Raw genomic sequence first — 57671 nt, 5'->3', positions numbered from 1 at the left:
AAGCTGACCTCAAGCTCAAGCATTTCAAGCTTTATCAACTTAAGTAGTAAAATCAATATGTTGTGTATAAAAAGAAAAAATAACTTTTTTGCCACAACATATTGATTTTTAATTTTAACGTGCTATAATGAGACTTATATCGACTGATTTAAAAAATACTGTTCTTTGGATAAACCGCTGTCGGAGATTTCTTGGGAATTTCTTAGCAGGCGGCTAGTCTGAAGAGACTTGATTTGTCCTAAGGGCAGGAAAAGGAAGTGTTCATGATGATTTTACGGGAAGAGAAGTTTGAAACTGCTCCAGCGATTTATGTGGAGAAGCGGGATGGCCGCAGGGTGGCTTTTGATGTGTCAAAGATCTATAAGGCTATGGTGCGGGCAGCTCAAGAAGTCGGTCCTCTGAATCCGATGCTGGAAGCCAAATTAGAAGCTATCACAGACCGCATTGTGGCAGAAATCAGCAGTCGTTTCGCTAAGTATGTCAAAATCTATGAGATTCAGAACATCGTTGAGCATGAGCTTTTAAATGCCAAGGAATACGCTATTGCGGAGAACTACATCACTTACCGCACCCAACGGGATTTTGAGCGCTCAAAAGCGACTGATATCAACTTTACTATTGACAAGCTTCTCAACAAAGATCGTACGGTAGTCAATGAGAATGCTAATAAAGACAGTGATGTTTTCAATACCCAACGGGATTTGACAGCTGGGATTGTCGGCAAATCCATTGGGCTTAAGATGTTGCCGCCTCATGTGGCCAACGCCCACCAGAAGGGGGACATCCACTACCATGATTTGGACTACAGCCCTTATACACCGATGACTAACTGCTGTCTGATTGACTTTGACGGCATGCTGAAAAATGGCTTCAAGATTGGGAATGCAGAAGTAGAGAGTCCCAAGTCTATCCAGACTGCGACAGCGCAAATCTCGCAAATCATTGCCAATGTAGCTTCTAGTCAGTACGGAGGTTGCTCTGCGGACCGCATTGATGAAGTTTTGGCGCCTTATGCTGAACTTAATTATCAAAAGCATCTCAAGGATGCGGAGCAATGGGTTTTGCTGGATAAGCAGGAAGAGTACGCCTGGGCGAAGACCAAGAAGGACATCTACGATGCCATGCAGTCACTGGAGTATGAGATTAATACTCTCTTTACCTCTAACGGTCAAACTCCTTTTACCTCGCTGGGCTTTGGTCTTGGGACCAATCGTTTTGAGCGGGAAATTCAGAAGGCCATTCTCAATATCCGTATCAAGGGACTGGGAAGCGAGCACCGCACAGCAATTTTCCCTAAGCTGATTTTCACCCTTAAGCGTGGGCTCAATCTTGAGCCGGGAACGCCTAACTACGACATCAAAGAACTGGCTCTGGAGTGTGCCACTAAGCGCATGTATCCAGATGTGCTTTCCTATGACAAGATTATCGACTTGACTGGATCGTTCAAGGTACCGATGGGCTGCCGTTCTTTCCTGCAAGGCTGGAAGGATGAAAATGGTCAGGAAGTCAACTCCGGCCGTATGAATCTAGGTGTCGTTACTGTCAATCTGCCGCGGATTGCGCTTGAATCCGAGGGGGATTTAGATAAATTCTGGGAACTCTTTAACGAGCGGATGAATATCGCTGAGGATGCTTTGGTTTACCGAGTGGAGCGGACTAAGGAAGCCAGTCCAGCCAATGCACCGATTCTTTATCAGTATGGGGCTTTTGGCCAACGCTTGGGCAAGTATGATCAGGTAGACCAGCTCTTTACTCACCGTCGTGCAACGGTTTCCCTAGGTTATATCGGTCTGTATGAAGTGGCAGCAGTCTTTTACGGCGGCGACTGGGAGACCAATCCAGAAGCCAAGGACTTTACGATTGCTATTGTCAAAGATATGAAGCGTAGGGTACAAGAGTGGTCAGATCAGTATGACTATCATTTCTCTGTCTACTCGACGCCATCTGAAAGTCTGACCGACCGCTTCTGCCGTTTGGATACAGAGAAGTTTGGCGTTGTTCCAGATATTACCGACAAGGAATACTATACTAACTCCTTCCACTACGATGTGCGTAAGAATCCAACGCCTTTTGAAAAGCTGGACTTTGAGAAGATTTATCCTGAAGTGGGTGCTTCAGGCGGCTTTATCCACTACTGTGAATATCCTGTGCTGCAGCAAAATCCGAAGGCACTGGAAGCTGTCTGGGACTATGCCTATGACCGAGTTGGTTACTTAGGTACAAATACGCCGATTGATCGCTGTTACAAGTGTAACTTTGAGGGAGATTTCACGCCGACCGAGCGGGGCTTCACCTGTCCAAACTGTGGCAACAGCGATCCCAAGACGGTCGATGTGGTCAAGCGGACCTGCGGCTACTTAGGAAATCCGCAAGCCCGCCCAATGGTCAATGGCCGTCACAAGGAAATATCAGCTCGGGTCAAGCATATGAATGGCTCGACTATTAAGTACGAAGGAAATTAAGATGGGAAAGTATCAATTGGACGACAAAGGAAAGGCTCAGGTGCAGCGTTTCCATGAAAAACATTCGCAGGGCGGCAGCGGCAAAAAAGAACGATTAGCCAAACTGCGTCAGCAATTTTTAGAAAAGAACAAGAAAGAATAGAAGTCAGAGTGGGGCGCAAGGCGGTCTCACTCTCTTCGTATCAGGAGGCACTATGGAGCTGAGACGACCGAAACTAGAAGACAAGGAAAAGATTTTAGAGATGCTGGCTGACTTTGAAACGACTGGCAGCCGGCAGGATGGCTTCTTTGGCGGAGCGGATTTTGTCTACGAGGACTGGCTGGAGACTATTCAGCTAGCTGAGGTAGGTTTAGGCTTGCCGCAAGGTTTTGTTCCTTACATCCAACTAATCTCTTTTGCTGCGGATGGTCAGGCTGTGGGCTTTCTCAACCTGCGTTTGCGGCTCAATGACTATTTGCTCCAAGAAGGCGGGCATATCGGTTATAGTATCCGTCCCTCTGCGCGTGGGAAAGGACTGGCAAAAGAGCAGCTGCGACAAGGCTTGCAAGTGGCTAAAAGTAAAAATATTAAACGAGTCCTAGTGACTTGCGATAGTGACAATGCTGCCAGCCGAGCAGTGATTCTGGCTAATGGTGGAGCTTTAGAGGATGTTCGAGGCGGAAAAGAGCGCTACTGGATTGATTTGGAGGATGAAGATGAACAATCCCAAACCTCAAGAATGGAAAAGTGAGGAGCTGAGTAAAGGGCGAATCATTGACTATAAGGCTTTTAACTTTGTAGATGGCGAAGGCGTCCGCAACTCCCTATATGTCAGTGGTTGTATGTTTCACTGTGAGGGCTGCTATAATGCCGCAACCTGGTCCTTCAACGCTGGTATTCCCTATACCCAAGAGCTGGAGGAGCAGATCATGAAGGACCTGGCGGAACCCTATGTGCAGGGGCTGACCCTTCTAGGCGGCGAGCCTTTTCTCAACACAGGCATTCTCCTGCCTTTGGTCAAGCGGATTCGGAGAGAGCTTCCAGACAAGGATATCTGGTCCTGGACGGGCTATACTTGGGAGGAGATGATGCTGGAAACGGAGGATAAGCTGGAGCTACTGAGCCTGATTGACATCCTAGTAGATGGCCGTTTTGACCTTACCAAGAAGAATCTCATGCTGCAGTTTCGCGGCTCTTCTAATCAACGCATCATTGATGTGCAGAAGTCCCTTCAGTCAGGCCAGGTAGTCATCTGGGACAAGCTGAATGATGGCCTCCAAGCCTATGAGCAAGTTGACAGGGATAAGATGTTTTAAAAATCAAGTAAAATACTGATATAAAAGAGGTTTTGCCTCTTTTTTCTGTTGTCAAAAACAGTATAAAATATTGGTTTTTCGAGAAGGAAGAAAGAATTTACCGAAAATTAATACAGACTGTCCTTTTTTGTCAACAAATTTTGGGAAAAACTAAAATATTTTTAAATATTTTAGTGTATCATAATGCATTTATGATATAATAAAATGTATTTATATCTCAGGGGAGAAAAAGGGAGAATTATGAATCAACATAGGAGAAATGTGCCTGCTTCTAAAAAGGGGAAGAAGCTGAGGCTCTTTAATGTAGCTTTACTGACATTGGTAAGCTTGGTTTCAGGTTTGCTTATTTTTTCTATATTTAAAAATAATGTTCTGGCGTTTCATCACCTGAACCTTATTTTGTCTGCTCTTTTGGCGGCTGTTATTTTACTGGCAGCCTTCTTTGTATGGAAAAATAAGTTCAAAGTCCTGACAACCTTACTTTTGCTTGTGACTCTGCTGGTATCCTCAGGAGCTATGTACGGGGTCAAGGAGCTGATGGACTTATCTAGAGGTGTGAACTCGACTTCAAATTACTCTGAAATTGAAATGGCGGTTTATGTCCGAGCAGACAGCGATAAATCAGATGTGACGCAACTGAAGAAGCTGACAGCTCCGACTGAAAATGGAGACAAGGACAATGTAGCGGCTCTTTTGGATCACATCAAGAAGACTAAAAAGACAGAACTCACAGTGGAAAATAGCTCGTCTTATATCGCAGCCTACAAGGCCCTCATCAATCAAGAGACTGAGGCCATTGCCCTCAACAGCTCATTTGGAGATATGCTGGCTTCTCACGATGCTGACTATGCTTCAAAGATAAAGAAAATCTATACTTATAAAATTACCCGTCAAGTAGAGACCGGCAAGCGCAGGGATGATGCCAATGCGGATGTCTTCAATATCTATGTCAGCGGTATCGATACTTATGGCTCGATTTCATCTGTCTCTCGCTCAGATGTCAATATCATCATGACGGTCAATCGCAAGACCAAGAAAGTCCTCTTGACTACAACTCCTCGTGATTCTTATGTGGCGATTGCAGATGGAGGAGGCGGGCAGATGGACAAGCTGACTCATGCAGGGATTTATGGCGTGGATGCTTCTGTCCACACGCTGGAAAATCTTTACGGCATTCGCATTGACTACTATGTTCGTCTGAACTTCACTTCCTTCCTCAAGCTGGTAGACCTGTTGGGAGGGATTGATGTTGAAAATGACCAAGAATTTACCAGCCGACATGGCAATCATCATTTCCCAGTAGGGAAAGTCCACATGAACTCAGATCAGGCACTAGGCTTTGTTCGCGAGCGTTACTCTCTTCAGGGGGGCGACAATGACCGCGGAAAAAATCAAGAAAAAGTTATCGAAGCAGTCATTAAAAAGCTGACTTCAACTAGTGCTTTGAAGAACTATAACGAGATTATTTCCGGCTTGCAGGACTCTATCCAGACCAATATGGAACTGCCTATTCTTATGAATCTGGTCAATACCCAGCTGGAATCAGGTGGAAGCTATCAAGTTCAGTCACAAGCCATCAGCGGAAACGGCCGCATGGATCTACCATCCTATGCTATGCCAGATTCCAATCTCTACATGATGGAAATCCAGCCAGAAAGCCTTGATAATGCTAAGGCAGCGATTCAGCAGGTAATGGAAGGGAAAACACCATGATTGACATCCATTCTCATATTATCTTTGATGTGGACGACGGTCCTAAGAATTTTGAGGATTCCAAAAAACTGCTGGAAGAAAGCTATCGACAGGGAGTTCGGACTATTATCTCTACTTCTCATCGCAGAAAGGGCATGTTTGAAACGCCTGAACATACCATTAGCTCTAACTTTAAAATGGTAAAAGAACTGGCAGAGCTTGTGGCGCCTGACTTGACGGTTCTCTATGGAGCAGAGATTTACTACACCAGTGATATAGCGGATAAGTTGGAAAAGGGGATTTTCCCCAGTCTAGCTGGTACACGCTATGTGCTGATTGAGTTTAGCATGGCGACTCCTTATAAGGACATCCATAAAGGATTGGCTCAGATTCTGCGCCTTGGACTGACACCGGTCGTGGCTCATATTGAGCGCTATCACTGCCTGGAAAATGATGAAAAGAAGGTACAGGAACTCATTAATATGGGCTGCTATACTCAGATTAACAGCTCCAGTGTTCTGAAGCCTAAGTTGCTTGGAGACTCGCATAAATTTATGAAAAAACGGGCTCAATTCTTTTTGGAGAAGGACTTGGTCCACTTTGTTGCCAGCGACATGCACAATCTAAGCCAGAGACCGCCCTTTATGAAGGAGGCCTTTGACATCGTCGCTAAGAAATACGGTTCCCGCCGGGCAGAGGCCCTCTTTGGTGGTAACCAAGCATTATTATTGAAAAATGAATTGATTTAGGGGAAAAATGGAAAAACAAGAAAAGCAAATCGTAGAAATCGATATTCTGTCCTTGCTGAGAGCCTTATGGCTGAAAAAGTTCACCATCGTATTGGGAGCTGTGCTCTTTTCTTTGCTGGCTTTTGGCTACAGCGTCTTTATTGCTAAGAAAATGTATCAGAGCACCACACGCATCTATGTGGTTAGCCGTCAGAACGAAACGCAGGCAGCTTTGACTAATCAGGACCTGCAGGCGGGTTCATACCTCGTTAAAGACTTTAAGGAAATCATTCTGTCACAGGCGGTTCTGTCACAGGCAATTAGTGAGTTGAAACTGCAAACGTCACCAAGAGAGCTGACGCGTCACATTACCGTTTCCGTTCCGGCGGATACTCGTATCGTTTCGATTACGGTTAAAGATGACAATCCAGAGGAAGCGGCTCGCATTGCCAATGCCTTTCGGAATATCGCTGCTGAGAAAATTATTGAAGTGACAAAAGTTTCTGATGTGACAACTTTGGAAGAAGCAACAGTCCCAGCAGAGCCTTCTTCACCAAATATTCGGCGTAATGTTATCTTAGGATTTTTAGGGGGCAGTGTCCTGATGTCGATCTTTATCATCGCGGTAGAAATCCTGGATGATCGGGTGAAGAAGCCAGAGGACATTGAAGAAGTCATGGGCTTGACGCTGTTGGGCGTTATCCCAGATATGAACAGAATGTAAGGGAGAGAAAATGGCAACCTTAGAATTAGTTAGGAAAAAAAGGAACCTTGTCAAACTAACCGAGGAATACTACAATGCTCTAAGTACTAATGTACAGCTGAGCGGCGCCAATATCAAGATGGTCGAAATAAGCTCGGTGACGGCAAATGAAGGAAAGTCTACAACCTCAGTGAATCTCGCGGCCGCCTTTGCCAGAGCTGGTCATAAGACCTTGATGATCGATGCGGATATCCGCAACTCAGTCATGTCCGGTGTGTTTAGTAGTCAGAGAAAAGTATCAGGACTGACGGACTATCTGTCAGGACAGGCTGCCCTGCATGAAGTCATCAACGATACAGATATGGACAACCTGGATGTGATCTTATCTGGTCCAGTATCACCTAATCCGACGGGGCTTTTGCAAAGCAAGCAGTTTGAAGCGCTTTTGACTGACCTGCGTGTCCGCTATGACTACATCATTGTGGATACTTCACCGATCGGTCTGGTCATTGATGCGGCTATCATCGCTCAGAAATGCGATGCCAGCTTCTTGGTGACACAAGCAGGCCATATCAAACGAAAAGCAGTGATGAAAGCTAAAGAGCAGTTGGAACAAACGGGAACTCCTTTTTTGGGTGTTGTCCTCAATAAATATAACATTGATTTGGAACGCTATGGTGCCTACGGAACTTATGGGGGATACGGCAGCTATGGCAATTATGGGAAATAATAGGGATTAAAGAGTTTTAGGATAATTGGGAGATTAGGAACATGACAAGAGCGAGAAAAAGAGTCATCTTAATTATTGTTGATATTATTTTGCTCAGTATAAGTCAGGGGATTTCAAAATTCTTCTTAGCAAAATATGTCGGGATAACGGATTTGTCTTTTATCTCTATTTTAATGGGGATTATTGTACTATATTTGACATTTGCAACACTGTCGAATGTCTTTTCTACCATTACAAGGTATACAGATTACAAAACAATGTTTCGAGTAGGGGGCTCAATTTTGGGAGCTTATTCGATTGTATACATTGCAGAGAAAATCTTTTACGAATCCACAAACAGTAGATATATTGTCCTTTCTATGCTGCTATCGTTTTTGTTGGTTATTGCTTCAAGGCTGACTTGGCGGGAGATTCATGAATTCGTGCAGCACCCGTCAGCCTTACTGGGTAAGAAAGTAGATGGAACGAAGACCCTTGTTGTTGGTTCAGGGGATGGTGCTAGTCTTTTTATCAAGACAGCCCAGCAAAAATCAAAAGATTTAAAGATAGTCGCGATTGTAGATGACGATAAGAATAAGCAAAATACCTATCTTCATGGAGTAAAAGTTGTAGGAACAACCGAGCAGATACCTGAAATTGTAGGGAATTATGAAGTCGAACAAATTGTCATTGCCATTCCTTCGTTGGCTCCGGATGATTACGAACGAATCGTAGAGTACTGCCAACAAACGGAGGTCAAGGTCAATGCCATGCCTAAGTATGAACAGGTGATTACGGGGAAGCTATCTGTCAGCAAACTTCAGGAAATTGATATTGCAGATCTGTTAGGGCGTAAAGAAGTTAAGCTGGATCAGCAAAGTTTGAAGTCCAATATTAAATGCAAGACAGTTCTTGTTACGGGGGCCGGTGGGTCTATCGGCTCGGAACTTTGCCGTCAGATTGCTCAATTCTGCCCAGCTAGGCTCCTGCTTCTAGGTCATGGAGAAAATTCCATTTATTTGATTCACAAGGAGCTGTCAAGCCGATATAAAGATGATATTGAGTTGATTCCAATCATTGCAGATATTCAAGATAGAGAGAGGATTTTCCATATTATGGAAACCTATCGCCCTGATCGAGTGTATCATGCAGCAGCTCATAAGCATGTTCCTTTGATGGAGTACAATCCGACAGAAGCGGTCAAAAACAATATCTACGGGACACGAAATGTAGCAGAAGCAGCAAAGGCAGCTGGTGTCGCGAAATTTGTCATGATTTCTACAGATAAGGCGGTCAACCCGCCTAATGTTATGGGGGCAACTAAGCGTGTAGCAGAAATGGTCGTAACCAGTTTAAATGAAGAAGGAAAGACTCTTTTCTCAGCTGTCCGCTTTGGGAATGTTTTGGGTAGCCGAGGTAGTGTGGTTCCTTTGTTCAAGGAGCAGATTGCCAAGGGAGGTCCTATCACCGTGACGGACTTTCGAATGACACGCTATTTCATGACGATACCAGAAGCCAGTCGCTTGGTGATTCAGGCTGGAGCCTTGATGCAAGGGGGAGAGGTTTTTGTCTTGGATATGGGCGAGCCTGTGAAAATTTTGGACCTGGCTAAAAAGATGATCACACTCAGTGGTCATACTGAAGAGGAGATTCAGATTCAGGAAGCAGGCATTCGACCGGGTGAAAAGCTTTATGAAGAGCTCTTGTCTGCCAAGGAAAAGGTCAATGATCAAGTCTATGAAAAGATTTTTGTAGGGAGTGTTCAGTCGTTGCCCAAGACAGAGGTGGATTCCTATGTGGACTCTCTTCTGTCTCTTGGTGCAAATGACCTCAAGGACAGCTTGGTAAAGTTTGCACAGCAATAAGTTTTTAGGATAATCATGTATAAATTTTTTAAACGAACATTAGATATAGTCTTGTCATTCATAGGGATGATTGCCTTATCACCGTTTTTTCTGCTTCTAGTACTCGCTATTAAATTGGATTCAAAAGGACCAGTTTTGTTCAAACAGAAGCGGATTGGTCTGCATAAGAAACACTTCTATATTTTGAAATTCAGAACGATGCGAATTGACACACCTAAGGATACCCCAACTCATTTACTGGAAAATCCTGAGCAATGGATTACAAAGGTTGGGAAATTTCTAAGGAAGACGTCTCTGGATGAGTTGCCTCAGATTTGGAATATTTTTGTCGGTGACATGAGTATCATAGGTCCAAGACCGGCTCTTTGGAATCAGTATGATTTGATTGAAGAGCGAGACCGCTATGGAGCAAATGATGTTTTACCAGGTCTGACGGGATGGGCTCAGATTCACGGGCGAGATGAGTTGCCGATTGCCAAGAAAGCTGAATTGGACGGCTACTACGTCCAGCATCTATCTTTTGGATTGGATGTCCGCTGTTTCTTTGGCACCATTAAGAGTGTGGCCAAGAGCGAAGGAGTTGTTGAAGGCGGCACGGGAAATATGGAAAAGAAAGATTAAAGGCTGATGAAAAGAATATTAATTACGGGAGAGGGTAGCTATATCGGCCGGAGCTTTAAGAGGTATGTTTCTTCGCGGGAGGATGTTCAGGTTGATGAGTTGGATGTTCGCGGAGAAACCTGGAAGGAAAAAGATTTTTCGTCTTTTGATGTAATTTTGCATTTGGCGGCGATTGTCCATATCTCCAATCCATCAAAAGAAATGGAGTCGGTATATAAGCAAGTCAATACTCAGCTACCTTATGAATTGGCTCAAAAGGCTAAAGGCGAAGACGTCAAACAGTTTATCTTTATGAGCAGCATGAGCGTCTATGGCGAAGTTTTGGGAGATCGGGTTATCACAAAGGATACAGAAGAGCGTCCTGATTCTTTTTATGGCAAAAGCAAACTAGCTGCTGAGCAACTTCTGAGGGAATTGGAGAGCGAAGATTTCAAATTGGCGGTTTTACGGCCGCCCATGGTTTATGGTCATCAAGCTAAGGGAAATTATAAGCGACTGTCAAAGCTGGCTCAGAAACTACCAGTTTTCCCTTTGGTCCAGAACGAACGTAGTATGATTTATATTGACAATCTTTGTGAGTTTATCAGACTGATTGTTCAGAATCAAGACAGCGGTGTCTTCTATCCTCAAAATCAGGACTATGTCAATACCTCTCAGCTAGTCAGAGAAATAAAAAGGACTCATGGCCAGAGGGTAGCCTTGTTGCCTGCATTTAACTGGATTTTAAAAGGACTGTCCCGCCATGTTTCGACTCTGAATAAGTTGTTTTCAGATTTAACTTATGAAAAAGAGATGTCTAGCTATCCTCAGTCTTATCAGGTAGCAGATTTTAGGAGCTCTATTGAGAAGACGGAAAAGGGAAACTAGTTTAGGATGATTGGGGGGGATTGTTAGTGAAGTTTTCGGTATTGATGTCTGTCTATCAGAAGGAGAATCCGGATTTCTTAAGAAAGAGTCTAAATAGCGTTCTTATAGAGCAAAGCCGCAAGCCAGATGAGCTTGTCCTTGTAGAGGATGGGCCGCTGACAGAAGAGCTTTATCAGATGATTCAAGATTTCAAGGAAACATTTCCAGAGATGAAAGTTCTACCCTTAAAGGAAAATGTCGGATTGGGAGAAGCTTTGCATCAGGGAGTTGAGGCTTGTTCTTATGACTGGATTGCTAGAATGGATACAGATGACATTGCGACACCGGACCGTTTTCAGCAACAAGTGGACTATATTGAGCAGCATCCGCAGTTAGATGTTCTTGGTGGCAATATCATAGAATTTGACACGGAACCAGATCAAATAGTAGCAGAGAAACAAATGCCGCTTTCTCATGAAGAGATTATCAAAAGGTTGCAGCGGAGAAATCCTTTCTGTCACATGACGGTATTTTTCAAGAAATCATCTGTTTTAAAAGCAGGTAATTACAAGCCCCTGCCTTTAGTAGAAGACTATTATCTTTGGGCGAGAATGGCTGCTCAGGGCTGTCGTTTCGCCAATCTTAATCAGGTCTTGGTTTATGCTCGTGTCGGAAATGGCATGCATACGAGAAGAAGCCAGACAGAGCAGATTGCCAGCTGGAAAGTAGTCAATACTTTTTTGCTGTCACATAGTATGTTGAACCGAGGGCAATATTATCAAAATATGTTGATGATTCGTGCTTTTGTGGGAACGCCTATTTGGATAAAAGCGTTCATTTATAAGTATCTGCTTAGAAGAAAGTAATGACTTTACAGACAGAGCAGTCTAGCTTAGACAGGGAGAAAGCTAGAAATTAGGGGGATATAGGATGAAAAGTTTAGGAAGGAGGGAGAAATGATTTCTGTCGTGATGGCGACCTATAATGGGGCGGATTTTATTTTGGAGCAACTAGACTCTATCCGCACTCAAAAGCTGAAGCCTGATCAGGTCATTATCTGTGATGACTGTTCGATAGATCAGACAGTGGTGTTAATCAGGGATTACATCACCAAGCATCAACTGACGGATTGGCAGCTGATTGAAAATCAGGAAAATTTGGGTCATTATCGAACTTTTATAAAATTAGCGAGTTTGGCTGAGCATGATATTGTTTTTTTCGCTGATCAGGATGATAAATGGCTGCCTGATAAAACAGCTACCTTGCAGAAAGTACTGTTAGAAACAGACGTTGCTATGGTGTATGGCCAGTCTTACTTGATTGATCAAAATGGTCAGGTCATCAAGGAACCTAAGGTTTCAGGAGAATGTCTAGAAAGAGATCTAGCTTGGCTTCTGAAAAATTGGCCGTCAGGTTATCAGACAGCTTTTAGAAAGTCGGTACTGACAGATATTTTGCAGCAGCAGTATACGGATTATCCTGGATTTGACTATCATGATGTTTTATTTGGTATGCTGGCTCCATTGTATGGAAAAGTTGTTTGCTTGGACCAGCTACTAGATCAGCATCGCATTCATCAGGCAAATGTAACCCAGTCTGCGTCGTCGCTCAGTTTTAATAAAACAAGGTTATCTAGGATTAACTATTTACAGAAGGTCATCAGTCGCTATGAGTCCGTGAAAAAAATCGTAGAAGAGCGACAGATTTCTGAAGGGGACCATCGCCAAGTTACTAAGGCTTTGGCCTTGACCAATCTTAGACTGAAATTATTACAGTCTAGAAATCCATTTTGGGCTTTGGGCCTGATGTTTCAAATAAGGAAGTATCGAACAATAAAAGATTTCATCAGTGATTTGGTATACACCTACTCACTGAATGGACTTGCTAGGAGATTATTGAAAAAGTTTGGGAGGTAAGAAAAATGAGAGGAACCAGTAAGATTGAATGGGAGTTGGCTTTGGGAGAACGCTTCAGCCCCATGTATCAGAAAATTACGGATGATAAATTAAAGGTTTTACAAAAAGCCTATTTACAAATGTATAAAAAATTTGATGCAGAGTGTCGTCGGCATCATATTCATTCCTACATGGTTGCAGGGACCTTGATTGGTTCTTTGCGACATGGGGGCTATATCCCTTGGGACGATGATATCGACTTGGTGATGTTCCGAGAGGACTACAATCGTCTGCAGGAAATCTTTGCGAACAGCGAGGACTTCGAGTTGATTTCTCCTGCGGATGCGACAGACAGTGTCTTTAAGGTTCTAAAGCTGCAGAGCAAGTCACTGACCTACTATGATGTTTTGGGAGAAGGTTTCAGTAAAAAGAAACATCTTTATCTTGATATGTTGCCAATTGACTTTGTTCCAGAGAATAATATGCTTCGCAAGCTCAAGGGGCTTCTGTTCAGAGCCTTGGATTTGTCACACAATAGCTCGCGCTGCTATACGAAGTTTACTCCGCATCTGACCTATATGGCTAAAGAATCCAAAGAACTCAGACAAAATCTTTGGATCCGAAGACTGATAGGCTTCCCTTCTTTTATCATGGGGCCGGCTAATATGTATAAGTTGATGGAAAAACTCATCCAGTCTAATAAGAAGACTTCAAAAATAACAATTGCTTATGGTGTAAAAGGCTATTTGGGAGAGACAATCGACTATGAAAGTTTCTATCCAGCTAAGAAGTATTCCTTTGAAGGCTATGAGTTCGATGGACCCAATGATGCGGACAAGTATCTGACCAATCGCTACGGTGATTACATGACACCGCCTGAAAGAAAAGAACAGACAGAACGTCATGTCAGATTGAGAGATAATTGGGTTGAATTAATAGAAGGAAGATAATGGTTTTTTTACTAATTTTGGGTGGCCTTTTCCTATTGTTTTTGACAATGAAAACAGTAGGGAGAGACTATGCTAACCCGGCTTTTATATACTTAGCAATATGGATGATAGCAAGCATTTTTACTGCATTTTATTCATCCAAATGGGGAGAGGGACTTTCTCTGATAACGGTCACTGTTATCTTTGTTGGAAATGTCATTTTTTTAATGGGAGTCCTCTTGTCATCGAATTTGTTTGCTGAGAGGAAGTTGGACGCCAAACCTAGTCAAATAAAGGTGAGTAATTTTTTCATTATTTTAGTTCTCTTGTTTTTGGCTTATGCGGTCAGGTTTATTTATTCCGATTTGCTTTACTTGGCGGCGCAGAGCAAGCAGGTACCTGGGGGATTGTTTAAAACCATTGAATTGGCTCGGCATATGACCACAAATTATGATTTCTCTCTTAGTCGTCTTAGCCTCAATTTGCTGCGAGTTAACTTTTCCTTAGGAATTGTTTTCTTCTACTTTTTCTGTGAATCTCTTTTTTCAGGAAAAGATGGCATTTTCTACAAGGGCAAGTTACTGCTGGTTAGTCTGATTTCTTTAGGTATTTCTCTCTTGTCTACCGGACGTACGGAGTTGCTGGGCTTGGTTGCAGGCTATGCTATTGTGTATATGTTGTTTTTCTCGAAGTATTATTCGTGGAAAGACAGCAGGTATGGTGTGAAGCTTTTTCACTCTTTGCTGATAATTGGCTTTGTATTCCTTGTCTTATTTATGGCGGTTGGAACCTTTGTTCTCAATCGAGTGGATAGTCAGGCAGAGTTTGGAATTTTGGATAATTTGGTTAAATATATGGGTTCACCCATTCAGGCTTTAGACTATTATCTAAAAAATCCTACTCTTTATAGCGATAATCAAGTCTTTGGAGAAAATACTCTTATTGCTATCTATGGAACATTGAAATCCCTTGGTCTGTCTAGCCATGAGCTGACACCTTTCTTGCCTGTTGTTCATTTTAACGACGATAAAACCAATGTTTACACAATTTATTACTACTTTATCAAAGATTTCGGCTATTTTTCAGTCCTTATCTTTCAGCTTTTATATGGCTTCTTTTATGGAAGTTTCTACTATTCTATCAAAAAACGCTATTTCACCCCGCTAAAGGTTATTGTTTTCGCTTTATTTGCGTATCCTTTGGTCATTTCATTCTTTCAGGAAACGTTGCTGTCATTGCTGACAACCCATATTAATCGGATTATCTATGCTTTTGTGATTTATATGGCAGCTGATTTACTGAGTAGAGTACGATTTACAACGAGAGGAAGGAAAGTATCGGTATGACGACATCAGCTCTGATATTCGCAGGCGGCACAGGCAGCCGCATGAATACCAAGACCTTACCCAAGCAGTTTTTAGAGTTGCACGGTAAGCCTATTATTATTCATACGATTGAGCACTTTGAAGACCATCCGGCAGTATCGGACATTGTGGTTGTCTGTGTAGACGGCTGGCTGGACTACTGCAGAGATTTATTAGCTCGATTCAATATTAAAAAAGTCAGTCAAGTGGTTCCTGGTGGAGAGACTGGCCAAATGTCTATTTTTAATGGTCTATCTGTCTTACGGGAAAAGTACAAGAATGATGACGACTATGTGTTGATTCATGATGGTGTTCGCCCCTTGATTGACGGGGGAATTATTTCTAAAAATATTGAAGCAGCCAAAAAGTATGGGGCAGCTATTACGGTTAAGCCGGTTATCGAAACAGTTATTCAGGTCGATGAGGCGGATGTTATTAATCAGGTTATCGAGCGTTCCACTTGTCAGACAGCTGTCGCCCCTCAAACCTTCGCGCTTTCGAAGATTCACTCCCTGCATTTAAAAGCTCAGGCAGAGAATCAGTTTGATATGACGGATTCTGCGACACTGGCTCGTTATTTTGGACTCCCTCTGCATACAGTTATGGGGGGCAGCGAAAATATTAAAATTACGACTCCATCTGATTTTTATATTTTTAGAGCGATTTACGAAGCGCGCGAGAATGCACAAATTTTTGGTTGATATGGGAAATAATACAATTTTACAAAAGGATATGGAAGACTTAGCTACTGTCAGTCCTATTCTCAGAGAACTGAGCAATGTTACAGTCTTGGTAACCGGAGCAACCGGACTTATAGGGAGACACTGCATTTCCGCTTTGATGGCTTTAAACGATTTGTACGAAGCTAATGTCAGAGTAGTGGCCTTGGCGCGAAATCAGAAAAAAGCGGAAGATCTATTTCAAGATTTTTTACATAGTGAGAATCTGCAGCTAGTGTATGCTGACTTGCTGTCAGATTGGCAGATAGAGGAGGATTTGGATTATATTATCCATGGAGCCAGTGCGACGGACTCCTCTTTTTTCGTTGAGCATCCTGTGGAGACAATTGATCTAGCCGTGAATGGAACAAAAAAAATGCTTGAGCTGGCTAAAAATAAGAAAGTTCACAGTATGGTTTACCTCTCTTCTCTGGAAGTCTATGGGACGACAAGTCCTGATGCTTCCAGCATTAGCGAGAAAGATTACGGTTATTTGGATCCAACCAGTGTCCGTAGCAGTTATTCGGAAAGCAAGCGCATGGCAGAGTCCTTGTGTGTAGGCTATTGTCATCAGTATCAGGTGCCGGTTAGAATGGCTCGTTTGTCACAAACTTTTGGCCCAGGTGTGAGCTATGAAGACAACAGAGTTTTTGCGCAGTTTGCGCGTGCCGTCCTTGAAAAGAGAGATATTGTTCTCCGAACTAAGGGGGAAACTGTTCGGAACTACTGCTATACCAAAGATGCTATTGAAGCTATTTTTTACATTCTGCTGAAAGGCCAAGCAGGTCAAGCTTATAATGTCGCCAATAAAGAGACGGCTATTTCCATTCGTGAGATGGCGGAAATGGTTATTGAACGAAGTGGTAGCAATGAAACGAAGTTGGTCTTTGATTTGGCAGAGGATGTGGAAAAGCTAGGCTATAATCCGACAGTTAAGATTCGTCTCAATACGGACAAGCTTGAGAGTTTGGGCTGGCAAGCTCATACTGATTTAGAAACCATGTTTTTACGTTTGATTGAGAGCATGGCAGCAGATAGGAAGGAATAGGAGGGCAAATTTGTCTGGTGGATTTAAAAAAATAATAGCTAATTTTTCCTATGTCGTCTTGTCCAATTTGCTAACAGTAATAGTTTCTTCTCTGGTTGTCTTGATTTTGCCTAAGATTATGGGTGTAGAGGAGTATGGCTACTGGCAACTCTATATTTTTTATTTATCTTATGCCGGTTTTGTTCATCTGGGTTGGGTGGACGGAATCTACCTGCGCTACGGTGGTTTGGAGTATGATGATCTGGATAAAGAAAAGTTTTTCTCTCAGTTTATCATGCTTTTGATCTATCTGACAGGGATTGGAATTTTATTTTTCTTAGGGACTTCTGCCTTTATTAGAGATGAGAGCAGTCGGTTTGTTTTTATACTTTTGGTTTATACCATGTTGGTCACCAATCTGCGCTTTCTCTTTGTGTACATTCTGCAGATGACTAATCGACTAAAGGAAAGTTCTTATGTTGTCAGTGGAGACCGCCTCCTCTATTTACTGCTTTTACTGGTCTTTATTTTCGTGGGTTTCCGAGACTTCAAGATTATGGTCTATGCAGATTTGATTGGTAGAGTTGTTTCTCTTTTTTATGCCATGTATCTATGCCGAGATATGGCCCTGCGACCTCTCCATCAGTTTAAGCTTGATATACGGGAAACAGTTCGCAATATTGCTGTCGGTATCAATCTGATGCTATCAAATGTAGCCAGTATGCTCATTATCGGGACGGTTCGAATGGGGATTCAAAAGGTATGGAACATTGCTACATTTGGGAAAGTATCCTTGACCTTGAGCATTTCCAATCTGCTGATGACCTTTATCAACGCTATCGGTTTGGTCATCTTTCCGATTTTGAAACGGACGGACGAAAGCAAGTTGCCTAAGATTTACAATCAGTTGCGGAATATCCTTATGGTTCTTATGTTTGGAGTGCTTTTGCTGTATTATCCCCTGAAAATAGCTTTGGACAGCTGGCTGCCGGCTTACAGAGAGTCCTTGATATTTATGGCTCTGGTCTTTCCTATGTCTGTCTACGAGGGCAAGATGGCTCTGCTTATCAATACCTACTTAAAAGCCTTGCGAATGGAGAGGCAGATTTTTAAAGTAAATGTTATTGCCATGCTTTTAAGCTTTGCTACTACCTTGATTTTTGCAGTTTCTCTGCGCAATCTGAATGCTACAGTGCTGTCTATCGTGCTATTGCTGGCGACTAGGAGTATATTGGCAGAGCTAATCTTAGCCAAAAGGATGCAGATCGAGGTTGTCAAAGATATCTGGATTGAGTTGCTAATGACGCTTGTATTTATTGCTTCGAATTGGTTTTTATCAGTTTATCTAGCTGCTGCAGCTTACGGATTTGTCTATCTGACCTACAGCATTTACAAATACAAAAGTTTGAAAGGTCTGCTCCAGCAATTGCGGGCTCGTTGATGCTCGGGAAATTATAAATAGTTTAACAATCTAAATGCTAAGCCCTGTCCGGGCTTTTTAGGTTTGTAATGTAGCGTTAGCATACAAAATTACTCTGGCTACAATTAGTTTGCTGAACCAGATATTGTATATAGTGGAAATGAAAGACAATTTTTCCAGCAACTTATTGCGGATTATGGTATTTTTGAGAATAACTAGAAATTAGCTAAAAATAATTCAGTTCTTTATGCCTGGGAATATAAATGGTTTTGCAAGTTATTCTACCATGAAGAGATTCCAAAAGGCATCAGGAGAGCAGACTGCTAGGATAGCAAATTAGGCTAGTTTTTGGTATTTTAAGTAAGTGCAGAATTCGGCGGTCAACTTTGGGAAGAGAAATACCTGTTAGTTACAATAGTAAAATTAAAGAGAACGTGAGAATTAGCAAGAAGAGGTGTCCTATGAAAAAAATTTTAGTTACAGGTGGAACGGGGTATATAGGCAGTCACACAGTGGTTGAACTAGTCGCAGCAGGCTATGGAGCCATTATCGTGGATAACTTTTCGAATAGCTCTCCAAAAGTGCTAGAGCGCTTAGAAACTATCACTGGTGTGAACATCCCGTTTTACAAGGGTTCGATTTCTGATAAAGGTCTGATGAACCAGATTTTCGAAGACAATCACATTGACGCAGTCATTCATTTAGCGGCCTATAAATCAGTAGAAGAATCGGTGCGGGAACCACTTAAATATTACGAAAATAATGTCAGTGCTGGTATTGCTCTTCTTGAAGTTATGAAAGAGCACAGGGTAGAACATATCATCTTTAGCTCCAGTGCCACAGTTTATGGAATGAATCATGGTTCATCCTTGACAGGAGATTTATCTACTCCAACGACCAATCCATATGGTTATACCAAGCTGATGATGGAGCAGATTTTGACGGATCTTGCTCGTGCACATTCAGATTGGTCTGTAACCAATCTTCGTTATTTTAATCCAATTGGTGCTCACGAGTCTGGTATGATTGGTGAGGCCCCAAATGGAATTCCTAATAATCTCATGCCTTATATTACTCAGGTTGCGGTCGGTAAATTACAAGAGCTTAGCGTTTTCGGAAATGACTATGATACACCTGACGGTACAGGAGTGCGGGATTATATCCATGTAGTCGATTTAGCCAAGGGTCATGTTTTGGCTTTGAAACATAATTTAGAAAATAAGGGTGTTGCTGTTTTCAATATTGGCACAGGAATTGGTTATAGTGTACTGGATATGGTTAAAGCCTTTGAGAATGTCAATGGAGTGAAAGTTCCTTATACTATCAAGGAGAGACGGCCTGGAGATGTGGCGACTTGCTATGCCGATGCAAGTAAGGCGAATGACATTTTGGGCTGGAAAGCTGAGAAAACTCTCCAAGATATGATGCGAGATTCTTGGAGATGGCAAAGCTCAAATCCTAATGGCTATGAAAGCTAACATGGAATATCAGTCAGATGAATAAAACTCTTCTGTAATAGTGCAGAAGAGTTTTTCTATATAAGAGCTGTCTTCTCCTACAGATGCAAAACTTTTTAAAGAATGTCATCAATTGATATGTTTTTTAATGGGCATGTAATCTGGTCTTGATGAGCTGTAATAATAAACATGCTATAATGTCTGCATGAAGACTGAAAACACAACTTTGCACGCTTTTAAGGCCCTAGCTTGCTTTAGTATTGTTTCCTTACACTTTCTGTTGCCGGGGCAATTTGGCGTTTTTTATCAAATTGTGGCCCGCTTTGCAGTTCCCTTTTTCATGATGCTGTCGGGCTATTTTTCCTTTAATATTTCTAGGGATAAGGTCAAGTATCGTCTCAAGCAGATGCTTCTTTTGACAGCTGCCAGTCTCCTATTTTACACGATTGTGCATTTTGTCAACCTAGTGCTGACCAGAGAACTAACAGAAAAGATGGCATCTATAGACCTGTCTGATTTTACAAACTTTTTCCTCTTTAACAGTCCCAGAGACTTGATTGGCTCAGCTGCTACACCGACCTGGTATTTGCTGGCGATTTCTTATATCTACACGCTTTATCTGGTTTTTTATAAGCATTTTCACCGCTTAACTAGCTTTGGTGTGTCCTTATTCTTGTTGGTCCTGGCCTTTTACATTGAGTTCAATATTAGTGGCACTCTTTACTATCGAAACTTCCTATTTATGGGCCTTCCCTTTTTTATTCTAGGCATGCAGTTTGCCAAGCATCGGGATCGGATTTTAGCCTACGACTTGTCTTCTGTCAGGAAATGGGCGATTGGCTTGGGAATAGCAGGCTTGATTCTGCTTGAGTACTGTTTCATGGGCACGGAGTATGACCTCTATCCTAGTACCCTTTTCTCGTCCAGTGCAATTTTCTTCTATGCGGTCAGAAATGGGACTGATATTGATATTCCTATTTTGAATAATATCGCCAAGAGATATGCCACCATGATTTATATCATTCATCCCTTCATTATCTTCATTTTCAGGTCGATAATGCCTCGGAATACCATTTATAGTTTTGGCTTTTTTATCATTTTCTTACTGTCTTACTTGCTGAGCATAGCTTTTCAGAAAACCATCAGACCCAGACTTATCAGTGCACTTCCGGCTCAGTGATGTAAGCTGTCATAGCTTATCCTCGCTTTGACTCCAAACTAAAAGCAACAGAGAATACTGTTGCTTTTCTTGGTCTATCTTGGGTTCAGACTGCTCAATACTTTTTCAAAATTGTCAGAGCGGGCTTCGACTGTTATTTTTTCTAGCGTAAAAGGGTGGGTGAAGGTCAGCCGATGGGCGTGGAGCATAAGCCGCCCTTTGGGCTGCAGATGATAAAGGGGGTCACCGATAAGAGGGTGTCCGTGGTGAGCTAGATGAACACGGATCTGATGGGTGCGGCCAGTCTTGAGTTGGCATTTGACCAAGGCAGCCTGCCCAAATTGCTTGACCCTAGTCACATGAGTCTCTGCATAGAGTCCTTTTTGGGGTTCGACTAACCGCTTCCTGCGGTCATGGCGGTCGCGGCCAATCTTGTCTTTATAGATCAGTTTTTTGCTTGGGAACTTGCCTTGAACCAGAGCCCAATATTCGCGGCTGATTTCTCGCTTTTCCAGCAGTCGATTGAGGATGGGCAGGACAAAGGGATTCTTGGCAAAGAGGACAGCACCGCTGGTTTCTTTATCCAGCCGGTGAACGACATAGCAGGTCTCGCCGACATAGGCAGAAACATGATTAAGCAGGGCTAGCTCTGTTGGTTCATTAGCATGGGTTTTCATACCCTCAGGTTTATTGACGATGATGAGGTGTTGGTCTTGGTAGAGCTCTTCTACGAGTTCGCCATTTCCAAATAAGATTGTCTTTTGAGGATAATCCTCCTCGTCAAATATCAGGCAGATATCATCTCCAGGTTTGACTACAGTCTGCCAGTTGATAGCTAGACCGTTGACGGACACATGTTTTTTGGTCCGCAGAAAATGACGGATTTTTCGTGGAATGAGAAATTGTTCTTCCAGCAGCTCTTTGACTGTCATAGCGGGCAGTCCATCTGGGATAGTGAGTGTAAATTTCATACATTTATTGTAGCAGAAAGCCAGAACTTTGAAAATAGGCAGTGTCGGATAAGACTTGCTGCAGAGGCTTTTAAACGGCTATTTAATATACCCTTTTTCTTAAAAATAACTAAAAATCAGACAGGAAATAGGGTACTTTCTTGTCTGCACCTAAATAAGGTGATAAAATAAGGTTTATGAAGAATTTAAAAGATTTGTTTGAAAAATTAGTAGATTATTTTACTATACAGAAACCTCAAAAAGAAGCAGCAGAGGAGGTGGAGCTGACAGAAGAGCAGGCTAAGTCTGGTCTCAGCCGTTCGGGCAAGACCAAGAAGAAACCTCTCTCTCAGCACCCTATCCGTCGTTTTTGGCGTAGGTTTCATCTGACCAAGATATTCCTGATTCTCGGCTTGACCTTTGGTCTGGTGGTCGGCGGCTATCTCTTTTATGTGGCTAAGACGACCAATGTCAAGGATTTGCAGAATGCCCTTAAAGCTACCACGCTCATCTTTGACAAGGATGGCAATGAAGCGGGAAGCCTGTCTGGTCAGAAAGGAACCTATGTCGAGCTGACCGAGATTAGTCAAGATTTACAGAATGCTGTCATCGCGACAGAGGACCGGACTTTTTATGAGAATGGCGGGATTAACTACAGTCGTTTTATCCTAGCTATCCTGACGGCTGGTCGCTCTGGTGGGGGTTCTACCATTACCCAGCAGCTGGCCAAGAATGCCTATCTGTCTCAGGACCAGACCATTGAGCGGAAGGCCAAGGAATTTTTCCTGGCTCTGGAAATCAATAAGAAATACAGCAAGCAGGAAATCCTGACCATGTACCTCAATAACTCTTACTTTGGGAATGGGGTCTGGGGTGTCGAGGATGCCTCTAAGAAATATTTCGGAGTCTCGGCTAGCCAGCTCAGCCTGGACCAGTCGGCTGTTCTGGCTGGTATGCTCAAAGGACCAGAGATTTATAATCCGCTGTACTCGGTTGAGAATGCGACCAATCGCCGTAATACGGTGCTGCAAAACATGGTTGCTGCAGGCTTTATTGATCAGGGGACAGCCGATCAGGCAGCCGCTGTAGGAATTGGCGGCCAGCTGGTTGATGCTTATGCCGGTAAGTCAGAAGACTATCGCTACCCATCCTATTTCGATGCGGTTATCAATGAAGCGGTGAATGACTATGGCCTGACAGAAGAAGAGATTGTCAATAATGGCTATCGCATTTATACAGAATTGGATCAGAACTACCAAGCCAGCATGCAGGTTATTTACAGCAATGTCTCTCTCTTTCCTGTAGCAGAAGATGGCACTATGGCTGAGTCGGGCAGTGTTGCCTTGGATCCGAAAACCGGCGGTGTGCGGGCACTAGTAGGGCGAGTCAATAGCGCAGAAGTATCGACCTTCAGAAGCTTTAACTATGCAACCCAGTCCTCTCGTAGCCCCGGCTCTACTATCAAGCCTTTGGTTGCTTACAGTCCAGCCGTCGCTGCTGGTTGGCCGACAGATAAGGAGCTAGATAATACCAGAACCACCTTTGGCGACTATACCATCAACAACTACGGCAATATCCAAAGCTCCCCTAAAGTGCCAATGTATCAGGCCTTGGCAGAATCTCTGAACATTCCAGCTGTTTCAACTGTAGACGAGCTAGGCATTAACAAAGCCTTTGAGTACGGGAAAAAGTTTGGTCTGAATATGGACAAGGTTGATAAGACTTTGGGAGTAGCGCTAGGAAGCGGAGTTACAACCAATCCAATGCAGATGGCGCAGGCATATTCAGTCTTTGCCAATGGCGGTGTGATGAATGATGCCCATCTCATTACAAAAATTGAAAATGCCAGCGGTCAGGTTGTCAAGACCCATCGCCAAACCTCTACCCGAGTTCTCAATAGCTCAACGACTGACAAGATGAACAGCATGATGCTGGGGACTTTCTCGAACGGTACAGGTATCTATGCGGCTCCGTATGGCTATACTATGGCTGGTAAGACCGGTACGACTGAAACGGACTTTAACCCGGATCTATCTGGTGACCAATGGGTTATTGGTTATACGCCAGATGTGGTTATCAGCCAGTGGCTAGGCTTTCCAAAAACTGATGAGACCCACTATCTGACTGGGACCAGTGCGAATGAAGCCTCGGCAGTTTTCCGAAATGTTGCCAATAGCATTCTGCCATATACAGAAGGAACTTCCTTTGAAGGGCAGAAGAATGCCTATGCTGCCAACGGCATTGCCCCTGTGGACACCTATGGTACCGAAGAAACGGGAACTACAACTGAAAATAAAGACTTCCTGCAGGACGTTCAGGACCGAGCTCAAAATCTGGTGGATGAAGCCAAGAAAGCCATTGATGACACTGGTATTCCTGAGAAAGCGAAAAACCTCTGGGATACTGTTACCAGCTGGTTTCAATAGGATTTAAAAGAGCTGAACGGCTTGTCAAAAGCATAGAATCCTGCTATAATAAGAAAGATGGAGGCGTTATGGCATTAAAAAAAGCGAGTCTAGCGTGTACAGTCTGTGGTTCTAGGAACTACTCGGTTAAGCTCAGTAGCACTCCAAAACCAACGCGTTTAGAAGTTAATAAATTTTGTAAGCATTGCAGTAAATACACCCTGCATAAAGAAACTAGATAGGAGATTGTTGTGAAATTCTTTAAAGATGTTTTTAAATTATTGAAAGATACAACTTGGCCTACACGAAAAGAAAGATGGACAGATTTTATTTCTGTCATGGAATACACTGCATTCTTTGTAGTAATCATCTATATCTTTGACAAAGTAGTGGCAAGCGGTCTTTTCCAGATTCTGAATATTTTCTCTTAATAACTGTAGAGGAAATAGAAAAGAATACTGCGACAGGTATATCATTAAAAGTCCCATCTATTGTGAGTAGGTGGGGCTTTTGACGTATGCACTTATTTATGCGCTGACAATTTCAGTCAGCTTAAAAAAAATCAAATCTATCTCTAATTCATCGTTTGAAATAAAAATTTCTCATACTAGACAACGCTGATTCAAGAATTTTGGGGCAGAATTAAAAGGCTTTGATTTGTCAGGAAAATAGTTATTAAATTCCTTTGCATTTGGGGAAATTATGGTATAATAGGGCTAGAAAGAAGCAGAAGCCCGCAGGCTTTTTTATTTAGGAAAGGATGAACTCATGGACAGTTTTGACAAAGGTTGGTTTGTACTGCAGACCTATTCAGGCTATGAAAACAAGGTAAAAGAAAATCTTTTGCAGCGCGCTCAGACTTATAATATGCTGGAAAATATCTTGCGCGTGGAAATCCCTACTCAGACCGTGCAAGTAGAGAAAAATGGCAAGACCAAGGAAATCGAAGAAAATCGCTTCCCTGGTTATGTTTTGGTGGAAATGGTCATGACAGATGAAGCTTGGTTTGTCGTGCGGAACACTCCGAATGTAACAGGATTTGTCGGGTCACACGGAAACCGCTCTAAACCAACGCCGCTCTTGGAAGAAGAGATTCGCAACATTCTCATTTCCATGGGTCAAACAGTGCAGGAATTTGACTTGGATGTCAAGGTTGGGGATACCGTTCGTATCATAGATGGTGCCTTCACTGACTATACAGGTAAGATTACGGAGATTGATAATAACAAGGTCAAGATGATTATTTCCATGTTTGGCAATGACACTGTGGCCGAAGTTAATCTTAGCCAGATTGCAGAGCTTTAATCGACGAAGCCGCTATCCTCGTCAAAAATAAAATCCAAGACTAAAAACGTCTTGGATTTTTGTGTTTTTGGAGCCAATTGTAAGATTACTTATCCTTAATGACAGAGTCAATAATGTCTTTGGTTTGTTTCATTTGATAGGTAGACATTATCCCAACGATTTGATTGTTCTGGGTAGAGAAACTAAACTGTTCGTCATTGGAATTTTTATAGACAAAGGTTGTATCGCGTTCTGAACGCATAATCATTTCCGGACGACCAAGCTTGTCGAAAGCTGTCTTGGGAGTGTCAGATGTGGTGATGCTAGAATAGCTGCTTTTGGCTGGTTGAGCGTCTTTTAGACTAAAACTCAAATTTGTCAGGACATTATTGGTAAAGTAGCACATAATGTCTCCGTTGTCTGTGTGCCAGATGTTGACAGAGTTGCCAGGGTCATTCTCATCAGTGCTGAATGTAGGTTGGCCTAGAGCCGCTGTCACCTCATCGTAAGACGTTTTAGGTTTGTCACCATTGATATCCTCTCCGTTTACCTGAATGACAAAGCCAGTGGAAATATGGAAATTTCTTATTTTCTCTAATTCAGGAATAGAAGCTGCATCTGGTATGTATTGTAGTGCAGAAGCATCATCTGGATCAAAGGTAGCACGTTTCTGAAATACCTCATCACTACTTTCATAGGTGCTAGAGCTACTGCTAGATGATTTACTGGATGTTTCCTTAGAGGATGAACTTTTCGAAGCTTTGAGGGAGCTAGGTGTCTTTTTTCTTTGCTGTGTCTGCTTGGCAGGCATACAGGCTGAGAGAGCTAGCAGAGAGAGAAAGCTGAGGGCATAGAAGCTAACTTTTTTCATAATCAATCTTTTTCCTTTCGCTGATGATGAATGATATTTTTATAATATTATATCAGCAAAATTTGCTAGAAACAATAGGAAATGCAATAAAAAAGCCCTTTGAGGGACTTCTAGAAATATATTTACGAAGGCGGTAGACGGATTTGAACCGACGATCAAGCTTTTGCAGAGCCGTGCCTTACCACTTGGCTATACCGCCGCGACTCTTATTATTCTATCGTAAATACTTGCTTTCGTCAAGAGTCTTTCATAGTCAAAGCAGAAAATGTTAGACGCTGCCATTCAGAACTCTTCGGGAAATACATGTTCTAATGAGAGGTAGAATTCATTCTTAGTGGCATAAAATCTGGCAAACACCTTGTCAAAGAGCTGCGTTTTTGTTATAATAGAGGGTGCCGTGTAAATGGCAAAATACTCATTTTAGATGAATTGTGGGACTGTTGCCCTCGGGTGGTCTTGCGAGCTGAAATCTAAAAGAGGAAAAAAACAAAAAGGAGAATTTACTCATGGCAGTAATTTCAATGAAACAACTTCTTGAGGCTGGTGTTCACTTTGGTCACCAAACTCGTCGCTGGAACCCTAAGATGGCTAAGTACATCTTCACTGAGCGTAACGGTATCCACGTAATCGACTTGCAGCAAACTGTAAAGTATGCTGACCAAGCTTACGACTTTATGCGTGATGCTGCTGCTAACGATGCAGTTATCCTCTTCGTTGGTACTAAGAAGCAAGCTGCTGACGCTGTCAAAGAAGAAGCAGAACGTTCAGGTCAATACTTCATCAACCACCGTTGGTTGGGTGGAACTCTTACAAACTGGTCTACTATCCAAAAACGTGTAGCTCGTTTGAAAGAAATCAAACGCATGGAAGAAGACGGAACTTTCGAAGTTCTTCCTAAGAAAGAAGTCGCTCTTCTCAACAAACAACGTGCTCGTCTTGAAAAATTCTTGGGCGGTATCGAAGATATGCCTCGCATCCCAGATGTGATGTACGTAGTTGACCCTCATAAAGAGCAAATCGCTGTTAAGGAAGCTAAGAAATTAGGTATCCCAGTGGTTGCCATGGTTGATACTAACACTGATCCTGATGATATCGATGTTATCATCCCAGCTAACGACGATGCAATCCGTGCGGTTAAATTAATCACTGCGAAAATGGCTGATGCTGTTATCGAAGGCCGTCAAGGTGAAGATAGCGTTGAATCAGTAGAAGCAGAATTGGCTGCAACTGAAACTCAAGCAGATTCTATCGAAGAAATCGTTGAAGTTGTTGAAGGTTCAAACGAATAATCAGTAAACTAACCTAAAGGGGCGGGGCTCAGCCCAGCTCCTTTATTTACATTAAAAAATAGGAGAAGAAAAATGGCAGAAATTACAGCTAAGCTTGTCAAAGAATTGCGTGAAAAATCTGGTGCTGGTGTCATGGACGCTAAAAAAGCACTTGTTGAAACTGATGGTGACATCGAAAAAGCGATTGAATTACTTCGCGAAAAAGGGATGGCAAAAGCAGCTAAGAAAGCTGACCGTGTTGCCGCTGAAGGTCTGACAGGTGTTTACGTAAACGGTAATGTTGCCGCTGTTGTTGAAGTGAATGCTGAAACTGACTTCGTTGCGAAAAATGCTCAATTTGTTGACTTGGTAAATGCAACTGCGAAAGTAATCGCTGAAGGCAAGCCGGCTAACAACGAAGAAGCACTTGCTTTGACAATGCCTTCAGGTGAAACTCTTGAAGCTGCATACGTATCTGCAACTGCAACTATCGGAGAAAAAATCTCTTTCCGTCGCTTTGCTTTGATTGAAAAGACAGATGCTCAACACTTTGGTGCTTACCAACACAACGGTGGCCGTATCGGAGTTATCTCCGTTATCGAAGGTGGAGACGATGCTCTTGCTAAGCAAATCTCTATGCACATTGCTGCGATGAAACCAACTGTTCTTTCATACAAAGAATTGGATGAGCAATTTGTCAAAGATGAATTGGCACAATTGAACCATGTCATCGATCAAGACAACGAAAGCCGTGCAATGGTTGGTAAACCAGCTCTTCCACACTTGAAATACGGTTCTAAAGCTCAATTGACTGATGCAGTCGTTGCTCAAGCTGAAGTAGACATCAAGGCTGAGTTGGCTGCTGAAGGCAAACCAGAAAAGATCTGGGACAAGATCATCCCAGGTAAAATGGACCGCTTCATGCTTGACAACACTAAAGTTGACCAAGCATACACACTTCTTGCACAAGTATACATCATGGATGACAGCAAGACAGTTGAAGCTTACCTTGAATCAGTAAATGCTTCAGTAGTTGAGTTCGCTCGCTTTGAAGTTGGTGAAGGTATCGAAAAAGCTGCTAACGACTTTGAAAACGAAGTAGCTGCAACAATGGCTGCTGCTCTTGGTCAAAACTAATCGTTTTTAGCTTAAAAATAGAACGATAAAAAGGTCTGAGAAAAAATCTCAGACCTTTTTATAGGTTTTGAAACATCAAGTGTAGAATGGTGAGCAGCATTACTTAGCTGCTTTTTCTCTTTCTTCCTTATGAGCAATCAAGCCGTTGGTAAAAATCAAGACTGCCAAGAGGAAGAGAAGCACTGTCGTTTGGGGGTAAGTTAAGCTAAACTGATAGACTTTGGTAATAAACAAAAAGGGCAGAGTAACCACCATCATAATCAGAAAGCTATACCATTTGACTCGGTTACTGACTAGCTCCTGTTCGAAGAGCAGGGGAGCATAAAGACAGGCGATGAGAGCTCCGATAGGAATATCAACAAAGTCAGCAGAAAAGATGGTGAAAATACTCAGAGCTGCAAAGAGCCATTTGAGTACATGACGAGAATAGTTGAGCCAATCCATTTTCATTGGATTATCCTCCTTGTTTAGATGATAGTTGGCAGGCAGGAGTTTCTGTCTGTCTTTTCCTTGTGGATTTCCACCTATATTATAACGCTTTAAAAGCAAAAAGCAAGCGGTTACACAATCATAGCAAAGCTTTTTCACTAGTTTGAATTATCAGACCTTTCAGTCATCCCTTTTTCTTTCAAAATAGAGACTTTTCCGGTATAATATTAGTCAAAGATAGTCAATGTTAGAGAAACGACAAAAGAAGAGATTTATTCTGAAATTTTCAACTGGAAAGGGAAGTTATGAGTGCAAAAAACACATCGGACAGTATTGAAGCATATATCAAGTCTATTCTGGCTCAGGCTGGGATGGTTGAATTGAAACGCAGTGAACTGGCTGATGTTTTTCAGGTGGTTCCCAGTCAGATTAACTATGTGATTAAGACGCGTTTTACAGAAAGTCGGGGCTATATCGTTGAGAGTAAGCGTGGTGGCGGCGGCTATATTCGGATTGGAAAGATTGAATTTTCCGACCGGCATCAGATGCTTTGCGGTCTGTACGACAGTGTGGGAGAGCGTGTCAGCCAGCAGGTTTTCACAGATGTTATTCAGCTTCTTTTTGATGAAAAGATTATGACTGAACGTGAGGGCAATCTAATCTTGTCAACAGCATCGGACTCGATTTTGGGTGATGGAGCTGCGGTGATTCGTGCCCGAATATTAAAAAAGATTTTACAACAACTAGACAGAAAAGGAATGGAATCATAAATGAAATACTCAAAAGCCTTAATAGAAAGCTTGGAAGCAGCCCAGCTCTTGGCCGGCCATTTTACGACAGATTATCTGGAATCATGGCATCTGCTGATTGCTCTGGCTAATAATCCCTACAGCGTTGCTGGCTCAGTCCTCAATGAGTTTCCTGTGGAAGTTGATGGATTTGAAGAAGCGGCTTTTCAGATTACTGGTCAGGCTTATCAGAAAGACGGTCACTTTGAGCTGCTGCCTTTTTCTTATCGCTTAGAGGAGTTGTTTGAGGAGGCGGGGCAGATTGCAGAAGCTGTTCGGGCTAAGCATGTAGGTACTGAGCATGTGCTGCTGGCTATGCTATTTGATCGGGGAACCTTGGCCTCTCGTATCTTGGAATTTACCGGCTTTAGCTACGAGGACAAGGAGCAGGGACCGAAAATCAGTGATTTGCGAAAGGTCTTGGAGCAGCGAGCTGGCTGGGGCAAGGAAGATATCAAGGCTATTCGCAGTCTGAATAAGGGGGTAATGGCTGCCAAGCAGACCATGGCTAATATGATGGGGATGCCGGCTTCTACTAGCGGAGGCCTAGAAGACTACACCCGTGATCTGACCGAGCTGGCCAGAGCTGGCCGATTGGAGCCCGTCATTGGCCGTGATCAGGAAATTTCACGGATAGTTCAGATTCTCAGTCGTAAGACTAAAAACAATCCAGTGCTGGTTGGAGATGCTGGGGTTGGTAAGACAGCTCTGGCCTTAGGACTGGCCCAGCGTGTAGCAGCTGGTCAGGTTCCTGCTGAACTGGCCAAGATGCGGGTTTTGGAGCTGGACTTGATGAATGTAGTCGCTGGAACTCGCTTTCGCGGAGATTTCGAGGAGCGGATGAACAATATCATCAATGACATTGAAGAAGATGGTCATGTCATTCTCTTCATCGATGAGCTGCATACTATCATGGGCTCTGGCAGTGGTATTGACTCGACCTTGGATGCGGCCAATATCCTGAAACCGGCTCTGGCTCGCGGCACTCTGCGGACAGTTGGCGCCACGACCCAGGAAGAGTATCAGAAACATATTGAAAAAGATGCGGCTCTTTCTCGGCGTTTTGCCAAGGTCAGCATAGAAGAGCCTAATGTGGCTGACAGCATTGCCATTTTACAAGGTCTGAGAAAGAGCTATGAGGACCATCACAAGGTACAGATTAGTGATCAGGCGATTGAGACGGCGGTGAAATATGCCCATCGCTATCTGACTAGCAAGCATCTGCCAGACTCTGCCATTGATCTTTTGGACGAGGCTAGTGCGACAGTCCAGAACAGAGGGCCGCAGAATTACGAGCAGTCGGATTTGACGCCAGTGGATCAAGCCTTGATGGCAGCGGACTTTAAAAAGGTGTCGAAGCTGCTTGAGCAAGAGCAGCACCCCAAGCTCTATAAACTGAAAGTGGAAGAAGACGATGTCTTGGCTACTCTTAGTGGCTTGTCTGGGATTCCAGTGCAGAAGCTGACTCAGACAGATGCAAAGAAATACCTCAATTTGGAAACAGAACTGCATAAACGCGTGATTGGGCAGGACGAGGCGATTTCAGCTATCAGCCGAGCTATCCGACGGAACCAGTCTGGTATCCGCAGTAGCAAGCGTCCGATTGGCTCCTTTATGTTCCTAGGTCCGACAGGGGTCGGGAAGACAGAGCTAGCCAAGGCATTGGCCGAAAGTCTCTTCGATGATGAATCTGCCCTCATCCGCTTTGATATGAGTGAGTACATGGAGAAATTCGCGGCTAGCCGTCTCAACGGAGCGCCTCCAGGTTATGTAGGCTATGAAGAAGGAGGGGAGCTGACGGAGAAGGTGCGCAACCGACCTTATTCTGTCCTGCTCTTTGATGAGGTAGAAAAGGCGCATCCAGATATTTTCAATGTTCTCCTGCAGGTCTTGGATGACGGTCAGTTGACTGACAGCAAGGGCCGCAAGGTGGACTTCTCCAACACGATTATTATCATGACCAGCAATCTGGGGGCAACCAGTTTGCGGGATGATAAGACGGTGGGCTTTGGAGCGCGGGATATTCGCTTGGACCATGCCAATATGGAAAAACGGATGCTGGAAGAGCTTAAGAAAGCTTATCGACCAGAGTTTATCAACCGTATCGACGAGAAGGTAGTTTTCCACAGTTTATCTGCAGAAGATATGCAGGAAGTGGTCAAGGTTATGGTTAAACCGCTCATTGCCAGTCTTGCTGATAAGGGAATTGAGCTGAAGTTCCAGGCTAGTGCCCTTAAGCTGCTGGCTCAGGAAGGCTACGATGTGGAAATGGGAGCACGGCCATTGCGCCGCACTCTGCAGACTCAGGTAGAGGACAAGCTGTCTGAGCTCCTCTTGACAGGAGATTTGACAACGGGTCAAACTCTTAAGGTCGGGGTCAAGGCTGGCCAACTCAAGTTCGAAGTGGCCTAGAAATCGAAGTCTTTCAACGGAAAGTTGTTTGCTCGCGGTTAATCCCTGATAGCAATTATACCGAACAGTTATTTCATCATTCAATGAAACTGGGAATTGAAGGATTGGAGACTGATATGTCGTTTTTTAAAGATTTGTTTGCTGGCAAGAAGGCCAGAGTGAAAACGCCAGAAGAGCGCAAGGCAGCTAGTATCCAGCGTTTGAAAAAGGAGGGCATTCCTTACATTGAGCATTTGCCGGTCATCGAAAGTGCTGAGCAGGTACGGCCGCGCTCGCTAGAAGAAATTGCGCAACGAGCTATTAGCAGCCTCTTGATTATTCAGGCGGCCTTGGATATCGAAAATAATAATTATAATGAGGAGAGTCGCCAGTGGCTGCAGGATAAACTGCAGCAATACGGGGTTCAGGAAGAGCTGACGCCCAAAGAAAGGGCAGTCTTGGAAGATCGTGCTGACCCGGCAGCTATCATCAATATGGTTTGGAAATACGAGGCCTATTGGTCCTTGATTTGGTACTTGGGTCTAGTAGATACTTTACCGTTTCCAGATAAGATTTGTGATTGTGATGCTGCTATTGACGCAGTCGCTAGTGCGGTTGACTTTCAGGAATTTCTGGGTAAATGCCAACCGCGCAGCTTAGAAGAGTTACTGGATGAGGATGACTTGATTTATCGTTATCATTGGGCCTGTGTTGAGGCTCGGATTCATGACCAGCCAGCACCGGCTGGCCTTGATGAAAGTGTTGTTCTGGAGAGGCGGTCTGGTCTTGACTGGCTGCTGGGGCTGAATACGGCCCAGGACTGGGATGCTGTTGAGCTGCATACCTAGTCCAAATCCTCTTGATTCACTCAATTAGAAAAGGAGGTACCTTTGTCCGCTCGCAAAATGGCTAAAATTGCCATCCTATCGGCTCTATGTGTGGCCTTTCGCTATGCATTTTCCTTTCTGCCCAATGTGCAGCCTATCTCAGCTATCTTTTTCCTGATAGTTATCTTTGAGGATTTGCAGACTTCACTCCTAGTGATGGCTGTGACGATGTTTACATCAGCCTTTCTTTTGGGAATGAGTCCGATCGTCCTCTTTCAGTTGCTGTCCTTTGGACTGATTCTTTGCCTTTGGCGGCTGCTCTATTCTCGGTTAAATCTAGTGGGACAGGGAATAGCAGCAGCTCTCCTATCCTTTGGCTATGGCATTGCCATTGATACACTGACAGCCTTGCTTTACAACTATCACTGGTGGTCTTATGCGATTATCAATGCTTTGACTTTCAATATAGCGCACGGACTGTCGACCTTGTTTTTTTACCCACTCTTGTACCCTATTTTAAGGAGGCTCTATAATGAAAAAAATCTTTAGTTTGCTCACACTTGCTTTTGCCCTTCTCCTTGTTGGTTGCGGCAGCAGCCAGACAAATACTGACAAGAGCTCTAGCTCAGCTGATTCTTCTGTCAAAAAGGAACTGAAAATCAGCATCAGTATTGCACCAGAAGGTCAGGAGAAGAGCGAGAAAACGGTGGCTGTTGCAGAAGGAAAGACAGCTATGGATGCTTTGAAGAAGGCCTATAAGGTCGAAGAAAAAGATGGTTTTATCACTTCTATTGACGGTCATGCTCAGGATGAAGCAAAGGGTCTCTACTGGATGTTTAAGGTCAACGGAGAAATGGCTCCTAAGGCAGCCAATCAAATTACTGTCAAGGATGGAGACAAGCTGGAATTCTACCAAGAAGTCTATCAGCAATAAATCTTTTATAAAAAGAATCTGATGCTTAAAGCATTAGGTTCTTTTTTGTGTCCTTGAAACAGTTTTAAAGTGTCTGAAAATATTTTTATAAAATTTTATAAAAAACTATTGACAAAAAGAAAATATAGTTTATAATAAAAACATAGAAAGAACAAAATATAAAAAGCAATAAAAAGGATAGAGCTATGAAAGAAAAAATTGCAATCGTATTTGGAACCTTTGCTCCCTTGCATCAGGGGCATATCGATTTGATTCAGAAAGCTAAGCGTTCTTACGACAAGGTACGCGTGGTGGTTTCTGGTTATCAGGGAGACCGTGGGCAGGAAGTGGGTCTGTCTCTGCAGAAGCGATTCCGCTATACGCGGGAGACTTTTGCTGATGATGAGCTGACCCAGGTTTATAAGCTAGATGAAACTTCTTTTCCTCGTTACCCTATGGGTTGGGACAAGTGGTTGCCAGGTTTATTGGAGTTGGTGGGCTATGATGCAGAACGCGAGGAGTTGATTTTCTTTGTCGGAGAATCAGACTATCAAGCGGAGCTGGTAAAGCGTGGTTTTGAAACCTGTTTGGAAGAGCGCCAGTTTGGTATCTCAGCTACGATGATTCGGGAAAATCCTAGTCGTTACTGGAAATATATCGCCCAACCTTTCCGTCGTCACTTTACTAAGAAAGTGCTGATTATGGGAAGCGCCAGCAATGGGAAAACAACCTTGGCTAAGGATTTGGCTCGTTACTATGATGCTCCAGTTAGTCTAGAATATGCTCGAGAATACCAGATTCAAAATAACGTGCGAGACGATGAGCTGACTCCTAAAGACTACTATTATCTGCTCTTAGGACAATATGCTCAGACTTCCCGCTTGATTGACAGCAGCGCCAATCGTGGTCTGGTCGTGGCTGATACGAATTCGTTGGTAACCAAGGCCTACTATGATTACTATCTGAAAGAAAGTCCGGTTCAAGACGAGGAAACAGATACTTTTGACAATCTCTTTGCCAGCATTTTGTCTAAGGAAAAATGGGATTTGATTCTCTTTGCTGAGCCGGTTGGGGCCTATGTCAACGATGGCTTTCGCGATATGAGTATGGCAGACGAGGCTATACGCAGTGATTTTTCCAGCTATCTGAAAAAACTGAAAGAGCAGTGCTTGGCTCATCTTCCGACGGTTTATCTGGCAGGCAGTTATTTGGACAATTATCAGGCGGCCAAAGAAGCGATCGACATGATTTATCAAGCGGATTAAAAAAGAAAGTGGTAAAATAGAATGGTAGTAAAAAATCAAAAACTCTCTCCTGCAGCTCTCTACGCAGGACTAAAACAAAAATCTCAAACCTTTGTTCAGAATTTCCGCAATGTCTGTGCGGCAGCTAAAAAACAAGGTTTTAGCGGCATAGCGAAATTGTTCTGGCAGGATTTATTTGGCGGGCGCAGCTTGACTCAATGGCTATACTTGCTTGCTCTTTCCAGTCTGCCTTTCATTCTGGAGTTCACCAGTGGTCAGGAGAAACATGACTGGCTGGGACTCTTTGCTTCCTGGACAGGAATTGTCTGCGTTATTCTAGTAGCTGAGGGGCGGGCCAGCAATTACCTCTTCGGAGCTGTTAATTCGGCAATTTACCTCTTACTGTCTTTTCAGGCTAGCTTTTACGGAGAAGTGTTGACTACAGTTTACTTCTTTGTTATGCAGCCAATCGGCCTTTATACTTGGCTGTCCAACCGGGTCAATGAGCAAGACAAGGAAGAGCCGTCTCATTTTGAAGCTAAGAAGTTAGACTGGCGTGGCTGGCTTAAATATTTGGCCTTGACTGCCTTGATTTGGATTGGCATGGGCTTTGCTTATAAGAGCATTCACAGTCACCGGCCTTTCCGTGATAGCGTGACAGATGCGACCAATGGTATCGGTCAGCTTCTCATGACTGGTCTCTACCGCGAACAGTGGATTTTCTGGATTGCGACCAATCTCTTCAGTATCTATCTCTGGTGGGGTAGCAACCTTCACATACAGGCTATGTACTGGGTCTATACTCTCAATAGTATCGTTGGATGGTATCAGTGGACCAAGGCAGTGAAGAAAGCTTAGACCAAAGCTTGAGATTTTTGATAGAAAAAGATAGCTTAGGAAAGGACGAAAAATTCATGACCAAACAGGATATCCCAGCGGGAATGTCGGAAAAAGAGTACTACGAAACCATGGCGGATGAGTCCGCCTTTTTGGCATGGTACAAGACACAGGATTTGCCCAAGTATGAGACGCCCAGCGTAACAGCAGATATGGTGGCTTACTGTTTTGTGGATGGTCAGGTGAAACTCTTGGTCATCAAGCGTAAGGCTCATCCTTATCAGAATAAATATGCCTTAGTCGGAGGTTTTGTGGACAAGCATGAGGATGCCTATCAAGCCTGCATTCGGGAAGTAAAGGAAGAGGTGGGGCTGGAGATACCGCTGGAAAAGGTGGAGCAACTGATGACGGTTTCTACTCCAGGACGTGATCCGCGCGGTTGGGTTATCACCATTGCCCATCTGGTCTATCTGCCGGCCATAGCAGTAGATCAAGCGCAAGCTGGGGATGATGCCAAGGAAGTCACCTTTCTTGATGTAGACTTTAAGACAAGGAGTTTTAGAGACGGTGAGCGGGTCCTGACAGCAGAGGACTTTGCCTTTGACCACTACCAAATCCTGCTGGAATCTATCAAGCGGATTCAGGGGCGACTGGACTGGAATCCAACTTTTCTTCATCTGCTGGAATCGCCGTTTACTGTCTATGAAGGGACTGAGCTGGTCAATCTCATATCGTCTAGACGACCTATTGTTAGCAATAATTTTTTAGTAAAATTTGGAGAATACTTGGAGGAGGCTGGTGTTAAGCGCGTGCCAAAGAAGAAGCCGAGAAAAGTGTATCGGCTGAAGGCAGAAAAATCAAATTAAAAGAAAGTTGATCATATATTTCTCTTGCAGGACAAATTTGTCCTGTTTTTTCATTTTTAATTACGAATAGATAAGTAGGAGCGTGTTTCTCATGACAGAAGAAGCAGATTGAGAAACAAAACTTCAATTGAGAAAAAATTTTTCAAAGAATCTTGCATAAATGATTGACATATAAAAACCACAGTGTTACAATAATGTTACAAAAAGATTTCTTAATATTACAAGGAGACAAAAGATGAAAACACGTACTTATACAAAAATGATGGCAGCTGCAGTTCTGGCTTCTAGTTTGCTTTTAGGGGCATGTGGTAAGAAAGAAGAAAGTGCAACAAGTGCTAGTTCTAGTAAGGCTGTTCAAGCTTCTTCTAGCTCAAAAGTTGCGTCATCCAGCAAGGCCGGCGCTTCTCCTAAGGTTAATAATAGAGCTTCTTCAGAAGGAGCAGTTAGCCAGCCTGGACAAGCCGAAATTCCTGCTGGTCAGCAACAGTCTACTGTCGAAGCACCTCAAGCCCAACAAACGCAGCCGCAGCAAGCTTCAGGTCGACAAAATACTCAGAGTCAAGCAACTCAACCAGCCCAAGCACCGGAAAGCAATCGCCAGCTTCAGAATAAGCAGGCAGCTAGCAATGCTCGCTATAAAGGTGTCTTGACTATGGTGGATGGGGATTTCTCAGCGGCTGCTGGTACTTGGAAGGATGCCAATGGAAATACTGTGACTGTATCAGGTAATGGTCAGTTCACCGTCCAGTCTGCAGATGGAAAGACTGATAATTATTCCATCGCTTCCTACTCCTATACGCTGGATGATGGCAAATACAATGCGCAGTTAAGCGGACAAGGCAATGCCAATCTGCAGATTACAACAGGGGCAGATGGTTCAGTAACAAGCGTTGTGGTAACTCAACCTTAAACATAAGGAAAAAGGAAGTCCAATGGGCTTCCTTTCGTTTTTATTTTTGAATTTGCAGGAGTTCTTCGATTTCAGCTAGACTTTCAGCTTGCGAAATAGCACCGCGGAGTTTGGCTGCTCCGGCAGTACCGCGCAGATAGTGCGGAGCTAGGCCCCGGAATTCGCGGATAGCCACATATTCTCCTTTGAGATTTACCAAGCGGGAGAGGTGGTCGTGGGCGATTTTCATCTTGTCCTCAAAGCTGAGGTCTGGAAGAACTTCGCCTGTTTCAAAGTAGTGGTTGATTTGGTTAAAGAGATAAGGATTTCCCATAGCTGCTCGACCTACCATGACGGCATCAGCACCGACTTCCTCAATACGCTGTTTAGCATCTTGGACGCTGCGGATATCACCGTTAGCGATGAAAGGAATCTTAGTCAGAGCATGGGCTACGTCGTGCAAGGTCTCAAGATCAGCATGACCAGTATACATTTGCTCGCGGGTGCGGCCGTGCATAGCCAGGGCGGAGACTCCGGCGGCTTCGGCTGCTAGAGCGTTTTCTACAGCCAGTGAGCTGTCGGACCAGCCAGTCCGCATCTTGACTGTCAGAGGAATATCCAGAACGGACTGAACTTTATTGATAATTTTATAGATTTTCTCAGGATCCTTGAGCCATTTAGCTCCAGCTTCGTTTTTGACAATTTTATTGACCGGGCAGCCCATATTGATATCGACAATATCCGTCTTGGTGTTTTCTTGGATAAATTCTGCTGCGCGGGCTAAACTGTCTTCGTCGCTGCCGAAAAGCTGGATAGAAACAGGATTTTCTCCCTCATCAATATGGAGCATGTGGAGGGTTTTTTCGTTGTTATACTGGATACCCTTGTCAGAGACCATTTCCATGACGACCAGGCCTGCTCCTAGCTCTTTGGCAATGGTACGGAAAGCAGAGTTGGTTATGCCGGCCATAGGCGCCAGAACTGTGCGGTTGGGAATTTCAACATTTCCAATCATAAAAGGGGTATTAAGATTTATCACGAATCAGTTCCTCCAAGTCATTTTGGTCAAAGTGATAGGCTGTCTGGCAGAATTGGCAGACGATTTCAGCCCCTTGGTCTTGGTCACGCATCTCTTCTAAGTCAGTCTTTGGCAGGGTAGCCAAGGCATTCATGAAGCGCTCTTTGCTACAGTCGCACTGGAAGCGGATTTTCTCTTCAGATAGGCGTTTGTATGGCTCATCACCATAGATGGCAGCCAGCAGAGCTTCGATATGGTCATCGGATTCCAGCAGTTTTGAGATAGCAGGCATTTCTTGGATTCTCTTCTCAAAGCGGGCGATTTCAGCTTCCTTGGCACCAGGCAGAACTTGTACCAAGAAACCGCCAGCAACCTTGACTTTATCATTCTCATCCAAGAGGACATTGAGACCAACTGCGGAAGGTGTTTGCTGGCTTTCGGTCAGGTAGAAGGCTAGGTCTTCGCCGATTTCTCCAGAGATGAGAGGAGTCATGGAGTTGTAAGGATTTCCAGTACCATAGTCCGTGATGACGAGGAATTCGCCTTGGCCGACAAAAGGACCAACTAGAACCTCACCGGTGGCAGTCTTTTTGATATCTACACCGGGATTTTGCACATAGCCTTTGACAGTGCCCTCGGTATCTGCCACTGTGATGATAGCGCCTAGTGAGCTGGTCCCGAGGACCTTGACGGTAATCTTGGTCTGGCCTTTTTCATTTGCAGCTAAAATTTGACTGGCAATCAGTGTGCGACCAAGTGCAACAGTAGAGCTTGCTTGAGTTTGATGTTTTTCTTGAGCGGTCCGAACCGTCTCTGTGCTATCCAGCACATAAGCTCGGAAAGAACCATTTTCTGAGATAGTTTTGATAATTTTGTCCATACCTTTTATTTTAACACAAAATAGAAAAACAAGCGCGCGACCGCGCTTGTTTTTTGGGGTTAGGAAGCATTTTAAGATCAAAAGTAGTATAATAAAACAAAGGAGGCTAGCATGAACCAATCTTTGAAAGCGGCAGTCTATGGTTTGGCGGTGGCGGATGCATTAGGAGTTCCGTATGAATTTTTAACCCGAGGCAGTTTTAAAGCGATTGAGATGACGGGTTTTGGCAGCCATCAGCAACCGGCTGGGACTTGGTCAGATGATACCAGCCTTGTTTTGGCGACCTGTGATTCTATTAGGGAAAAAGGTAAGATTGACCCTGTCGATATGCAGCAGCGGTTTAAAAATTGGCTCTTCGAGGGAGCCTACACGCCAGATGGTCTGACTTTTGATGTAGGAAATGCGACTCGCGAAGCTTTGACAAGGGGACACGGTCTATCTGATGAATATTCCAACGGGAATGGTTCTTTGATGCGCATTCTGCCCCTAGCCTTTACTGAGGCTGGTCCATCCGATATTGAGGCTGTTTCCAGCATTACACATGCCCATGCGACTTCCGTAGAGGCCTGCCAGCTTTATGTGGATATTGCTCGTAGGCTCTTAAAGGGTGAGCAACTATCGGAAATACTATCAGGCTTAGAGACTAGCAAGACCTATGCTCGGTTGCAAACTTTAGCAGAGCTGACCGAAGATGACATTCGCTCTAGTGGCTATGTGGTGGATACCTTGGAAGCGGCACTTTGGTGCTTGCTGACTAGCACTTCTTATGCGGAAACCGTCCTGAAAGCTGTTAATTTGGGCGATGACACTGATACAGTAGCAGCAGTTGCTGGCGGCCTGGCTGGTATCATCTATGGTTTGGAAGGGATTCCTGACAACTGGTTAGCCCAGCTGCGTAATAAAGAACTGCTGGAAAGCTGCTTGTTTTAAAGGGATAATCGGAAGACAGGACTGTATTGATCATTTAAAAAGTAAAACAGTAAAAGAGCCACCTAGGCTCTTTTATTATTCTGTCGTTAATTCCTTCTGGGCTTCCTTGCCTTGGTCCAACAGGGCTTGGATAATCTTTTGATCACGCAGTTTGACAGAGTTGTTGATGGTCTCTGCAGACTGGATAACAGTAGCTTCTAGCAGAGCGCGTTTTTCCCGTCCTTTATCAATGGCTTCGATAATGCCTTGATTTTGTGCGACGAGGCTTTCTGCCAGCTTAGTGACAGACTCAACAGCGATAGTAGGGCTTTGGGAAATCCGCTCCAGCTGAGGAATGACTTCCTTGCTCGTTTCGGCGAGCATTTGCAGGGCAGCGTTATTCGCATTAGAGATGGCGTCAGCTACCTGACCAGACTTCATCGATTGCTGGAGAATGCCTAGCTGGGCGATAGACAGCTTCATAGTTGGAATAGTATTGCGACGGAGCATTCCAAGTTTTTGGCGCATATCAGAGGAAACCTTGACCAGATTACGCATTTGAGGAGTCGTCGCCCAAGCTACATAGAGACGGCTGACATATTCAGTATGTTGCTGCTCTAAGGTATTGACCACCTCTGTCATTCGGGCTAATTCTTGCGATTTGACTTGGTAGTCAACGGTTGTCATATCTAACTGAGCAACTTCAGCCTGCAGTTTGAGCGCTCGATTGCCAGATTCTTGCTGAGCAGCTTCGATAAAGGAAATAACTCCGACTAGGTTTTCAATCGATTTGGTATTGTCCTCAATCAGCATTTCAGCAGAAACAATATTGCGAGCCAGAACATCTTCTTGTTTGACGACGGTTGCAGCCATGCCGTCCATTTTCTGCTCAATATTTTGTGAATCAAAATAGAATTCTTGAAGAGTGTTTTTGCTCTGTTTGAAGAGTTTTTCTAGGAAATTAGGCTTTTTGTCCAGTTCTGCTACTTGAGCATCCTTGTATTTTGCGACAAAGCCATTGAGTTCTTTGTTGGTGTTTTTTAAGAGCTCATCTACCTGGGGAATTTGTAATTTTTTCTGCTCGGCCAAGATACGATTGACAGTACCGTTGACTTCTTCTACAGCAGATTGGCCAAAGTCCAGCAAGGCATTTTGGTCCGATACGAAATTATCCACCAGCTGAGGGGCTTTAGCCGTAATCGCACTCTGTTGCTCAGGAGTCAGTTTTTCCAGAAAAGTTAGCTGGCCATTTTCTTGAGTCGTATTAGCTTCGATGATTTCTGTTGTTTTGTCGCTTTTGCTGATGGCATTGTTAGCAATTTTATCAATGTCAAAATTAAATTCTTGGCTCATAGTTTCTCCTTTGGTTTATCTAGCTTAAAAGCCAGTGTCTGTTTGCTTTTCTTTGTCTAAGATACGCAAGCTAATGTCAAAGTCCCTCAAATCAGCTTCATTTAACTGGCGCAGCGCTTCGTCTAGATCCAAGTCAAACTGCTCTATAGCTGCTTTGGCCTTGGCTAGCCGCTCCTCTGCATTGTAAAAATCTTTGGGAGAAGCTTTGATTTTGAGGTAGCCTTCTAAAATATCTTCGTAGTGCTCCATCTGGGACTGATGAATGGCAGTCAGCTCTTCCTTATTGTTGCTTTCGGATTGAGAGATTTTTTGAAGAATGGCCTCATGGTCAATCTGAATATTGCGAACCGTAGCGACCAATTCTGGGGCTAGCTCTTCTAGACTAGTTTTCTTAGGCTGCGCTTCTTTTCGTTTTTTCTCTCGTTCAATCTTTTTCAGTTGTTCATCGATTTCATCGGTGACAGTACGAATTTTGGTCTGGATTCGCTGGTAGACAGAAGTAGGAATTTCTCCTCGTAGGTCGTTAGCAGCATTTTTGATATAGGTTAGCTGGGGAAGAATTTCTAGAGCTAAATTCTGATAGCTTTCTTGGTCCCCATCTTCTTGGTGGGCTTCCAATTTTTTTATGCGGCGGTCAGCCTGACCAATTTCTGATTTCAAATCTTCAATACGGCCAATGCTGGCTTGCTTTGCTTCAATCCGAACTTTTTTCTGGCTTTGGTGGCGATAGATTCCGTAACCAATAGCCCCCAGAATAGCTATGGGAATTAGATAGCTGGCTACAGCTCCAGAACCAAATACAAATACAAGTATCCAAATCCAGCTAAACCATTCTGGTTGCTGGTTAGAATCATCCTTTTTTCTCGACATGGACTTTGCTCTTTCTTCTCAATGTGATATCTCTATTTTAACATAAAAGCTGGTTTTTGAAGGATAAAGATTGAAATGATTTTATATATTGAGACCATTTTTTATATTTGCTTAATTCAAAAAGACATTTGATTCCTATCAATAAAGCAAGCGTCATTTCTAAAACGAAAGTTTCTTCGTTTCTCTCAAGTATTCAAACAAAAATCGCAGGGCATTCCTTGCGATTCGTGTTTTATCAGTCCATTTCTGGGAAAAGTTTGGCCAGTATTTTAGGTGTGATGCTTTGTCCCGGTCCCTCAGCACAATAGGTGTGCATATACATAGAGGGGTTGAAGTTGAGCTCGATGCAGGTACAGTTGGGATTTTCTTTTGTGGAAATAGCAGAGCTGTCAGGGATGATTAGGTCAACGCCACAAGCCCAAGCTCCCATAGCCCTTGCCATGTCCGCAGCGAGTTCCTTATAAGATGGGTGCATGCTGTTTGTGACATCGATCGAGTCTCCGCCAGTAGAAATATTGGAATTGCGGCGCAAGTCAACCTTAACTCCAGCAGGCAGGATATCATCTGGTCCATAACCTTGCTGGTCCAGCATGAGCAGTTCAATGTCCCCCAGTTCAATGATTTCGAGTGGTGAACGATGGTCTCGCCCGCGCAGAGGATTGTCATTTTTGATGGCAACCAATTCTCTCACGGTATGCTGACCGTCTCCGACGACATTGGCTGCTACTCGCAAGAGGACTGCCTCACACTGACCGTCTAAGACAAAGAAACGGTACTCTGTTCCAGCGATAAATTCTTCGACTAAGACAGCAGTGTCTTCTGAAAAAGCGATCTCCAAAGCCTTGCGATAAGCTTCCAGACTAGCTGGTTCTTGGAAGATAGAGATGCCCAGTCCGAAGTTAGTTGACTTTGGTTTGACAACAATTTGACGGTCTTTAATCAAAGGGTAATAGGCTAGTCCATCCTCTAGGGAAGAAAATTCTGATCCAGCCGGAACGGGAAAGTCAGCTGCTGCCAAAATCTTTTTAGTGACTGTTTTATTGGCCATGGCCAGAGGGATGACATAGTTATCCTTGGAGGTCATGTTGCCGTTCTTGACATATTCCACATGGTGATCATGCCAAAGCTTGAGAAATTGGTCGTTTTCATCTAAGATGTCGACATTCAGCCCCTTCTGAATAGCATCAAAGAGCAGCATCTGAGTGGATAATTCCATATTTTCATAGCCTTTGAGGGCATAAGGAGCAGTCCAAGCGTAGCGGTGATACTCCTCCGCTTTGTCTAGTCCAAAGGCTATTAAAGAATCCTGATGAATATGAGGCAGGAGTTGGCCAGATAGGGTTAGCTGAGGATTCAGAAGTGCTTCTTTAAGTTGCTGAAGCAAGGTTTGGTAGTAAGTTGGCAGTTCAAAATGTTGAATGAGCTCTTCCATGGCTTGAAGAATAGCCGAGCTGTCTGCCTCATCGGGTAGGGCAGTCAGCGGTTGGCTGCAAGCAATTTTTTGGTTCAAGTCGTGGGCAGCTTTTAATGCCGTATCAACATTTTCTACATCATCTAACCAGAGCAGGCTCAGTAAAAAGAGATGGACGGTATCTAAGGTCTCTTGGCTAATGCCTAAATGGTCAAAAGGATTGAGATCAAAGCAGCGGAATTCCAGATAAGTGATGCCTTGCTCCAGATAGGCACGATTGTGCTTCTGTCCACGGAAGCGAACGGCTGAGTAAAATTCCTTTTCAGCGCTGAGCTCACCTGACTGAACGTAGTTTTCAATATCAGTTACATATTGCTCCAAAGAAGCGTAGGACACCTGAATATTCTCGTCATTGACATAACCATAGTCGCTGTTACGAAAAGAGCGGATAGGCTGGGGAACGTCCTGACTGTAGAAGCCAGCTTCTGCCAAAGGGGCAGCACCGTAGAGATAGGTTAAAATCCAGCGAAAGCGCAGAAAGTTTCGAGCCAGCTTGAGATAGAGGTCGTTTTTAAAGTCCTTGAGTGACTGGTGGGAGCTGGCTTGAAAGAGAGCAGTGACCAGATCTTTCCCTAGTTCCATATTGTAGTGGATGCCGGAGATGGCCTGTAGTTTTTTGCCATATTTTTCCGCTAAGCCCTCTCGGTAGTGGCGTTCATAGTCGTTTTCCAGATGGGCGATGGCAATCTCTTCTTCCGTCAGCTGTGGTGGCATGGACAGAGGCCAGAGGCGTTCATTCTGGTCAATCGAGCGACCAGCCACATCGCTAATAGCTCCCAGTAAGCGTCGTGCTTCCTTAGTCGAGTGAGCGATAGGTGTAATTAGTTCCAGTTGTTGCTCGCTGAAGTCTGTTTGGATGGTTGGGTGGAAATTGCGGGAACCAAGCTGACTCGGATGAGCAGTTTGAGCTAAGTGTCCATCAGTTGTCACCCGCAGATTTTCCCTCTCCAGACCAAAGGTCGCTTGGAGAATGGGGCTTGCTGTATCCAGTTTCTGCAGTAATTGATTAATCGTCATCGTTTCACCGTCCTATGATAGTAATTTTAGTCTATTACAAACAGAAAAAGAAAACAAATTTTCGCTACGATTTTACAAAAATTCCGAACTTTTATTTTTAATAAACTAATAAATTTCAGAAAATACAGATTTTTTAAAAATTTAATTCGTTTTCAAAAGGGAAAAAGCAAATCAAGAATGGGTCTCACCTTGAAAAATTGTTAAATTTTTCATATAATGAGGTATAAAACATAATCGCAGGTGAGATTCCTGCCTGCTTTTCAAGAAAGGAAGAGCTGCTTCAGCTCAGACAAAATTATGACATCAGTAGTTGTTGTAGGAACCCAGTGGGGAGATGAAGGAAAAGGGAAGATTACAGACTTCCTTTCAGCTAATGCCGAAGTGATTGCCCGCTATCAGGGTGGTGACAATGCCGGCCATACTATCGTGATTGACGGCAAGAAGTACAAGCTGCACCTGATTCCGTCAGGGATTTTCTTCCCAGAAAAAATTTCTGTTATTGGAAATGGAATGGTGGTCAATCCCAAATCTCTGGTCAAAGAATTGAACTACCTGCATGAAGAGGGTGTGACGACAGACAACCTTCGTATCTCTGATCGAGCGCATGTCATCCTGCCTTACCATATCGAGCTGGATCGCCTGCAGGAAGAAGCAAAAGGTGACAATAAAATCGGGACGACAATCAAGGGAATTGGCCCTGCCTATATGGACAAGGCTGCCCGTGTCGGTATCCGAATTGCTGACCTTTTGGATAAAGATATTTTCAGAGAGCGCTTAGAGCGTAATTTAGCTGAGAAAAACCGTCTCTTTGAGAAGTTGTACGATAGTACAGCAATCAGCTTTGATGATATTTTTGAAGAATACTATGAATATGGTCAGCAAATCAAGCAGTATGTGACCGATACCTCTGTCATCCTCAACGATGCGCTGGATCAAGGGAAGCGAGTGCTCTTTGAAGGGGCTCAAGGGGTTATGCTGGACATTGACCAAGGTACTTATCCATTTGTAACTTCTTCTAATCCGGTTGCGGGGGGAGTCACCATCGGTTCCGGTGTTGGTCCGAGCAAAATTGACAAGGTAGTTGGTGTCTGCAAGGCCTACACCAGTCGGGTCGGAGATGGACCATTCCCAACAGAGCTTTTCGATGAAGTTGGTGACCGCATTCGTGATATCGGCCACGAATATGGTACTACCACTGGCCGTCCGCGTCGGGTAGGCTGGTTTGACTCGGTTGTTATGCGCCATAGCCGCCGTGTGTCAGGGATTACCAATCTTTCGCTTAACTCCATCGATGTATTGAGCGGTCTGGATACAGTGAAAATCTGTGTAGCCTATGACTTGGATGGGCAGCGAATTGACCATTACCCCGCTAGTCTGGAACAGCTCAAGCGCTGCAAGCCGATTTACGAAGAGCTGCCGGGTTGGTCAGAGGACATCACCGGTGTCCGCAGTCTGGAAGACTTGCCAGAAAATGCCCGCAACTATGTTCGCCGAGTAAGTGAGCTGGTTGGCGTTCGCATTTCTACCTTCTCAGTCGGTCCTGGCCGTGAGCAGACTAATATCTTAGAAAGTGTTTGGTCTAATTTATAAAAAAAAGTCAGCACAAGGAAATTGCTTCTTGTGCTTTTTTGTAAGAAAATTTCATCTTAAGATTCATTTAAGATATATATTTTATACTAACGGCATAAACAAAGACCTCCTAACTTTGTTTAAAAATCCTAAACTTTTTCATAATAATCTCCTGAAAGTCACCCCAGTGGTGGCTTTTATTTTTTCTAAGAAGTGTAGCAGGCTTGTGGTATAATGAGATAGACGACTATAGTTTTAGAAAGACAATGATGAATTATACGATTGAAGAAAAAGAAGCATTTATGCGGGAAGCTTTGAAGGAGGCGGAGATTGCCCTAGCTCATGATGAAATTCCTATCGGCTGTGTTTTGGTTAAAGAAGGGAAGATTATAGGCCGCGGTCACAATGCACGTGAGGAGCTGCAACAGGCTGTTATGCATGCGGAAATTATGGCTATAGAAGAGGCGAATCGGCATGAAAATAGCTGGCGCTTGCTGGATACAACGCTTTTTGTGACCATTGAGCCATGTGTCATGTGCAGCGGAGCGATCGGTCTAGCGCGCATTCCTCACGTTGTCTATGGAGCAGCAAATCAGAAATTTGGTGCAGCTGGTAGCCTGTATGATATTTTGACAGATGAGCGCCTGAATCACCGAGTAGAGGTGGAAACAGGTGTTCTCCAAGAAGATTGCGCTCAAATCATGCAGGAATTTTTCAGACAGAGAAGAAAAAAATAAAATTAGCCAAAATCAAAAGTTTGTGTTATACTAATTAACGGAGCAACAGTTTTGCGTGAAGCGGGTCAGGGGAGGAATCCAGCAGCCCTAAGCGAAGTAAGCTGTGTGCTCTTTTCTATTGCTCTTAATGAATCAAGCCTGAAAGGCGCAGATGAATCTTAGAGCAATGGATGCAGTTTTTCCCATAAGGGAAAAAGCTGTAAACCGGATAGAGTCTTTGAGTGAATTAAGTCCGAAGGACACAAAAGAACTTAGGTACATTGATGCAGTTTGAGCGAAGCGATATCTACGTTCCGATGTTGAATGAATCAAGCCTGAAAGGCACAGATGAATATTGGAGCAGTGAATCTAGTTCGAATAGACCTGAAATGAATTCAGCTGACATCCAATCTTAAGAAGCATATTGGCTTTCTTGTCAATCGAAAATATTCTTCTCAATATACTTAAATTTGTTGACTTACGCAAACGATTGCTTTCAGATGGCTACTAGGATTAGCTCATTTATAAAAAATTAAATTGGAAGCGTTTTAAAACAATAAATTACTTGCTAAATCAGTATGAAAGCGATATGATAGAGTGGAATAAAAATTGGAGGAATATCATGCCACATATTAAATTTGATTATTCAAAAGTTTTAGACAAATTTGTCGCCCCACATGAAGTGGAGTACATGCAATCACAAGTAACAGCTGCAGACGAATTGATCCGCAAAGGAACTGGTGCTGGAAGCGACTTTTTGGGTTGGTTGGACCTTCCTGAAAATTATGACCGTGAAGAATTTGACCGCATCTTGAAAGCTGCAGAGCAAATCAAATCAGATAGCGATGTCTTGGTTGTTATCGGTATCGGTGGATCTTACCTTGGTGCTAAAGCAGCTATCGACTTCTTGAATCACCACTTTGCTAACTTGCAAACAAAAGAAGAACGCAAAGCGCCACAAATCCTTTACGCTGGAAACTCAATTTCATCTACTTACCTTGCTGACTTGGTAGAGTATGTTGCAGACAAAGACTTCTCAGTAAACGTGATTTCTAAATCAGGTACAACAACTGAACCAGCTATTGCTTTCCGCGTCTTCAAAGAACTCTTGGTTAAGAAATACGGTCAAGAAGAAGCCAACAAACGTATCTACGCAACAACTGACCGCCAAAAAGGTGCTGTTAAGATTGAAGCAGATGCCAATGGTTGGGAAACATTTGTGGTTCCAGATGACATCGGTGGACGCTTCTCAGTATTGACCGCAGTTGGATTGCTTCCAATCGCTGCATCAGGAGCAGACATCAAAGCCCTTATGGAAGGTGCCAATGCAGCACGTAAAGACTACACTTCAGACAAACTTTCAGAAAATGAAGCTTACCAATACGCAGCCGTTCGTAACATTCTTTACCGCAAAGGCTACGCAACTGAAATTTTGGTAAACTACGAGCCATCACTTCAATACTTCTCAGAATGGTGGAAACAATTGGCTGGTGAGTCAGAAGGGAAAGACCAAAAAGGTATTTACCCAACTTCAGCTAACTTCTCAACTGACTTGCACTCATTGGGTCAATTTATCCAAGAAGGAACTCGTATCATGTTTGAAACAGTTGTCCGTGTTGACAAACCACGCAAGAACGTGATTATCCCTAGCTTGGAAGAAGACCTTGACGGACTTGGTTACCTTCAAGGAAAAGACGTTGACTTTGTAAACAAAAAAGCGACTGACGGTGTTCTTCTTGCCCACACAGATGGTGATGTACCAAACATGTATGTGACTCTTCCAGAGCAAGATGCTTTCACTCTTGGCTACACCATCTACTTCTTCGAATTGGCCATTGCCCTTTCAGGTTACTTGAATGCCATCAATCCATTTGACCAACCAGGGGTTGAAGCCTACAAGAGAAATATGTTTGCTCTTCTTGGTAAACCAGGATTTGAAGAATTGAGCAAAGAATTGAATGCACGTCTGTAATAGGAAACGCAGCCTCCCTTAAGGGAGGTTTTTTGATTGGAAGAATAATTTATGTTATAATATTGTAAAATTTGTCATTGTTTTTCAATGTTTTCGCAATATGACAAATCAATAAAATTTATAAGGAGAAAAGTATGTCAGATAAAGATGGTCAAGGTCAAGTGCAAGGGGCTTGGCAAGAAAATCAAACTAGCCAGCCATTGCAAGGGAATTTCCAGCAGATTCAGCCGCAAGGATTGCCTGATAAGAAAGGCAATATCGGAAAAGTCATAGGACTTTCAATTTTTGCTCTCATAATTGGTCTTTTGATTGGCAGCGGTTCAGCTTATTTTATCGGCAAGCAGGCGCAGACAAATAAGGATATACAAAGGATTAAGCGTCTGAGTAAGGCTCAGGAAGAAGCCCGAGACAAGAGTGACAGCTTTACTACAGACGGGCAGTCGGTTCAGTTTAATTGGACTTTGAAAGACTTGGGACGGTTGAGCTATACAAATGATGAAGGATTAGGTCTGACGGCTGATCAAATCGTTGAAACTTATGGCTTGGCTAGTTCAGCAGAATATGATCGTAATCGTCTGTTACTCCGATGGGGCCCTTCTGTCAGGGACAAGGAGCAAAATATTTCTTTTCAATTTGATAAAGTTGACCAGAACTACTATCTGAGGCAAGTGGTAGTTGGAGATTCTTTTAAAGAATATAGAAAAGGGAAGGAAACGACAGATTGGAGCGTATTATCTCCCAAAGACCTTGAACGTTTGAAAAAAGGAGACAAGGAAACCGGTGAAGGAGGAACAGCTTTATCAGAGGTCCTGAAGAAGCATCCTGTTCCGTCAGAAATTGTCATCGCAACCGAACGTGACGTGGATAATAAGATTATCTCCAACCGTCTGATTGCTGAGGTGACTTATAAAACAGAAGATAGTTATAAATATCTTCTGTTTGTAGGCCAGCCAGATGGAAATTTCTTATATATAAAGTCAGAGGAAATGTAAGTTTTTAGTTATTTAGTTTATCTTTTGTGACTGATTGATTTCAAAGCATTTCGTTATTAAAAGAGAACTGATAAGACTATTGGAAATAAACAAGAAAGAGGAAAGAAGATTGACAGAACAGCAAACACAGCATTCTTTTGAGCCTTCAAGGAATGCTCAGTCGCAAGAGAAATTCCCGCATCATTTTCAACCTCAGCAAGGCCATGTTTCAAGTCCGCAGGGACCAACCCCACCTTTGGCCAAGAATAAATCTTGGAAAGGAATCCTGATAGGCGGAGCCTTGCTCTCTCTTGGTCTTGGACTAATCGGAGGGGGAATCTGGGGCTATAGAATGGGAGTAGCGGAGGTCATCAAAGGGGAATATCCTGTGCTACATCCTTTAGCAGATGCTGGGGGATCAAAGAGGGATCAATCAGACTGCTACATTGATCCCGATACTACTGAGTTCAAGTGGGATATTGATAGTTTGTCAGAGTTACGGTTCAATACTATTCAGACAGATATGAATGGTACTTCTGTGGAAGATATTCTTGATAAATATGGCAAGGCTTTAAAAGAAGAGATCTCTCGTGACAGCCTTGATTTAGAGTGGGGAACGCTTCAAGATTCTGATGATGAGGAAGACGGTCCAATTTATTATACAGATCAAACTGCTTCTCTGGATTTTGAGAAGAAAAAAGATGGTTTCTATCTGAATAGCCTTCATATCTATAATATTCGCTTTGAAGGAAGTAAACATAATGCTGAGGACGAAGCGATGGCGGCTGATTACTTTGAAAAATTGAAAAAAGGCGATGCAAAGACTGGTAAGGATGGCATTTCCTATAAGGAAGTTTTTAAGGAATATGGCAGTCCGAGGAGTATCTATATTCGTGTAGATGAAGATTTCAGTGAGGATACTAGTCAAACCATTATGGAGGCGGCTTATGACGCTCCTAATGATGGAACTTATAGGTTGTTATTCGTTCAGCAGGAGGACGGAAACTATCTTTTGTCCACTACTGCCAATAAATAAAACAGAACTCAAATAATAAAAGGAGAAACGATGTCAGAACAAAATAAACCGCAGGAACAAACTTTAGAAGGATTGGCTCCGTATCCACAGCAAGTCCAGTCATCAGACTCAGGACAATTTGTAGCTAACTCAACAGAGGGGCAGCCTCTCCCAGCAGAAGGGGGCAGTCCTGAAATGCCGAATCCTAATCAAGATTTTGGTGTTCAGCAACCCATTTTTGACGCTCCACAGCAGCAGATGCCTCAGCAGGATAATTGGGGAAATCCCGCTTTTCAAGAAGCAATTCCTCAGGGATTTAATCCAACTGGTCAGAACTTTGCCGGACCACAGCAAGCTGCAAACTTCGCTGGCCAGCCAAGTCCAGAGCCAAAGAAAAATAGTACGGGCAAGCTGATAGGATTTTTAGGAATAGGTCTGGCAGCGGGACTATTGCTAGGAGGTCTTGGCGGCTATTTCCTAAATGATTTTATGGGTGGGGGAAGTGTGCCAAGTCTGTCTCGAAAGGGACATCAAAGCGATGTTGCTTCTTTTGTGGCTCCGTCAAAAGAGGATGTATATGAGTGGGAAGTGAAAGACCTTGAAAAGCTGAGCATTGTTAGTGCGGATGATGAAGGATTGACCCCTGAACAAGTAGTCAAAGATTTTGGCTTGGCCAGCAGTGTGACGTTTCAAGAAGAAGGGCTCTCATTGTCTTGGTTACCTGACTCTAGTTATACCACTCTGACCTTTATGAAACACGAGGATGGCAGCTACCATCTTCAGGGTATGAGTATTATGCCCGGCAGTGACGACTATGATAAAAAGGTATCTGGCCAGATTACAGAGAGCTTAAAGACGGGTGATGCGGAAACAGGCGAGGGCGGTTCCTCCTTTAAAGAAGTAATCAAGGAATACCCAGAATATCAACATATTTCAGTTTATGGGGATGGTGAATCAGAGCCGAAGATGCTTGTAAACTATGAAACCTCTTCAAATAAGGAGATAACTTTGACTTTTATCCGTCAGGAAAACGGACAGTATCTATTGAGTAATCTTTCTAAATAGAATAAATGAATAGGGGTGCTTATCTCACAAGCTGGAAGCTCTGAACGGTACGCAAAAGATCAAAATGACCATTGACGCCAACACTGGAAACATTTTGAACGAAAGAATTAAATAATATCGTTGGTATATGGTTTGGAATTGCTTTGTTAGGCACGGACGAAAGTTCGTGTCTTTTTACAATCTGTATCTCATGTAGAGAGTCTTATAGGAGTTTTGCAATCCCCTTTTTTGTGTTATAATATTGTCTAATCAAGCTTCTTGGTTTACTTCAATTGTTCTTCAAGTTGTTGGAGATTGAGGAGATAAACAAACTAAAAGGCTAAATCATTCACGAATCGAGGGAAAAATCATGTCTGCTACTAAAATGAACGCTCAAGAAATTATCAAATTTATCGCTGATGCCAAGAAAAAAACTCCGGTCAAGGTGACCTTTGATGGAGAATTGCACGGTTCGATTCCTTGGTCTGTTGTGAAGTTAGGCAATGTTCTTTTTGGAGACTGGGAAGAAATTAAGCCACTCCTAGTGAACTTAGAGGAGAATAAGACCTATGTCGTAGAGCAGGATGCCCGCAACTCTGCGGTGCCGCTTTTGGACAAGCGCGATATCAATGCCCGTATTGAGCCGGGTGCTATTATTCGAGACCAAGTTGAAATTGGCGACAATGCTGTCATCATGATGGGGGCGGTCATCAATATCGGTGCAGAAATTGGTGCTGGGACCATGATTGATATGGGTGCTATTCTGGGTGGCCGAGCGATTGTTGGCAAAAATAGCCACGTCGGTGCTGGTGCTGTTCTGGCGGGGGTCATTGAGCCTGCTAGTGCTGAGCCAGTTCGGGTTGGAGACAATGTGCTGATTGGTGCCAATGCGGTTGTGATCGAAGGTGTACAAATTGGCAGTGGTTCCGTTGTTGCGGCTGGTGCGATTGTGACCCAGGATGTTCCGGAAAATGTAGTAGTTGCTGGCGTTCCAGCACGAGTTATCAAGACCATTGACGAGAAGACCCAGCAGAAGACAGCTCTGGAAGACGCTCTGCGTACTCTTTAAAAATAGCATAAAATGAATTGTTTGGGTGTGACCCAACGATCTGACTAGTCTGACAAGATTTTAAAGGAAAGAAAAATGCTTGATTATTTGAAAATTCGCCGTGATTTACACCAGATACCAGAAATCGGTCTGGAAGAATATAAGACTCATGCCTACCTGATGCAGGTCATTGATGGCCTGACAGCTGGCCTAGACTTTGTGGAAATCCGAACTTGGCGGACTGGTATTTTGGTCTTTATCAAGGGAAGTTCACCAGATAAGACGATTGGCTGGCGGACAGATATTGATGGTTTGCCGATTGTGGAGGATACAGGACTGGACTTTGCCAGTACTCATGAAGGTCGCATGCATGCCTGCGGACATGATATGCACATGACGGTGGCTCTAGGTCTGCTGGAACAAGCTGTGAGCGCTCAGCCTACCCACAATCTGCTCTTTCTCTTTCAGCCTGCTGAGGAAAATGAAGCTGGCGGAATGCTCATGTATGAAGACGGTGCTTTTGGCGACTGGCTGCCGGATGAGTTTTACGGCCTCCATGTGCGGCCGGATCTCAAAGTTGGTGATATTGCGACTAACAGAGGAACTCTCTTTGCTGGCACCTGTGAGGTCAAGCTGACTTTTAAGGGGAAGGGAGGCCATGCGGCCTTTCCTCATGAAGCCAATGATGCTTTGGTGGCGGCTAGCTACTTTATCACCCAGGTGCAGACCATTGTCAGTCGCAATGTCGATCCTATCGAGGGGGCGGTTGTAACCTTTGGTTCGCTCCATGCTGGCACGACCAACAATGTCATCGCAGAAACGGCCTTTTTGCATGGCACCATTCGGACTCTGACTCAGGAGATGAACCTCTTGACCCAGAAACGTTTACGGGAAATAGCAGAGGGGATAGCCCAAAGTTTCGGTCTGGAATTGGACTTGGAGCTTAAACAAGGTGGTTATCTGCCTGTAGAAAATCATCCTGATCTGGCAGGTGAACTGATGGACTTTTTCCAGAAGGAAGAAGGAGTGGAGCTGATTGATATTGCGCCGGCTATGACAGGCGAGGATTTCGGTTATCTGCTCAGTAAGGTCAAGGGCGTCATGTTCTGGCTGGGAGTGGATAGTCCCTATGCCCTCCATCATCCCAAGATGACACCGGATGAGGCCGCACTGCCCTTTGCTATTGAAAAGATTGGGAAATTCCTAGATTATAAAATCAACGAAAGATAAGAAAAAGGTGGACGAGCTACATGAAAAAAGAGCTGAGACAAACTGTACTGAACCAGATGAAGACACTGTCAGGAAAAGAAAAAGAGCAGGCAGATAACTGGCTGACCCAGCACTTGCTCAGTTCAGCAGCTTATCAAAAAGCTCAGGTTATTGCTACCTACCTTTCTATGCCGCATGAAGTCTCAACTGCATCCTTTATCAAGCAGGCTCAATTGGACGGCAAGCGGGTTTTAGTGCCTAAGACCTATGGCCAGGGTCGGATGATATTTGTGGATTATGATGAAAGTTGCCTGCAAAAAAGCTCTTTTGGTCTTATGGAGCCGATAAGTGAAGAGGCTGTGGATAAGACAGAAGTTGATCTGATTCATGTTCCGGGTGTGGTCTTCAATTCTCAAGGCTTTCGGATTGGTTATGGCGGTGGCTACTATGACCGCTATCTAGCTGATTTTGCGGGAGCGTCTATCAGCAGCATCTATAGTTTTCAAAAATCTGATTTTGAGCCCGATTATCACGATATAGCAGTAAAGGAAGTGTTGACTTATGAACTACATCTATGATAAAAAATATCCTGTGACCAGTGTTTTGTTAATTCTAACAACACTTGTCTTTGTGGGGATGCTTATTTTACGTGGTTTTTCTTATGCTGAAGCACAAACTGTCTTTGAATTTGGAGCAGTTTTTTCTCCGACCATTATCATGTATCCTACTCAGATATGGCGTCTTTTTTCTGCTATCTTTGTGCATATTGGCTTGGAGCACTTTGTGGTAAATGTCATTACTCTTTATTTTATTGGACGGCAGGCAGAAGACATTTTTGGCTCACGAAATTTCTTTCTGCTCTATATGATGTCTGGCCTAATGGGAAATATCTTTGTCTTCTTTTTCAGTCCAGATGCTCTATCAGCAGGAGCTTCAACCGCCTTGTTTGGACTTTTTGCCTCTATCGTGACCCTGCAATATGTCGTTCGCGACAGCTACATTCAGCAGCTGGGGCAGTCTTATATGACCTTGATTGTGGTTAATATCATCTTTAGTTTCATGCCTGGCATCAGTCTGGCTGGGCATTTGGGTGGTTTGATTGGTGGCATACTCTGCGCGGTCATTCTTCCTGTCAAAGGCTCAAGCAATGCTTTTAAACCAGTTCAGCGCTGGCTAGTAATGTACTGACCCCAAAAAGTTAGACAAATAATTTAAGTGAAGGATTTAGTTCTGTATTGTACAGGACTAAGTCCTTTTAGTTTGACTTCGATTCGTTTGTTGTTGTAGTAATCAATATAGTCTACAATAGCTTGTTCCAGTTGTTTAAGTGACTGAAACGTCTTCTCATAACCGTAAAACATCTCAGATTTAAGAATGCCAAAGAAGGACTCCATCATGCCGTTGTCTGGGCTGTTGCCTTTGCGTGACATGGATGGCTGAATTCCCTTACTCTCTAGAAAGCGATGATAAGAATCATGTTGGTATTGCCAGCCTTGATCGCTATGGAGAATCGTATTCTCATAGCGTTTCTCTGTRAATGCCTGTTCCAACATCGTTTTTACTTGTTCTAAATTTGGTGAAGTAGAAAGATGATAAGCGATGATTTCACTGTTAAAACCATCTAAAACTGGCGATAAATACAATTTCTGCCTGCTATTTGGAATGGCAAACTCTGTCACATCCGTATAGCACTTTTCCATTGGCTTGGATGCTTCAAACTGGCGTTGAATGAGATTCTCTGCTTTCTTGCCAATCTCTCCCTGATAAGAGGAATACTTCCGTTTCCGACGAATTCGAGCCACTAAACCAAGGACTTTCATCAGCCGTTGGACCTTTTTATGATTGACTACGAAGCCACGATTTCTTAGTTCAAGAGTAACTCTCCGATAGCCATAATTTCCTTTATGCTCACTATAAATTGACTGAATTTCAGCTTTAAGTCCTTGATTCTTCTCTGGTTGATCTAGCTGTTTTAAGTGATAGTAGTAAGTTGAGCGAGCTAAATGTGCCGTTTCAAGAAGTAAATCTAGTCGGAATCCTCCTGAAACCATTTCTCTAACTGTCTCTGCCTTTCTCGCTGTAAGGCTTCGTCCCTGTCTTCTAGCTCTTTTAACTTTTTTAGGTAGGCCACCTCGGTACGTAGACGCTCATTCTCCTCTTGAAGTCGCTCTAATTCTGTCATTTCTTCCCAAGTTTTCTTCCGTTTACGTCCCATCCTAGCTGGCCTTCCTCTTGTTTTCTCAACAATAGTATACCCGTTTTTCTTGTATTGTGCCAGCCAATTTGGAAGTAATCCACTACTTGGGAGAGCATAATCCAGAGATACGCTTAGTTGCGAACGACCTTCAATCAAAACCTTATTGATAATTGCTTGTTTTAATTCAGGAGAGTAATAACGGTTTTTCCCTTTTTTGACACTTTCTATTCCGTAGCGATCAATCAATCGGATTAAGTAATCAAGATTTGAAAGGTTCATTCCATATTTTGCTGAAAGCCGCTTTAAGCTGATTCCTTGTTTTCTTAGTTCATAGATTCGAACTTTATCCTCATAAGTTAATTTCATTTAAAAACACCCCAAAAGTTAGATTTTTTCTGTCTAACTTTTGGGGTGCGGTTCA

Annotated in this window: 56 protein-coding genes, 1 tRNA gene and 1 other RNA gene (1 of these 58 running past the window's edge); 48 read left to right on the top strand and 10 right to left on the bottom strand. The window is 43.5% G+C overall.

Annotated features, from left to right (window positions below; translation table 11 throughout):
- The 21 genes from K1I80_RS09670 to K1I80_RS09570 form a co-directional block, all read left to right on the top strand.
- A protein-coding gene (locus K1I80_RS09670) for a heme transporter CcmD (protein ID WP_223313694.1) crosses the window boundary here: on the top strand, positions 1-47 show its 3' portion. 1501 nt of this gene lie to the left of the window's left edge; the window shows 47 of its 1548 coding nt (coding positions 1502-1548); its start codon lies off the left edge, out of view; its stop codon occupies positions 45-47.
- Positions 48-266: 219 nt separating this feature from the next.
- Positions 267-2462 carry an anaerobic ribonucleoside-triphosphate reductase gene (gene nrdD, locus K1I80_RS09665; protein ID WP_125434094.1) on the top strand — a complete coding sequence of 732 codons (2196 nt, stop codon included), beginning with the start codon at positions 267-269 and terminating at the stop codon, positions 2460-2462.
- A gap of 1 nt (position 2463) precedes the next feature.
- The gene (locus K1I80_RS09660; protein ID WP_002911455.1) at positions 2464-2604 is read left to right on the top strand and encodes a hypothetical protein; all 141 of its coding nucleotides are present in this window, start codon (positions 2464-2466) and stop codon (positions 2602-2604) included.
- 52 nt (positions 2605-2656) lie between these two features.
- On the top strand, positions 2657-3193 hold the full coding sequence (locus K1I80_RS09655; protein ID WP_223313693.1) for a GNAT family N-acetyltransferase: 537 nt from the start codon (positions 2657-2659) through the stop codon (positions 3191-3193).
- The gene (gene nrdG / locus K1I80_RS09650; RefSeq protein ID WP_223313692.1) at positions 3159-3758 is read left to right on the top strand and encodes an anaerobic ribonucleoside-triphosphate reductase activating protein; all 600 of its coding nucleotides are present in this window, start codon (positions 3159-3161) and stop codon (positions 3756-3758) included. The genes K1I80_RS09655 and nrdG overlap by 35 nt, the downstream gene beginning before the upstream one ends.
- Before the next feature lie 240 nt (positions 3759-3998).
- A complete protein-coding gene (gene cpsA, locus K1I80_RS09645) occupies positions 3999-5471 on the top strand; it encodes an LCP family glycopolymer transferase CpsA (protein ID WP_457654931.1) in 1473 nt (490 codons plus the stop codon).
- The gene (gene cps4B, locus K1I80_RS09640; RefSeq protein WP_223313690.1) at positions 5468-6199 is read left to right on the top strand and encodes a capsular polysaccharide biosynthesis protein Cps4B; all 732 of its coding nucleotides are present in this window, start codon (positions 5468-5470) and stop codon (positions 6197-6199) included. Before cpsA ends, cps4B begins: the two co-directional genes overlap by 4 nt.
- 7 nt (positions 6200-6206) lie before the next feature.
- On the top strand, positions 6207-6902 hold the full coding sequence (locus tag K1I80_RS09635; protein WP_002894051.1) for a Wzz/FepE/Etk N-terminal domain-containing protein: 696 nt from the start codon (positions 6207-6209) through the stop codon (positions 6900-6902).
- A gap of 10 nt (positions 6903-6912) precedes the next feature.
- The gene (locus tag K1I80_RS09630) at positions 6913-7611 is read left to right on the top strand and encodes a polysaccharide biosynthesis tyrosine autokinase (RefSeq protein ID WP_009660129.1); all 699 of its coding nucleotides are present in this window, start codon (positions 6913-6915) and stop codon (positions 7609-7611) included.
- A gap of 41 nt (positions 7612-7652) precedes the next feature.
- A complete protein-coding gene (locus K1I80_RS09625) occupies positions 7653-9455 on the top strand; it encodes a polysaccharide biosynthesis protein (protein WP_223313689.1) in 1803 nt (600 codons plus the stop codon).
- Between the two features lie 15 nt (positions 9456-9470).
- Positions 9471-10076 (top strand): sugar transferase, encoded by a 606-nt coding sequence (locus K1I80_RS09620; RefSeq protein WP_009660137.1) that lies wholly within the window; start codon positions 9471-9473, stop codon positions 10074-10076.
- Positions 10077-10082: 6 nt separating this feature from the next.
- On the top strand, positions 10083-10943 hold the full coding sequence (locus K1I80_RS09615; RefSeq protein ID WP_223313688.1) for an NAD-dependent epimerase/dehydratase family protein: 861 nt from the start codon (positions 10083-10085) through the stop codon (positions 10941-10943).
- 44 nt (positions 10944-10987) lie between these two features.
- Entirely contained in the window at positions 10988-11788 is an 801-nt protein-coding gene (locus K1I80_RS09610) for a glycosyltransferase (RefSeq protein WP_263280746.1), read from the top strand.
- Between the two features lie 90 nt (positions 11789-11878).
- Positions 11879-12838 carry a glycosyltransferase family 2 protein gene (locus K1I80_RS09605; RefSeq protein WP_223313686.1) on the top strand — a complete coding sequence of 320 codons (960 nt, stop codon included), beginning with the start codon at positions 11879-11881 and terminating at the stop codon, positions 12836-12838.
- Between the two features lie 5 nt (positions 12839-12843).
- On the top strand, positions 12844-13767 hold the full coding sequence (locus K1I80_RS09600; protein ID WP_223313685.1) for a LicD family protein: 924 nt from the start codon (positions 12844-12846) through the stop codon (positions 13765-13767).
- A complete protein-coding gene (locus K1I80_RS09595; protein WP_223313684.1) occupies positions 13767-15092 on the top strand; it encodes an O-antigen polymerase in 1326 nt (441 codons plus the stop codon). The genes K1I80_RS09600 and K1I80_RS09595 overlap by 1 nt, the downstream gene beginning before the upstream one ends.
- Positions 15089-15811: a 2-C-methyl-D-erythritol 4-phosphate cytidylyltransferase gene (gene ispD, locus K1I80_RS09590; RefSeq protein WP_002894037.1), complete on the top strand. Its 723-nt coding sequence runs from the start codon at positions 15089-15091 to the stop codon at positions 15809-15811. Before K1I80_RS09595 ends, ispD begins: the two co-directional genes overlap by 4 nt.
- Entirely contained in the window at positions 15792-16877 is a 1086-nt protein-coding gene (locus K1I80_RS09585; RefSeq protein ID WP_223313683.1) for an NAD-dependent epimerase/dehydratase family protein, read from the top strand. Before ispD ends, K1I80_RS09585 begins: the two co-directional genes overlap by 20 nt.
- A 10-nt stretch (positions 16878-16887) precedes the next feature.
- Entirely contained in the window at positions 16888-18297 is a 1410-nt protein-coding gene (locus K1I80_RS09580; protein ID WP_223312064.1) for a lipopolysaccharide biosynthesis protein, read from the top strand.
- 440 nt (positions 18298-18737) lie between these two features.
- Positions 18738-19754 (top strand): UDP-glucose 4-epimerase GalE, encoded by a 1017-nt coding sequence (gene galE, locus K1I80_RS09575; RefSeq protein ID WP_223312065.1) that lies wholly within the window; start codon positions 18738-18740, stop codon positions 19752-19754.
- A gap of 184 nt (positions 19755-19938) precedes the next feature.
- Positions 19939-20913: an acyltransferase family protein gene (locus K1I80_RS09570; protein WP_223312066.1), complete on the top strand. Its 975-nt coding sequence runs from the start codon at positions 19939-19941 to the stop codon at positions 20911-20913.
- 74 nt (positions 20914-20987) lie between these two features.
- Here K1I80_RS09570 and K1I80_RS09565 read toward each other — a convergent pair whose 3' ends face one another.
- Positions 20988-21863 carry an RluA family pseudouridine synthase gene (locus K1I80_RS09565; RefSeq protein ID WP_223312067.1) on the bottom strand — a complete coding sequence of 292 codons (876 nt, stop codon included), beginning with the start codon at positions 21861-21863 and terminating at the stop codon, positions 20988-20990.
- A gap of 176 nt (positions 21864-22039) precedes the next feature.
- Between K1I80_RS09565 and pbp2a the strand changes: the two genes are divergently transcribed.
- The 4 genes from pbp2a (at position 22040) to nusG (ending at position 25552) form a co-directional block, all read left to right on the top strand.
- Positions 22040-24268 (top strand): penicillin-binding protein PBP2A, encoded by a 2229-nt coding sequence (pbp2a, locus tag K1I80_RS09560; RefSeq protein WP_223312068.1) that lies wholly within the window; start codon positions 22040-22042, stop codon positions 24266-24268.
- 68 nt (positions 24269-24336) lie between these two features.
- Positions 24337-24489: a 50S ribosomal protein L33 gene (rpmG, locus tag K1I80_RS09555; RefSeq protein WP_002894024.1), complete on the top strand. Its 153-nt coding sequence runs from the start codon at positions 24337-24339 to the stop codon at positions 24487-24489.
- A gap of 9 nt (positions 24490-24498) precedes the next feature.
- Entirely contained in the window at positions 24499-24678 is a 180-nt protein-coding gene (gene secE, locus K1I80_RS09550) for a preprotein translocase subunit SecE (protein ID WP_002894022.1), read from the top strand.
- Positions 24679-25015: 337 nt separating this feature from the next.
- The gene (gene nusG, locus K1I80_RS09545) at positions 25016-25552 is read left to right on the top strand and encodes a transcription termination/antitermination protein NusG (protein ID WP_002894018.1); all 537 of its coding nucleotides are present in this window, start codon (positions 25016-25018) and stop codon (positions 25550-25552) included.
- An 85-nt stretch (positions 25553-25637) separates the two neighbouring features.
- Here nusG and K1I80_RS09540 read toward each other — a convergent pair whose 3' ends face one another.
- Positions 25638-26402 carry a hypothetical protein gene (locus K1I80_RS09540; RefSeq protein WP_223312069.1) on the bottom strand — a complete coding sequence of 255 codons (765 nt, stop codon included), beginning with the start codon at positions 26400-26402 and terminating at the stop codon, positions 25638-25640.
- 128 nt (positions 26403-26530) lie between these two features.
- A tRNA-Cys gene (locus tag K1I80_RS09535) sits at positions 26531-26601 on the bottom strand.
- Between the two features lie 307 nt (positions 26602-26908).
- Here K1I80_RS09535 and rpsB point away from each other — a divergent pair.
- Positions 26909-27691, top strand: a complete 783-nt coding sequence (gene rpsB / locus K1I80_RS09530; protein ID WP_002894015.1) for a 30S ribosomal protein S2 — start codon at positions 26909-26911, stop codon at positions 27689-27691.
- A 72-nt stretch (positions 27692-27763) separates the two neighbouring features.
- Positions 27764-28807 carry a translation elongation factor Ts gene (gene tsf / locus K1I80_RS09525; RefSeq protein WP_223312070.1) on the top strand — a complete coding sequence of 348 codons (1044 nt, stop codon included), beginning with the start codon at positions 27764-27766 and terminating at the stop codon, positions 28805-28807.
- Positions 28808-28906: 99 nt separating this feature from the next.
- Here tsf and K1I80_RS09520 read toward each other — a convergent pair whose 3' ends face one another.
- Positions 28907-29395 (bottom strand): hypothetical protein, encoded by a 489-nt coding sequence (locus K1I80_RS09520; protein WP_223312071.1) that lies wholly within the window; start codon positions 29393-29395, stop codon positions 28907-28909.
- A gap of 146 nt (positions 29396-29541) precedes the next feature.
- On the opposite strand from K1I80_RS09520, the gene K1I80_RS09515 reads away from it, so the two are divergent.
- The 9 genes from K1I80_RS09515 (at position 29542) to K1I80_RS09475 (ending at position 38012) form a co-directional block, all read left to right on the top strand.
- Positions 29542-30006, top strand: a complete 465-nt coding sequence (locus K1I80_RS09515; RefSeq protein ID WP_002894012.1) for a CtsR family transcriptional regulator — start codon at positions 29542-29544, stop codon at positions 30004-30006.
- Positions 30007-32436, top strand: a complete 2430-nt coding sequence (locus tag K1I80_RS09510; protein WP_223312072.1) for an ATP-dependent Clp protease ATP-binding subunit — start codon at positions 30007-30009, stop codon at positions 32434-32436.
- An 83-nt stretch (positions 32437-32519) separates the two neighbouring features.
- On the top strand, positions 32520-33263 hold the full coding sequence (locus K1I80_RS09505) for a DUF4272 domain-containing protein (RefSeq protein WP_223312073.1): 744 nt from the start codon (positions 32520-32522) through the stop codon (positions 33261-33263).
- 42 nt (positions 33264-33305) lie between these two features.
- Positions 33306-33791, top strand: a complete 486-nt coding sequence (locus tag K1I80_RS09500) for an ECF transporter S component (protein ID WP_223312074.1) — start codon at positions 33306-33308, stop codon at positions 33789-33791.
- Positions 33775-34176, top strand: a complete 402-nt coding sequence (locus tag K1I80_RS09495; protein ID WP_002905510.1) for a DUF4430 domain-containing protein — start codon at positions 33775-33777, stop codon at positions 34174-34176. The genes K1I80_RS09500 and K1I80_RS09495 overlap by 17 nt, the downstream gene beginning before the upstream one ends.
- A gap of 185 nt (positions 34177-34361) precedes the next feature.
- Positions 34362-35420 carry an AAA family ATPase gene (locus K1I80_RS09490; protein WP_223312075.1) on the top strand — a complete coding sequence of 353 codons (1059 nt, stop codon included), beginning with the start codon at positions 34362-34364 and terminating at the stop codon, positions 35418-35420.
- Positions 35421-35441: 21 nt separating this feature from the next.
- The gene (gene pnuC, locus K1I80_RS09485; protein ID WP_223312076.1) at positions 35442-36257 is read left to right on the top strand and encodes a nicotinamide riboside transporter PnuC; all 816 of its coding nucleotides are present in this window, start codon (positions 35442-35444) and stop codon (positions 36255-36257) included.
- Between the two features lie 56 nt (positions 36258-36313).
- Complete coding sequence (locus K1I80_RS09480; RefSeq protein ID WP_223313682.1) at positions 36314-37102, top strand: NUDIX domain-containing protein; 789 nt, start codon at positions 36314-36316, stop codon at positions 37100-37102.
- A gap of 235 nt (positions 37103-37337) precedes the next feature.
- Complete coding sequence (locus K1I80_RS09475; RefSeq protein WP_125445543.1) at positions 37338-38012, top strand: DUF6287 domain-containing protein; 675 nt, start codon at positions 37338-37340, stop codon at positions 38010-38012.
- A gap of 40 nt (positions 38013-38052) precedes the next feature.
- Here the strand turns inward: K1I80_RS09475 and dusB are convergent, their stop codons facing one another.
- Positions 38053-39030: a tRNA dihydrouridine synthase DusB gene (gene dusB, locus K1I80_RS09470; protein WP_185776924.1), complete on the bottom strand. Its 978-nt coding sequence runs from the start codon at positions 39028-39030 to the stop codon at positions 38053-38055.
- The gene (gene hslO / locus K1I80_RS09465; protein WP_125445544.1) at positions 39017-39889 is read right to left on the bottom strand and encodes an Hsp33 family molecular chaperone HslO; all 873 of its coding nucleotides are present in this window, start codon (positions 39887-39889) and stop codon (positions 39017-39019) included. The genes dusB and hslO overlap by 14 nt, the downstream gene beginning before the upstream one ends.
- 111 nt (positions 39890-40000) lie before the next feature.
- On the opposite strand from hslO, the gene K1I80_RS09460 reads away from it, so the two are divergent.
- Positions 40001-40819, top strand: coding sequence for an ADP-ribosylglycohydrolase family protein (locus K1I80_RS09460; protein ID WP_125445545.1), 819 nt, complete (start codon positions 40001-40003; stop codon positions 40817-40819).
- Positions 40820-40894: 75 nt separating this feature from the next.
- Here the strand turns inward: K1I80_RS09460 and K1I80_RS09455 are convergent, their stop codons facing one another.
- From K1I80_RS09455 to gshAB, 3 genes are all read right to left on the bottom strand, one after another.
- The gene (locus K1I80_RS09455; RefSeq protein WP_002907849.1) at positions 40895-42151 is read right to left on the bottom strand and encodes a toxic anion resistance protein; all 1257 of its coding nucleotides are present in this window, start codon (positions 42149-42151) and stop codon (positions 40895-40897) included.
- A 24-nt stretch (positions 42152-42175) separates the two neighbouring features.
- The gene (locus K1I80_RS09450; RefSeq protein ID WP_223313681.1) at positions 42176-43021 is read right to left on the bottom strand and encodes a hypothetical protein; all 846 of its coding nucleotides are present in this window, start codon (positions 43019-43021) and stop codon (positions 42176-42178) included.
- Between the two features lie 235 nt (positions 43022-43256).
- The gene (gene gshAB, locus K1I80_RS09445; RefSeq protein WP_223313680.1) at positions 43257-45509 is read right to left on the bottom strand and encodes a bifunctional glutamate--cysteine ligase GshA/glutathione synthetase GshB; all 2253 of its coding nucleotides are present in this window, start codon (positions 45507-45509) and stop codon (positions 43257-43259) included.
- Between the two features lie 297 nt (positions 45510-45806).
- On the opposite strand from gshAB, the gene K1I80_RS09440 reads away from it, so the two are divergent.
- From K1I80_RS09440 to K1I80_RS09390, 11 genes are all read left to right on the top strand, one after another.
- Positions 45807-47099, top strand: a complete 1293-nt coding sequence (locus K1I80_RS09440; protein WP_002899212.1) for an adenylosuccinate synthase — start codon at positions 45807-45809, stop codon at positions 47097-47099.
- Positions 47100-47344: 245 nt separating this feature from the next.
- Positions 47345-47815 (top strand): tRNA adenosine(34) deaminase TadA, encoded by a 471-nt coding sequence (gene tadA / locus K1I80_RS09435; RefSeq protein ID WP_223313679.1) that lies wholly within the window; start codon positions 47345-47347, stop codon positions 47813-47815.
- A 28-nt stretch (positions 47816-47843) separates the two neighbouring features.
- An RNA gene (gene ffs / locus K1I80_RS09430) (signal recognition particle sRNA small type) lies at positions 47844-47942 on the top strand.
- 474 nt (positions 47943-48416) lie between these two features.
- The gene (locus K1I80_RS09425) at positions 48417-49766 is read left to right on the top strand and encodes a glucose-6-phosphate isomerase (RefSeq protein WP_223313678.1); all 1350 of its coding nucleotides are present in this window, start codon (positions 48417-48419) and stop codon (positions 49764-49766) included.
- Positions 49767-49900: 134 nt separating this feature from the next.
- On the top strand, positions 49901-50758 hold the full coding sequence (locus K1I80_RS09420; protein WP_223313677.1) for a hypothetical protein: 858 nt from the start codon (positions 49901-49903) through the stop codon (positions 50756-50758).
- Positions 50759-50837: 79 nt separating this feature from the next.
- Positions 50838-51773, top strand: a complete 936-nt coding sequence (locus K1I80_RS09415) for a hypothetical protein (protein WP_223313676.1) — start codon at positions 50838-50840, stop codon at positions 51771-51773.
- 30 nt (positions 51774-51803) lie between these two features.
- Positions 51804-52817 carry a hypothetical protein gene (locus K1I80_RS09410; RefSeq protein WP_223313675.1) on the top strand — a complete coding sequence of 338 codons (1014 nt, stop codon included), beginning with the start codon at positions 51804-51806 and terminating at the stop codon, positions 52815-52817.
- Between the two features lie 349 nt (positions 52818-53166).
- On the top strand, positions 53167-53865 hold the full coding sequence (gene dapD, locus K1I80_RS09405) for a 2,3,4,5-tetrahydropyridine-2,6-dicarboxylate N-acetyltransferase (protein WP_002917803.1): 699 nt from the start codon (positions 53167-53169) through the stop codon (positions 53863-53865).
- 75 nt (positions 53866-53940) lie between these two features.
- Positions 53941-55074 carry an N-acetyldiaminopimelate deacetylase gene (locus tag K1I80_RS09400; protein WP_002902113.1) on the top strand — a complete coding sequence of 378 codons (1134 nt, stop codon included), beginning with the start codon at positions 53941-53943 and terminating at the stop codon, positions 55072-55074.
- A gap of 20 nt (positions 55075-55094) precedes the next feature.
- On the top strand, positions 55095-55631 hold the full coding sequence (locus K1I80_RS09395) for a 5-formyltetrahydrofolate cyclo-ligase (RefSeq protein WP_223313674.1): 537 nt from the start codon (positions 55095-55097) through the stop codon (positions 55629-55631).
- Entirely contained in the window at positions 55615-56241 is a 627-nt protein-coding gene (locus K1I80_RS09390; protein WP_223339041.1) for a rhomboid family protein, read from the top strand. The genes K1I80_RS09395 and K1I80_RS09390 overlap by 17 nt, the downstream gene beginning before the upstream one ends.
- Positions 56242-56264: 23 nt before the next feature.
- Here the strand turns inward: K1I80_RS09390 and K1I80_RS09385 are convergent.
- Positions 56265-57616, bottom strand: a protein-coding gene (locus K1I80_RS09385) for an IS3 family transposase (RefSeq protein ID WP_223339040.1) whose coding sequence is annotated in 2 segments (ribosomal slippage) — positions 56265-57175 and positions 57175-57616 — 1353 coding nt in all. Because the reading frame shifts where the segments join, the coding sequence is not laid out codon by codon here.
- Positions 57617-57671: the final 55 nt, after the last annotated feature.

Origin of the sequence: Streptococcus sanguinis, from assembly GCF_019929225.1 — a bacterium.
GTDB classification, from domain to species: Bacteria; Bacillota; Bacilli; order Lactobacillales; family Streptococcaceae; genus Streptococcus; species Streptococcus sanguinis_J.
This window is presented reverse-complemented; position numbering and strand designations above follow the sequence as displayed.

Excerpts from the sequence above, each read along its gene's own strand:
- nrdD (WP_125434094.1), top strand. The coding sequence starts at position 267 with ATGATTTTACGGGAAGAGAAGTTTGAAACTGCTCCAGCGATTTATGTG.
- K1I80_RS09660 (WP_002911455.1), top strand. The coding sequence starts at position 2,464 with ATGGGAAAGTATCAATTGGACGACAAAGGAAAGGCTCAGGTGCAGCGT.
- K1I80_RS09655 (WP_223313693.1), top strand. The coding sequence starts at position 2,657 with ATGGAGCTGAGACGACCGAAACTAGAAGACAAGGAAAAGATTTTAGAG.
- nrdG (WP_223313692.1), top strand. The coding sequence starts at position 3,159 with ATGAACAATCCCAAACCTCAAGAATGGAAAAGTGAGGAGCTGAGTAAA.
- cpsA (WP_457654931.1), top strand. The coding sequence starts at position 3,999 with ATGAATCAACATAGGAGAAATGTGCCTGCTTCTAAAAAGGGGAAGAAG.
- cps4B (WP_223313690.1), top strand. The coding sequence starts at position 5,468 with ATGATTGACATCCATTCTCATATTATCTTTGATGTGGACGACGGTCCT.
- K1I80_RS09635 (WP_002894051.1), top strand. The coding sequence starts at position 6,207 with ATGGAAAAACAAGAAAAGCAAATCGTAGAAATCGATATTCTGTCCTTG.
- K1I80_RS09630 (WP_009660129.1), top strand. The coding sequence starts at position 6,913 with ATGGCAACCTTAGAATTAGTTAGGAAAAAAAGGAACCTTGTCAAACTA.
- K1I80_RS09625 (WP_223313689.1), top strand. The coding sequence starts at position 7,653 with ATGACAAGAGCGAGAAAAAGAGTCATCTTAATTATTGTTGATATTATT.
- K1I80_RS09620 (WP_009660137.1), top strand. The coding sequence starts at position 9,471 with ATGTATAAATTTTTTAAACGAACATTAGATATAGTCTTGTCATTCATA.
- K1I80_RS09615 (WP_223313688.1), top strand. The coding sequence starts at position 10,083 with ATGAAAAGAATATTAATTACGGGAGAGGGTAGCTATATCGGCCGGAGC.
- K1I80_RS09610 (WP_263280746.1), top strand. The coding sequence starts at position 10,988 with ATGTCTGTCTATCAGAAGGAGAATCCGGATTTCTTAAGAAAGAGTCTA.
- K1I80_RS09605 (WP_223313686.1), top strand. The coding sequence starts at position 11,879 with ATGATTTCTGTCGTGATGGCGACCTATAATGGGGCGGATTTTATTTTG.
- K1I80_RS09600 (WP_223313685.1), top strand. The coding sequence starts at position 12,844 with ATGAGAGGAACCAGTAAGATTGAATGGGAGTTGGCTTTGGGAGAACGC.
- K1I80_RS09595 (WP_223313684.1), top strand. The coding sequence starts at position 13,767 with ATGGTTTTTTTACTAATTTTGGGTGGCCTTTTCCTATTGTTTTTGACA.
- ispD (WP_002894037.1), top strand. The coding sequence starts at position 15,089 with ATGACGACATCAGCTCTGATATTCGCAGGCGGCACAGGCAGCCGCATG.
- K1I80_RS09585 (WP_223313683.1), top strand. The coding sequence starts at position 15,792 with ATGCACAAATTTTTGGTTGATATGGGAAATAATACAATTTTACAAAAG.
- galE (WP_223312065.1), top strand. The coding sequence starts at position 18,738 with ATGAAAAAAATTTTAGTTACAGGTGGAACGGGGTATATAGGCAGTCAC.
- K1I80_RS09570 (WP_223312066.1), top strand. The coding sequence starts at position 19,939 with ATGAAGACTGAAAACACAACTTTGCACGCTTTTAAGGCCCTAGCTTGC.
- K1I80_RS09565 (WP_223312067.1), bottom strand. The coding sequence starts at position 21,863 with ATGAAATTTACACTCACTATCCCAGATGGACTGCCCGCTATGACAGTC.
- pbp2a (WP_223312068.1), top strand. The coding sequence starts at position 22,040 with ATGAAGAATTTAAAAGATTTGTTTGAAAAATTAGTAGATTATTTTACT.
- rpmG (WP_002894024.1), top strand. The coding sequence starts at position 24,337 with ATGGCATTAAAAAAAGCGAGTCTAGCGTGTACAGTCTGTGGTTCTAGG.
- nusG (WP_002894018.1), top strand. The coding sequence starts at position 25,016 with ATGGACAGTTTTGACAAAGGTTGGTTTGTACTGCAGACCTATTCAGGC.
- K1I80_RS09540 (WP_223312069.1), bottom strand. The coding sequence starts at position 26,402 with ATGAAAAAAGTTAGCTTCTATGCCCTCAGCTTTCTCTCTCTGCTAGCT.
- rpsB (WP_002894015.1), top strand. The coding sequence starts at position 26,909 with ATGGCAGTAATTTCAATGAAACAACTTCTTGAGGCTGGTGTTCACTTT.
- tsf (WP_223312070.1), top strand. The coding sequence starts at position 27,764 with ATGGCAGAAATTACAGCTAAGCTTGTCAAAGAATTGCGTGAAAAATCT.
- K1I80_RS09515 (WP_002894012.1), top strand. The coding sequence starts at position 29,542 with ATGAGTGCAAAAAACACATCGGACAGTATTGAAGCATATATCAAGTCT.
- K1I80_RS09510 (WP_223312072.1), top strand. The coding sequence starts at position 30,007 with ATGAAATACTCAAAAGCCTTAATAGAAAGCTTGGAAGCAGCCCAGCTC.
- K1I80_RS09505 (WP_223312073.1), top strand. The coding sequence starts at position 32,520 with ATGAAACTGGGAATTGAAGGATTGGAGACTGATATGTCGTTTTTTAAA.
- K1I80_RS09495 (WP_002905510.1), top strand. The coding sequence starts at position 33,775 with ATGAAAAAAATCTTTAGTTTGCTCACACTTGCTTTTGCCCTTCTCCTT.
- K1I80_RS09490 (WP_223312075.1), top strand. The coding sequence starts at position 34,362 with ATGAAAGAAAAAATTGCAATCGTATTTGGAACCTTTGCTCCCTTGCAT.
- pnuC (WP_223312076.1), top strand. The coding sequence starts at position 35,442 with ATGGTAGTAAAAAATCAAAAACTCTCTCCTGCAGCTCTCTACGCAGGA.
- K1I80_RS09480 (WP_223313682.1), top strand. The coding sequence starts at position 36,314 with ATGACCAAACAGGATATCCCAGCGGGAATGTCGGAAAAAGAGTACTAC.
- K1I80_RS09475 (WP_125445543.1), top strand. The coding sequence starts at position 37,338 with ATGAAAACACGTACTTATACAAAAATGATGGCAGCTGCAGTTCTGGCT.
- hslO (WP_125445544.1), bottom strand. The coding sequence starts at position 39,889 with ATGGACAAAATTATCAAAACTATCTCAGAAAATGGTTCTTTCCGAGCT.
- K1I80_RS09460 (WP_125445545.1), top strand. The coding sequence starts at position 40,001 with ATGAACCAATCTTTGAAAGCGGCAGTCTATGGTTTGGCGGTGGCGGAT.
- K1I80_RS09455 (WP_002907849.1), bottom strand. The coding sequence starts at position 42,151 with ATGAGCCAAGAATTTAATTTTGACATTGATAAAATTGCTAACAATGCC.
- K1I80_RS09450 (WP_223313681.1), bottom strand. The coding sequence starts at position 43,021 with ATGTCGAGAAAAAAGGATGATTCTAACCAGCAACCAGAATGGTTTAGC.
- gshAB (WP_223313680.1), bottom strand. The coding sequence starts at position 45,509 with ATGACGATTAATCAATTACTGCAGAAACTGGATACAGCAAGCCCCATT.
- K1I80_RS09440 (WP_002899212.1), top strand. The coding sequence starts at position 45,807 with ATGACATCAGTAGTTGTTGTAGGAACCCAGTGGGGAGATGAAGGAAAA.
- tadA (WP_223313679.1), top strand. The coding sequence starts at position 47,345 with ATGATGAATTATACGATTGAAGAAAAAGAAGCATTTATGCGGGAAGCT.
- K1I80_RS09425 (WP_223313678.1), top strand. The coding sequence starts at position 48,417 with ATGCCACATATTAAATTTGATTATTCAAAAGTTTTAGACAAATTTGTC.
- K1I80_RS09420 (WP_223313677.1), top strand. The coding sequence starts at position 49,901 with ATGTCAGATAAAGATGGTCAAGGTCAAGTGCAAGGGGCTTGGCAAGAA.
- K1I80_RS09410 (WP_223313675.1), top strand. The coding sequence starts at position 51,804 with ATGTCAGAACAAAATAAACCGCAGGAACAAACTTTAGAAGGATTGGCT.
- dapD (WP_002917803.1), top strand. The coding sequence starts at position 53,167 with ATGTCTGCTACTAAAATGAACGCTCAAGAAATTATCAAATTTATCGCT.
- K1I80_RS09400 (WP_002902113.1), top strand. The coding sequence starts at position 53,941 with ATGCTTGATTATTTGAAAATTCGCCGTGATTTACACCAGATACCAGAA.
- K1I80_RS09395 (WP_223313674.1), top strand. The coding sequence starts at position 55,095 with ATGAAAAAAGAGCTGAGACAAACTGTACTGAACCAGATGAAGACACTG.
- K1I80_RS09390 (WP_223339041.1), top strand. The coding sequence starts at position 55,615 with ATGAACTACATCTATGATAAAAAATATCCTGTGACCAGTGTTTTGTTA.